Source organism: Lysobacter sp. GQ73 (assembly GCF_059758755.1).
Genome location: NZ_JCAXEE010000009.1, coordinates 114,563 through 172,233, shown reverse-complemented (window position 1 = coordinate 172,233; position 57,671 = coordinate 114,563). Strand labels below are relative to the sequence as shown.

The following is a 57,671-nucleotide window of genomic DNA, read 5'->3' as shown; positions in this document are numbered from 1 at the left end:
GCCAGTGTTGGGCTTCTTCGCCGAGCGGCACCAGCCGTTCCTTGCTGCCCTTGCCGGTGACCCGCAGCACGCCCTGGCGCAGGTTGACCGCGGTCGACGGCAAATTGACCAGTTCGCTCACCCGCAGGCCGGAGGCGTACATCAACTCGAGCATCGCGCGGTCGCGCAATCCCAGCGGTTCGTCGACGACCGGAGCGGCCAGCAAGGCCTCGATCTGGCTTTCGGCCAGGGCCTTGGGCAAGGAGCGCGGCAATTTCGGCGGCGCCAGCAAGGCGGTGGGGTCGTCGCTGCGCTCGCCGCGGCGCAGGCGGTAGGCATAGAACGCGCGCAGCACCGACAGCAGGCGGGCGTTGCTGCGGGGCGAATAGCCTTCGCGGGTGCGCCAGGCCAGATAGTCGAACAAGGCCGAGCGGTCGGCATCGGCGATGCCGGCGCCGTCGCGCCAGCGCGCCAGCCCTTCGAGATCGCGGCGGTAGCTGTCGAGGGTCTGCTGGGCGAGGCCGTTCTCGGCCCAGATCGTGTCGAGAAAGGACTTGATCGCCGCATCGTCGGCGTCGCCCAGCGGCGGCAGGGCCATCGCCTGGCTGCGGCGTTCGGCGGGGGTGGCGGCACTCATCGCCGCAGCTTAGCAGGCGGTCCGGCAGCCTATATCCTGATGCGATGAGCTCGAACGACACTCCTGCCACCGACTCCGCACCCACCAGGCCGGCCGCCCTTGTCGGGTGGCGCCTGCTGGCGTTGTTCTACGATTTTTGGCCGGCCGCGGCGCTGTGGCTGGTGGCGAGCGCGGTGTTCACCGTCGCCTACACCTTGTCCGGGCACGGACAGCGCGAAAACATCGAGCCGTTCAGCGCGCTGCAGTGGGCGCTGTGGTTCGTGTGCTGGCTGATCGCCGGCGGTTACGCGACGCTGAGCTGGCGCCGCGGCGGGCAGACCCTGGGCATGCGCCCCTGGCGGCTGCGCGTGACCGGCGCCGATGGCGCGGCACCGCCATGGCGCGCGCTGTGGCTCCGCTATGCGATCGGCACCCTGTCGCTCGCCGCGCTCGGCCTGGGCTTCTGGTGGGCCTGGTTCGATCGCGACCGCCTGGCCTGGCACGACCGCGCGAGCGGTACGCGGATGCAGCGCTTGCCCAAGCGGGCGAAGTGAATGGTGATGCAGCGTCCGGCGAAGTCGCGGGCGCTGGCGGCGTCACCACTGTAGGAGCGGCGCAAGCCGCGACCAAGGGACATGCAGAGGCAACATCGCCCGCGTCGCCGATCGAAGCCTAGAACTATCGCGGGGTAGGAGCGGCGCGAGCCGCGACCAAGGGACGTGCACAGGCAGCATCGCCCGCGTCGCCGATCGTAGCCTAGAACTATCGCGGGGTAGGAGCGGCGCAAGCCGCGACCAAGGGACGTGCACAGGCGGCATCGCCCGCGTCACTGATCGAAGCTAGAACTATCGCGGGATAGGAGCGGCGCAAGCCGCGACATTCTTCAGCCGGAAACGACCAAACAGCGCGGCGATCTTGGGTCGCGGCTTGCGCCGCTCCTACCCTGGAGTCGCGCTCGAAAGGGGCTACTCGTGAGCTGAGGGTTACGACCCCGGCCCGGTGCAGCGCGCCGGGCGTTCACGCAGTCCACGCGGTCGTGCCGCGTAAGCGGACTGCGTTCACCCCGAACGCCGTTTGAACAGGTAGGCCGAGACGGCCAGCATCACCACGGTCGGCGCGGCATAGGCCAGGCGGAAGTCGAAACGGAACACCTTGGCCAGTTCGACGAACTGGGTCTGCAACTGCCAGAACAGCAGGGCGAAGACGATGCCGATGAACAGGCGCTTGCCCATGCCGCCGCTGCGCAAGCTGCCGAAGGCGAACGGGATCGCCGCCAGACACAAAGTCAGCACGTTCAGCGGGTAGAACCAGCGGCCCCAGTAATAGGCCTCGAATTCGGCCGCATCGAGGCGGTTGCGCTCTCGGTCCTCGATCGCCTTGTGCAGGGCCTTGGCGCTGAGGTAGCGCGGACGGTTGCTGCCGCTCATCAAGGCCGCGCTGTCGAGCTTGGACTCCCAGCGTTCTTCGGCGACATGGACCTGTTCGGCCGACTTGGCCAGGAAGGTGGTGCGGGTGACGTCGCGCAGCAGCCAGCCGCCCGGGCGGTGCTCGGCGATCTTGGCCAAGGCCAGCGACGCCAGGCGTCCGTCCTCGCCGAACTGGTACAGGCTGACGTTGCGCAGCTCCAGCCAGCGGTCCTGGCCCTCGCTGCGTTCCTGGCCCTGGCTGGCGCTGAGGATCACGTCGCCCTCGCGCGCCCAGACCCCGGAATACTGGGCCACGACCTGGTTGTTGGACTTGGCCGCGGTCTTGAGCGCGTCGGCGCGACGCTGGCCTTCCGGCGCCAGGGTCTCGCCGTTGACCACCATCAGCAGGGTCAGCAGCGCCAGCGCGCCGGCCACCGCGAGGCTCAGGCGCCGCCGCGACAGACCGACTGCGCGCAGCACGGTCAGTTCCGAGGTCGAGGCCAACTGGCCCAGCGCCATCAGCGCGCCGATCACCGCGGCGTACGGGAACAGGGCGTAAGCACGGCGAGGCACGGTCATGGCCATGTAGGCCAGGGCCTGCATCAGGCCGTAGCGGCCCTTGCCGACATCGCCGAACTCACCGACCAGGCTGAGCATGAAATCCAGGCCCAGCAGCACCGCCCAGGTCAGCAGCACCGTGCCGAGCACGGTCTTGCCGACGTAGACGTCGTGAATCTTCGGGAACGGCTTCATCGCGCGCTCCGCCTGCGGGCGACGCGGCCGTCGCGGAAGTACAGCCAGCCGGCCACCGCCAACAGCGGCAACGTCAGCCACCACAGGCCGAGGAAGCTCGGGATCTTGCCGTCTTCCAACCAGCCCTTGCCCATCATCATGAAGTTGTTGCCGATCAGATAGGCCAGAAAGCCCATCAAAACGCTGCCGTAGCGGGCCTGGCGCGGGGTGCTGCGCGCCAACGGCACCGCCAGCAGGGCGAAGGCCAGCGCCAGCAGCGGCGGCGCGATCCGGTAATGCAGCTGGGCCGCGGACTCGCGGCGCGGATCGCCGAACAACTCGGTGGTCGCCATCATCTCGGGCAGGGACGGGTCGTAGCGGTCCTCGCTGGCCGGCAGCAGCACGTCGTTGCTGGCGTAGCGCATCAGCCGGTAGTTGAGCCCGCCGTCCTTCGGGCCCTCGACCTCGAACCCGTCTTCCAGGGTCAGATAACGGTCGCCGTTCGGGCGCACGGTCAGGTGACCGGTCTTGGAGGTGGTGACGTCCTGGCGGTCGGGCTTGTTGCGATAGATGAAGATGCGCTCGAAGCGGGTGCCGTCGTTGGACATCGCGCCGACGTAGATCACTCCGTTGTCGTTGGGCAGGCCGGTGAAGGCGCCCGGCTCCAGGCCGGCCACGACCAGGCTGCGGCTGGCTTCGTTGATCATCTGGCGCGAGGCGCGGTCGGCCCAGGGGCCCAGCCACAGCGAACAGGCGGCGACGACGGCCACGATCGGCCCGACCACCATCAACAAGGGCTTGAGCAGCCGGCGCGGGCCCACGCCGATCGATGCGATCACCGGCATTTCCGAATCGCGATAGAGCCGGCCGATGCCCAGCATCAGCCCCAGCATCAGCGCCAGCGGCAGGATCAGCGGCAGCCACTTGATCAGCACCAGGCCGAGCTGCAACAGCATCAGCCCGGCCGGGACCTTGCCCTTGGCGATGTCCTCGAGCACGTCGGTGAAGGCGCCGCCGACGCTCACGATCAGCAACACCACCAGGGTCGCGAAGACGGCCTGGGCGAATTCGCCAGTCAGATATCGGTCAAGCTTGAGCATCGGGCTTCGGCATCGGGCGGGCTTGCTTTAAACTCGGGGGTTCGTTCGACGGCCGGCCTGTCCGCTCGCGTTCCGGGATTCCCGGAGGCTCGAGGTCGAGAACCGAGGACGGCGGCACGGGCATCACGCCCCGGACCGACGCCCGGCAAAGCCGATCGATTGTACGGACAAACTCTTCTTGGCTGCTGGGAATCTGTTGGATGACCCTCGAATTCGACCTGAACCGCGACGCGCTCGCGGCCGCTCAAACCGATTGCGTCGTGGTAGGCGCCTTCGCCGACAAGACCCTGACGGCTGCCGCGCGAACGCTGGATGAAGTCAGCGGCGGGCGCCTGACGGCTTTGCTCGAGCGGGGCGACATCAGCGGCAAGACCGGCAAGACCTCTTTGCTGCACGACCTGCCCGGCGTGACCGCGCCGCGGGTGCTGGTGATCGGCCTCGGCGAGGCCGGCAAGTTCGGCGTCGCCCAGTATCTCAAGGCGGTCGGCGACGCCGCGCGCGCGCTCAAGGCCGGCCCGGTCGAGCATGCGCTGCTGACCCTCAGCGAAGAGCCGGTGACCGGCCGCGACAGCGCCTGGGCGATCCGCCAGGCCGCGATCGCCGCCGACCACGCCTGCTACCGCTACACCGCGACCCTGGGCAAGAAGAAAGACGAGCCCGGCCTGCGCAAGCTGTCGATCCGCGGCGACGACGCCACCGCCCTGGCCCAGGGCCAGGCGATCGCCGCCGGCGTCGCGTTCGCGCGCGAGCTCGGCAACCTGCCGCCGAACATCTGCAACCCGGCCTATCTGGCCGAGCAGGCGCAGGAGTTCGCCGGCCGCTTCGACACCACCTCGTGCGAAGTGCTGGACCGCGAGCAGATGCAGGCGCTCGGCATGGGCTCGCTGCTCGCGGTGGCGCGCGGCTCGGCCAACCCGCCCAAGCTGATCGTGCTCAAGTACGACAACGGCGGCGACGCCAAGCCCTACGTGCTGGTCGGCAAGGGCATCACCTTTGACACCGGCGGCATCAACCTCAAGGTCCAGGGCGGCATCGAGGAGATGAAGTTCGACATGTGCGGCGCCGCCTCGGTGCTCGGCACCTTCGTCTCGGCGGTCGGCATGCAGTTGCCGATCAACCTGGTGGTGATCGTGCCGGCGGTCGAGAACATGCCCGACGCCGATGCCTACCGCCCCTCGGACGTGCTGACCAGCATGTCCGGCAAGACCATCGAAGTCGGCAACACCGACGCCGAAGGCCGCCTGATCCTGTGCGACGCGCTGACCTATGCGCAGCGCTTCGAACCCAAGGCCCTGCTCGACGTGGCGACCCTGACCGGCGCCTGCGTGGTCGCGCTGGGCAAGTTCGCCACCGGCCTGATGAGCAAGGACGACGACCTCGCCGCCGAGCTGACCAGCGCCGGCGAACAGGTCTTCGACCGCGCCTGGCGCCTGCCGCTGTGGGACGAGTACCAGACCCAGCTCGAATCGAGCTTCGCCGACGTCTACAACATCGGCGGCCGCTGGGCCGGTGCGATCACCGCCGGCTGCTTCCTGTCGCGCTTCACCGAAGGCCAGCGCTGGGCCCACCTCGACATCGCCGGCGTGTCCAACGAAGAAGGCAAGCGCGGTCTCGCCACCGGCCGTCCGGTCGGCCTGCTCTCGCAGTGGCTGCTCGAGCGCGCCGCCTGACGATGAAGCGCACTGCGCCGATCCTCGCGGGCGATCGCGGCACCGGCGGGCGGCATCCTATCGATGTCGCCGGCCGCGCGGCGCAGGCTCAAGGCGAGCGGCGCGTTCGTCCCGCCCCTGCCCGGCGGGTTCGCCCGAACCTCGGCGGCGCCCTGCCGGGGCGTTTCGTTTTCGGCGGCTCGCCCGCTTATACCGGTTGATACCCGCCCATGGCCCGCGCTGACTTTTATCTGATCCAGACGCCGCGCTTCAAAGAGCAACCGCTGCGGTTGGTCTGCGAGCTGGCGCGCAAGGCCCACGACGCCGGCCTGCCGACCCTGATCCTGGCGCGCAACGCGGAACAGGCCGAGGCGCTCGACGACATGCTGTGGGACATGGGGGAAGACGCCTACATCCCGCACCAGATCGCCGGCGCCGATCTCGACGAGGAAGAGGCCGACGTGCTGATCGCCGCGCCCGAGGCCGACGCACCGCTGCGGCCGCTGGTGATCAACCTGCGCGACGCCGCGGTGCAGGACGGTTTCGACCGCGTGCTCGAAGTGGTGCCCGCCGACGACTCCGCGCGCGGCCCGCTGCGCGAACGCTGGAAGCAGTACCAGGCGCGCGGACTGACGCTCAACAAGCACGATATGTGAGGGGCCGGGATTGGGGATTCGGGAGTTGGGATTCGCGAAGCGGATCCGCCCAGTCCCAACCGGCACTCCGCTCTGCAAGCTCTTGCTCTTGGCTGTTGCTTCAACCAATCCCAAATCCCGAATAACGAATCCCGGTTCTTATGTCCCTCGCCCCCAGCTACGACCCCAAGCAGTTCGAAGCCCGCCTCTACGAGCAGTGGGAGAGCAGCGGCGTATTCAAGCCGCGCGGCGAGGGCCAGCCCTATACGATCCTGCTGCCGCCGCCCAACGTCACCGGCACCCTGCACATGGGCCATGCCTTCCAGCACACCCTGCAGGATGCGCTGATCCGCTATCACCGCATGCGCGGCTATCGCACCTTGTGGCAGATGGGTACCGACCATGCCGGCATCGCCACAGAAATGGTGGTCGGCCGCAATCTCGCCATCGAAGGCAAGGGCGAAACCCGCGACTCGCTGGGCCGCGACAAATTCATCGAAAAGGTCTGGGACTGGAAGCAGCAGTCCGGCGGCACCATCGAGCGCCAGATGCGCCGTCTCGGCGCCAGCGGCGATTGGTCGCGCAGCGTGTTCACCATGGACCCGATGGCCTCGGATGCGATCACCGAAGCGTTCGTGCGCCTGCATGAGAAGGGCCTGATTTACCGCGGCCAGCGCCTGGTCAACTGGGACCCAGTGCTGAAGACCGCGATCTCCGACCTGGAGGTGGCCAACGAGGAAGAGAACGGCCACATGTGGTCGATCCGCTATCCGCTGGCCGACGGCGCGAGCTACGAATACGTCGAGCGCGACGCCGACGGCAACGAAACCCTGCGCGAACTCCGCGACTACGTCGTGGTCGCCACCACCCGTCCGGAAACGATGCTGGGCGATACCGCGGTGATGGTGCACCCCGAGGACGAACGCTACGCCGCCATCCACGGCAAGTTCGTCGATCTGCCGCTGACCGGCCGCCGCATTCCCGTGATCACCGACAGCTACGTCGACCGCGAGTTCGGCACCGGCGTGGTCAAGGTCACGCCCGCCCACGACTTCAACGATTACGCGGTGGGCCACCGCCATTCGCTGCTGTCGATCAACATCTTCGCGCCCGACGCATCGGTCTGGACGCTGTCCGGCCCGACCGCGCTCAAGCACGTGCTGTCTTCCGCCGACCCGGACTTCACCAAGATCGATCCCGACGTCTGCACGCCGCAGCAGAATCAGTATGCCGACGACTTTTCCCTGTTCGCCGAACAGGGCATGGCCGCGATCGTCGAGAAGTACATCCCGGCGGCGTACCGAGGCCTCGATCGCTTCGAAGCGCGCAAGATGGTCGTCGCGGATCTGGACGTCGCCGAGTTGCTGATCGAGATCGCCCCCCATCGCCTGCAGGTGCCGCGCGGCGACCGCAGCGGCCAGGTGATCGAGCCGTATCTGACCGACCAGTGGTTCGTGAAGATGGACGCCTTGGCGCAGCGGGGGCTCGAGCTCGTCGAGTCGGGCGAGGTGAAGTTCGTCCCGGCGAACTGGATCAACACCTACCGCCACTGGCTGGAGAACATCCAGGACTGGACGATTTCGCGCCAGCTCTGGTGGGGCCACCGTATCCCCGCGTGGACCGTTCGCTCGGGCGAATCGGATTTCACGCCGCAGATCGGCGAAATAGTCGCTCGGACCGCAGCGGACGCCGAAGTCGCCGCTCACGCGAAACTGCTTAGCTCGCTCGGCCGCGACACCTACGAGAAGATCAAGGATCGGATCGAGTTGGTTCAAGACCCGGACGTGCTGGAAACCTGGTTCTCCTCGGCCATGTTCCCCTTCAGCACGCAAGGCTGGCCCAACGAAGACAAGATGGGCGAACTCGGCTTCGACATCGCGCTGCCGACCAGCGTGCTGGTGACCGGGTTCGACATCATCTTCTTCTGGGTGGCGCGCATGATCATGATGACCGACGAACTGGTCGGCCGCGTGCCGTTCCGCGACGTCTACATCACCGGCCTGGTCCGCGACAAGGACGGCCAGAAGATGTCGAAGTCGAAGGGCAATATTCTCGACCCGCTGGACATCATCGACGGCATCACCGCCGAGGCGTTGGTCGCCAAGCGCACCACCGGCCTGATGAAGCCGCAGGACGCGCCGAAGATCGAAAAGGCCACGCGCAAGGAATTTCCCGACGGCATCGCCGCCTTCGGCGCCGACGCGCTGCGCTTCACCATGACCGCGCTGGCCGGCCCCGGCCGCGACATCAAGTTCGACCTGGGCCGCGCCGAGGGCTACAAGAACTTCTGCAACAAGCTGTGGAACGCGACCCGCTTCGTGTTGATGAACACCGAAGCGGCGAGCTTCTCCGGCGCGCCGCAGCCGAAGACCGATGCCGAGCGCTGGATCCTGGCGCAGTTGGCCAAGGCCGCGGCCGAAGCCGAGACCCACTTCGCCGCCTACCGTTTCGACCTGCTCGCGCAGAGTCTGTACGAGTTCGCCTGGAACGCGTTCTGCGACTGGTTCGTCGAACTGGCCAAGCCGGCCCTGCAGGGCGACGATGCGGCCGCCGCCGACAGCACCCGCCACACCTTGCTGTACGTGCTGGAGCGTCTGTTGTCCCTGCTGCATCCGCTGATCCCCTTCGTCACCGAAGAGCTGTGGCAGCAGGTCGCGCCGAAACTCGGCATCGCCGAGACCACGATCATGCTGCGTCCGTATCCGCAGGCCGGCGAGCTCGGCGCCGACTACGCTCAGGCCGAAGCCGACGTCGAATGGCTCAAGTCGATGGTTTCGGCCCTGCGCAAGGTGCGCAGCGAACTCAACGTTCCGCCGCAGAAGAACGTCGGCCTGCTGCTGGCCAAGGGCGATGCCGCCGACCGCGACCGCGCCGCGCGCTTCGACTCGCAGTTGCGCTTCCTCAATCGCCTCGACAGCATCGCGTTCGTCGCCGACGCCAGCGACACGCCGCCCGCGGCCTCGGCCGTGGTCGGCGAGCTGACCCTGCTGGTGCCGCTCGAAGGCCTGGTCGACCTGGGCGCCGAGCGCACCCGCCTGGACAAGGAGATCAAGCGCGTCGCCGGCGAAATCGGCAAATGCCAGGGCAAGCTCGCCAGCGAAACCTTCGTCCAGAACGCACCGGTCGCCGTGGTCGAACAGGAGCGCAAGCGCCTGGTCGACTGGAATCTGCAGTTGGAAGGCCTGACTGCGCAGCGCACCAAGCTGGGCTGAGGCGAGCCGGGCGTCGTTCCGGCTCCGCTCGATCAGACAAAGCCGTGGCTTAGGCCACGGCTTTTTTTATGTCCCGGTTTCGGCACAGGCAGAAGCTGAATCTCCTGCCCCCTCCTCCTGGGGAAAGGCGCGCTGGGTATTCGATTCGTCGCTGGATCGCCGAGCTGCAAGTCATCGGCAACGCGTCCCTCTTTGGAAAGGGGCCGAGGGCGTGCTCTCGCTCTTGCCCTTCCACCCGCGCCAACCCGCAATCCCGGCCCTTGCGGCGCTGCGACGCGGCGACCTAGGCTGGTCTCTGTCCCCGGGGAAACCGAAGCCATGCGTCTCGTCCTGCTGTTCGCAGCCTGCCTGTTGGCCGCACCCGCGTTCGCCGGCAGTTGCCCGCCCGCCGGCTACACCGCGGCGTCCCTGCAAGCGTTGAAAGCGCGCCAGTTCGCCTTGCCCGATCCTGCGGCAAAACAGGCGCTGGCGACCGGCCTGATCGGCTGCTTGTCCGCTTCCGATCCCGAACTCCGCGACGGGGTCGCCTTCGAAGCCCTGAGCCAGTGGATGCGCGCCGGCGATTTCGACGCGGAGGCGCTGCGGACCCTGCGCGGCGCCCTGTACGCAACGCTCGACGGCGCAGACCCGCAAGGCTTCGGCAAACCCTTCGCGGCTCTGGTGCTGTCGGAAGTCGCGCGCAGCGACCGGATCAAGCCATGGATGACCGCACCGGAAAGAGCGGCGATGGTCGAACGCGCCGCGGCCTATGTCGAATCGGTGCGCGACTTCCGCGGCTACAACGAGGGCGAAGGTTGGCGCCATGGCGTCGCCCACGGTGCCGACTGGCTGATGCAGCTGAGCTTGAATCCGGCGCTGGAACGCGCGCAGTACCAACGCATCCTGGCCGCGGTCGCCAGCCAGGCGGTGCCGCGCGACGGCCACGCCTACGTGTTCGGCGAACCCGAACGCCTGGCCCGGCCGCTGTTGTTCACGGCCAAGCGCGGCCTGCTGTCGGCGGCCGAATGGGAGGCCTGGTTCGCGGCGCTGTCGGCGCAGGTGGGCAAGCTCGATCGCGCCGATTACGCCGGCTGGCTCGGGCGTCGCCACGATCTGACCGCATTCCTGAGCGTCCTGTACGTGCAGGCCGACCAGAGCGACGACGCCGCGATCAGGGCGCTGAAGCCGGCGATCCTGGCGGCCTTGAAACCGGTGCAGTAATCGCGCGGCGCGACCGCCGTCGCCGCTTATTCCTCGGCGAACAACTCGATCGCCATGACCAGGGCGTCCTCGCGCCCGCCGCGCGCCGGGTAGTAGCGCGGGCGGCGGCCGATCTCGTTGAAGCCTTCGTTGTGGTACAGCGCGATCGCGCCGGAGTTGGACGGGCGCACTTCCAGGAATACCCGCTCGGCGCCGCGTCCGCGGGCGATGTGGACCAGCGCGCGCAACAGCTTGCGGCCGTAGCCGTGGCCGTGCGCTTCCGGGGCCACGCAGACGTTGAGCACGTGCGCTTCGCCGGCGGCCACGCTCATCAGGAAGTAGCCGATGATGCGCTCGCCTTCCGACAACACCCAGGCCGGGTAATCGGCACGCAGACAGTCGCGGAAGATGCCGGGAGTCCAGGGAAACTCGTAAGCGCGGATCTCGATCGCGTGGACGGCTTCGAGGTCGTCCTCGCGCATCGGCCGCAGCGCGGCCGGCGCCGTGGCCGGGTCGAACTCGGACGCCTGCGCACTCACCTCGTCGCGCTCCCGCGCCGCAGCGCGCGCAATTGCGGCCACAGCGCGCGCTTGGCGGCGGCGTTGCCGCGCAGCGTCTGCGCATCGAACAGCGCCAGCACCGCCGGATCGTCGGGGCCGCGCCGCGCCGCGCGCAGGACCGCACGCAACAAGGCCTCGCCGGCGCCTCGCGCCGGGGAGGCGGCCGGGCGCGAGGGCTCGGCGCGCGACGCGGTCGCTTGCGCCGACGCGCGTTGCGCGGGCGGCGCCGAAGCCTCGGCGGCGACGGCCGCCGGCGCCTCGGTCTGGTCCGCGGCCAGGGTCATCACCGAATGGCCCATCGCCTGCAGCCATTCGCGCTGCTCGGCGCTCCACAGTCCGCTCATGGCGGGCCGGCCTCGGCCGGCGGCGTGCGCCGCAGGCGCCGATAGATGGCCGAGACCGGGCCGGACAGCGCGTACGGCGCGAAGATGGCCAACAGCACGCGCGGCGGGTCGATCGCGATCGCGATCACCACCACCACCACGATCAGGATCGCCAGGAACGGCACCCGGTCGTTGCGCGGACCGCTGCCCTTGAAGCTGAAATAGCGCATCCGGCTGACCATCAGCAGGCCGGTCAGCACGGTCAGCGCCAGCGCGCCGTAGCGCAGTTGCTCGCCGACCAGGTCGAAGCTGTGGCAGGTCCAGACGAAGCTCGCCACCAGCCCGGCCGCGGCGGGGCTGGCCAGGCCGATGAACCAGCGCTTGTCGACCTGGCCGACCTGCGAATTGAAGCGGGCCAGGCGCAGCGCCGCGCAGGCGGCGTACAGGAAGGCGCCGATCCAGCCGATCTTGCCGGGGATCACCCCGTCGAGCTTGGTCGACTCCAGCGCCCAGTGGTACATCACCAGGGCCGGCGCCAGGCCGAAGCTGATCAGGTCGGCCAGCGAGTCGTACTGGACCCCGAATTCGCTCTGGGTATTGGTCAGGCGCGCGACCCGGCCGTCGACGCCGTCGAGGATGGCGGCGATGAAGATCGCCATGCAGGCCTCGCCGAAGCGGCCCTGGGTGGCGGCGATGATCGCGTAGAAGCCGGCGAACAGGCCGCCGGTGGTGAACAGGTTGGGCAGCAGGTAAATGCCGCGTCCGCGCGGGCGGGGCGTGTGATGGGGTTCCATAACTGGGAAGTGTAGCGCTTGCCTGCGCCTCGGCAGGATGCTGCAATCGCCGCTTCCCCCGCTCGACCGGCCCTACGCCGTCCGTTCCGCTTGCCTGCCTCGGAGCTTCGCTATGCCCTGCCCGTCCCGCCACGCCGTTTTCCGCGCCTTTCCGGCGCTCGCCGCCAGCGCAGTCCTGTTCGCCCTGCTGGCCGCGCCGGCGGCCGCCACCGAGCTGTACCAGTGGAAGGACGCCAACGGCGTCACCCACTATTCCGATTCGCCGCCGCCGAACCAGGGCGGGGTCAAGAACCGGGTGATCAAGAACAAGTCCGGCACCGCCACCTCGGCCCAATCGGCCAGCGAGGCCGCCCCGGCCGAGAACGCCCAGTGCCTGACCGCGCGCGGCAACCTCAAGCAACTGCAAAGCTCGGCCTCGGTCGGCGTCGACACCAACAAGGACGGCAAGCCCGACAACGTCCTCGACGCGCAGCAGCGCGCGGCCCAGGTCCAGCTCGCCGAATCGGCGGTCAAGGCCTATTGCACGCAGCCGGCGGCCCCGGTCGCGGCCCCGGCGCAGTCGCTTCCGTCGAGCGCCAAGCAGGGCGACGCCTGATCCTTGTCTGATTTCGGGCGCTCGCGCCCGATTCGGGCCTGACCTCCTCCAGGCGTTCGCGCCGGATCCGGGCCTGATTTCCAGGCGCTCGCGCTCGACCCGGGCCTGAGCGCCTCAGCGCCCGCAGCTGCGGGCGCTGCCGTGGCGGCCTGCACGGGCCGCACTCCCGCTCCGGACCGGCCACGCCGCTCCGGGGACCGGACCACCCTCCCCGGCGGACGGAGCCGCCGCCTCGGCATGGCAAACTGTTCGCTTTCCACGTCCGCGAACCCCAGCCGATGCGTCTGTCGCAATTCCATCTCCATACCAGCAAGGAAACGCCCGCCGAAGCCGAAATCGTCAGCCACAAGCTGATGCTCAAGGCCGGCATGATCCGCAAGCTCGCCGCAGGCCTCTACACCTGGTCGCCGCTGGGCCTGCGCGTGCTGCGCAAGGTCGAGCGCGCGGTGCGCGAGGAGATGAACGCCGCCGGCGCGATCGAAGTGCTGATGCCGTCGGTGCAGCCCAAGGAGCTGTGGGAAGAGACCGGGCGCTGGGAGAAGTTCGGCGGCCAGTTGCTGAAGATCCAGGACCGCAAGGAAGCCTGGTACTGCTACGGCCCGACCCACGAGGAAGTCATCACCGACTTCGCCCGCAACGAGCTGGCCAGCTACAAGCAACTGCCGGTCAACTTCTACCAGATCCAGACCAAGTTCCGCGACGAGATCCGCCCGCGCTTCGGGGTGATGCGCGCGCGCGAGTTCCTGATGAAGGACGCCTACTCCTTCCATCTGAGCGACCAGGACCTGGATCGCGAATACCGCAACATGTACGACACCTACAGCCGCATCTTCACCCGCCTGGGGCTGAAGTTCCGCGCGGTGTTCGCCGACACCGGCGCGATCGGCGGCAGCGCTTCGCACGAGTTCCACGTGCTGGCCGACTCGGGCGAGGACGCGATCGCGTTCTCGGACGGCTCGGACTACGCCGCCAACGTCGAACTCGCCGAGGCGGTGGCGCCGCATGCGCGCGCCGCGGCCGCCGAAGCGCTGCGCAAGGTCGACACGCCGACCCAGAAGACCTGCGAAGACGTCGCCGCGCTGATGGGCGTCGCCCTGTCGCGCACGGTCAAGTCGGTCGCGATCGTCGGCGCCGACGGCGAAGGCAAGCCGCAGTTCGCGCTGGCGCTGGTGCGCGGCGACCACGTCGTCAACGAGATCAAGCTGTCCAAGCTCGCCGGCCTGGCCGAGTACCGCCTCGCCACCGAGGCCGAGATCCTCGAACACCTCGGCGCGCAACCGGGCTTCCTGGGTCCGGTGAAGCCCTCGAAGAAAATCCGCGTGATCGCCGACCGCAGCGTCGCGGCGATGCACGATTTCGTGGTCGGCGCCAACGAAAACGGCTACCACCTGGCCGGCGTCAACTGGGGCCGCGACCTGGCCGAGCCCGACGAGGTCGCCGACATTCGCAATGCCGTCGCCGGCGACCCCTCCCCCGACGGCCAGGGCACGCTCGGCATCGCCCGCGGCATCGAGGTCGGCCACGTGTTCCAGCTCGGCCGCAAGTACGCCGAGGCGATGAAGCTGAGCGTGCTCGACGAGACCGGCAAGGCCGCGACCCCGGCGATGGGCTGCTACGGCATCGGCGTGTCGCGCATCGTCGCCGCGGCGATCGAGCAGAACCACGACGAGGCCGGCATCGCCTGGCCCGAAGCGATGGCGCCGTGGCAGGCGGTGGTGTGCGTGATCAACCCCAAGAACGACGCCGCGGTGAGCGAAGCCGCCCAGGCCCTGTACCGGGACCTGCTGGCGGCCGGCGTCGATGCCGCGCTCGACGACCGCGGCCTGCGTCCGGGCGCGATGTTCGCCGACATGGAACTGATCGGTGTCCCGCACCGCGTGGTGGTGTCCGAGCGCGGCCTGGCCGCGGGCAGTTTCGAATACCGCCACCGCCGCGCCAGCGAAGCCGAGAATCTCGACCGCGCCGCGGTGCTGGCGCGGATCGCCGGATAAGCCCGGGCGATTCGCCTTCCGCCGGCCTCCTCGCGGGGAGGCCCGCCGAGGTAATCTGCAAGATAAGTCGGAAAACACTGCCGCCGGCATGACCGGCGCAGTCCGATTATCCTCACGGCTTGTCCGTGAGGGCCGGAAACCGCCCGCCGGTACGGTGCGCTCGGTTTGTGGCAAATACATTGCAAACCGCGTTCCGCCTCCACGCCGCGCCGCAATGGGGCGCGGCCGCGGCGAGGCTTGGCCGTCGTACCTTCGGCCCGTTAGCGCGGCGGCCAATACCCGATTACATTAATCCACGCGTCGACGGCGAACCCGATGGATTCGCCCCTGATAAGAACGCGAATATCTACACGGACCTTCGGCACATTTACGCGGAGGGAATGTGCCTTTACTATTCCGCCGCGCGCCAGGGACTGGCCAAAATCCGAACCCACTCCCCGGAGGCTCCATGTCGATCGATCTCTCCACGTTGTCCGCGAAAGAACTCGAGTCACTGATCAGCCAGGCCAAGAAGCGCAAGACCACCCTCAATAAGCGCAAGCCCATTGCTGCGGTGCGCAAGAAGGTCGCGGCCTTGCTCAAGACCGAGGGCTACACCCTCGAAGAATTGTTCGGCGGCGCCGCGCCCAGCGGCCGCGCCACCAAGACCGCTAAGGCCGCCAAGCCCGCCGCCGTGGACCGCAAGGCCCGCAAGCCGCTCGGCAAGGTCGCGCCGAAGTACCGCAACCCGGCCAATACCGCCGAAACCTGGACCGGCCGCGGCAAGCAGCCGCGCTGGCTGGCCGCGTACGTCGCCGCGGGTCGCAAGATCGACGATTTCCTGATCAAGTAATCGGCGATACGCAGCGAAGAGGCCGGCCTTGCGCCGGCTTTTTTGTGCCTCCGGAAAATGTCCCGGGGCGGGCGAAGATTCCCCGCGCCCCCGAAACCGCGGCGCCGTCGAATCCTCGACGCGAGCCGCGGGCCCGCCTGCGCTCGTCCCGCGCTGCCGCCTCGCCGGGCGGATTTACAGATTCCGCCGCGCCGGCAGCAGCAGATTGCCGAATATCAGCCCGGCGATCAGCGCCAGCAGGATATTGAGCACGGCCAATACCGCGTCCTGGCCGACGTTGACGTCCTGCTGCTGGATCATCGACAACAGCCCACGCAGGCTGACGCTGCCGGGCACCAGCATGATGATGCCGGGCACGCGGATGATCGCGCCGGGACGATTACCCCAGCGCGCATAGGCATTGCCGACCGCGGTCAGGGTCAAGGCGGCGAGGAATATCCCGGCCGGGCTGCCCCAAGCCAAGCCGACGAAACGCGAAATCAGATAACCCCCGGCGGCCGCGGCCATGACCTTGGGATAATCGCTGCGATGGGCGCGGAACAACACCGCGAAGGCGTACGCGGCGATCGCGATGCCGCACCATTCGACCCAGGCCTCCTGCGGGCGCGAGGCGCGGATCTGCGGCTGCAGCCCGATCAGGTCGGTCAGGTACAGCGCGATCACCGTGCCGACCGCGAGTTTCACCACGGTGGTCAAGGCGCCGGCGAAGCGCGCCGTGCCCGAGACCAGGTGCTGGCTGGTCAGCTCGTTGACCGCGTTGGTCAGGGCCAGGCCCGGCAGCAATACGATCAGCGAGGCGATGATCACCGTGTTCTGGTTCAACGGCGCGATGAAGCTGGCGACCAATACCGTCATGGTGGCGGCGAACATCGCCGCGATCGCTTCCAGTGCTTCCTTGAAACGCGGGCGCGAGCCGGAAATGTCGACCAGCAAGCCGATCATCAGGCCGTTGATCGCGGCCACGCCGATGTCCAGCCACGGCAGCCGCAGCAGGCTGGCGACCGCGCCGGCGGCGAGACCGTAGGCGACCACCTGCATGGCGCGCCAGCGCTTGCTGCGCGGCCGGTCCAGTTGTTCGAGCGCGGCATGGCCGGCGGCGAGGTCGAGACGCCCGGCCATGACCTCTTCGGCGATGCGGTCGGTCTCGCTGAGCCGGTACAGATCGTTCTCGCCGGGCGGCAGCCGGATCACCCGGGTGGTGTCGCTGTCGCCGAGCGGCCGGTTGGGGTCGCTGAAGGTCAGGATCAGCCCGGTCGGGTTGGACCACGGCTCACATTCCAGACGCAGCTTTTGCGCGACCGCGGTCACCGCCCCTTCCAGGCGCTGGGCGGTGGTGCCGTAACTGTGCAGACGCTCGGCCAGCTCGACGACGAAGGCGATGCGGGCGGCATAGCTGGTGGCGCTGAGCGGATGCGGGGTCGACATAACGGCGAAGCATCGCACGCGCGCGCGTCGCTGGGCAGACCGGCCGCGCGACCGGGCCGCGCGACCGGTTCGGGCTTGGGCCGCTCAGTCGGTCGGCCGGCACTGCACGTGACACTCACCTTGCCGTCCCTAGCCTGTATTCTCCGCCCGAGGCTCTATGACCGTATCGACCACGCAAGCGCCGGAAATCACCGCCGATGGCCAAGCGCCCTCGCGGCTACGCCTTTCCGGCTGCTGGACGCTCGAGCACGCGATCCGGATCTCCGAAGCCCTCAAGGGCGCGCCGGAAGGCGCCTGCGAAGTCGACGCCAGCGGGGTCGACCGGCTCGACTCGGTCGGCGTGCTGCAGCTGATGCGCTATGCGCGCCGGCACGAGCTCGATTTCGATACCGCCTTCACCTTCCACGACAGTCACCGCGCCCTGGTCAGCGCGATCGAGGACGTCGCCGACGAGCGCCCGAAGAAAAAGCGCGAGTACGGCTTCCAGGCCGCGCTCGCGCGCCTGGGCTTCGCGGTCACCGACAACTGGAAGGAAGTCTTGGCCCTGGTCGCCTTCTTCGGCGAAACCCTGGTCAAGATGCTGCGTCTGTTCAAGAACCCGGGTCGCTTCCGCCCGACCGCCACGGTCCACCACATGGAGCAGGTCGGCCTCGACGCTGTGCCGCTGATCGCGCTGCTGTGCTACCTCGTCGGCGCGGTCGTGGCCTTCCTCGGCTCGACCATCCTCAAGGACTTCGGCGCCACCATCTTCGTGGTCGAGCTGGTCAGCATCGCTTTCCTGCGCGAGTTCGGCGTGCTGCTGACCGCGATCGTGCTGGCCGGCCGCACCGCCAGCGCCTTCACCGCCCAGATCGGCGCGATGGTCAGCCGCGAAGAGGTCGACGCCATCCGCACCCTCGGCATGGACCCGATCGACCTGCTGGTGATCCCGCGCGTGCTCGCCCTGCTGGTGATGCTGCCGCTGCTGACCTTCATCGCGATGGTCGCCGGCCTGCTCGGCGGCCTCACCGTCGGCGCCTACGGCCTGGACATTCCGCCGCAGCAGTACCTGGCGCGCATGCACGACACCATGCAGTTGCGGCATTTCCTGGTCGGCCTGTCGAAGGCGCCGATCTTCGCCCTGCTGATCAGTCTGATCGGCTGCCTGGAAGGCCTGCAGGTCAAGGGCACCGCGCAGTCGGTCGGCGAACGCACCACCTCGAGCGTGGTCCAGGCGATCTCGCTGGTGATCGTGCTGGACGCCTTCTTCGCGATCTGGTTCATGGAGATGGGCTGGTGAGGCGGGAACAGGTGAAGCCGGGACTCGGGACTCGGGACTGGGGACTCGCAAAGCGGTTTGCGGGCGCGGGCGGGCACGACGCGGAGAAATGGCCGTGACGAGTCCCGAGTCCCAAGTCCCGAGTCCCGAGGGCGCCGGCGAAGCCGCCGACGCCCCCATCATCCGCATCCGCGGCCTGGTCAATCAGTTCGGCGAGCAGGTCGTCCACGACGGCCTCGACCTGGACGTGCGGCGCGGCGAGATCATCGGCGTGGTCGGCGGCTCGGGCACCGGCAAGTCGGTGATGATGCGGTCGATCCTCGGCCTGCGTAAGCCCGATGCCGGCGAGATCGAAGTGCTCGGCATCGACGCGCGCAACCCCGACCCGGGCTTGCGCCGCGAGATCGAGCGCAACACCGGCGTGCTGTTCCAGGACGGCGCGCTGTTCTCGTCGCTGACCGTCGGCGAAAACGTGCAGGTGCCGCTGAAGGAGTACCACAGCGATCTGCCCGACTCGCTGCGCTATGAACTCTCGCTGCTCAAGGTCAAGTTGGCCGGCCTGCCGGCCGATGCGATCAACAAGCTGCCTTCGCAGTTGTCGGGCGGCATGCGCAAGCGCGCCGGCCTGGCCCGCGCGCTGGCGCTGGACCCGCCGCTGCTGTTCCTCGACGAGCCCACCGCCGGCCTCGACCCGATCGGCGCGGCCGCGTTCGACCGCCTGATCCGCACCCTGCAGCAGGCGCTCGGCCTGACCGTGTTCCTGATCACCCACGACCTGGACACCCTGTACGCGATCTGCGACCGCATCGCCGTGCTCGCCGACAAGAAGGTCATCGCCTGCGCGCCGATCGCCGAGGTCGAACAACTCGACCACCCCTGGGTGCAGGAATATTTCCACGGCCCGCGCGCGCGCGCCGCGCAGGTCGCGCGCGACAAGAACCTCGCGGATGCGCCGCCTCGATGAACGCCTGGGGACTGCCGGCCGACGCGCCGTGGAGTGTGTCGTTGTGGGGGCTGCTATGCGCGGCCGCCGCCCTGCTGTGGTGGCCGAAGGCGCGCGCGGCGAGCCTGGTCCTGCTCGGCGCGGTGGTGGCCGGCGCACTGTGGCGCGGGCTGCTCGATCCCATCGCACTGGTCTCCTTCGCCCTGCTCGGCCTGGCCGCCTGGCTGGTGCGGGCGCCGCGCGGCAAGGGCTGGCGCATCGCCGGTCACGTGCTGTTCGTGCTGGTCGCCTTCGCCCTGGGCCTGCACCTGATGCCGGGCTTCCACAACCCGCAGCTTGTGAGCGATCTGCGGCTGACGCCCGACGCCGCGCCGATGTCGCTGTACTTCAATTTCGACAAGCCCCTGGCCGGGTTCTGGCTGCTGCTGTGCTGGCCGCTGCTGAAGCGCTTCGGCGAAGGAGAGCAACCGTTCGCGGCCTCGTTGTCGGCCGGGCTGATCGGCGCCGCCTTGGCCGCGCTGCTGTGCCTCGGCCTGGCGCTGGTCCTGGGCGTGGTCGCCTGGGCCCCGAAGTGGCCGGCCTTCGCCGCCTTGTGGGCGCTGAACAACCTGCTGCTGGTCGCGCTGGCCGAAGAGGCGATGTTCCGCGGCTACCTGCAGGAGGCCTTGCAGCGGCGCTGGCGCGAACTGCGGCATGGCGCGACCTACGCGACCGCGCTGTCGGCACTGGCGTTCGGCCTGGTCCACGCAGCCGGCGGCTGGCGCTGGGTGCTGCTGGCGAGCCTGGCCGGCCTGGCCTACGGTTGGGCCTATCGCAAGGGCGGCCTGTTCGGCGCCGTGCTCGCCCACTTCGGCCTCAACCTCGTTCATTTCACCGCTTTTAGCTATCCCATGCTGGCATGATGCCGGCCATGAAACACGGCAACGCCCCGTCGTTCAAAGGTGCCTGATGGAAACCAAGGCCAATTACGTCCTCATCGGTGCGTTCACGATCATCGTGACGCTGTTCCTGCTGCTGTTCGCTCTGTGGGCGGCCAAATACTCCTCGGAGAAGAGCTGGCGCGAATACGCGGTGATCTTCAACGAGCCGGTCACCGGCCTGTCGGAAGGCAGTACCGTGCAGTACAACGGCATCTCGGTCGGCACCGTGCAGCAACTGAGCCTGGCGCCGGACGACCCGCGCCGGGTCATCGCCAAGCTGCGCCTGCAGGCCGACGCGCCGATCAAGACCGACACCCGGGCCAAGCTGTCGATGACCGGCATCACCGGCAGCCCGATCATCCAGCTCACCGGCGGCAGTCCGAACAGCCCGGCGCTGGCCGACGCCGAGCGCAGCAGCGACATCCCGGTGATCCAGACCGAGGCCTCGGCGCTGCAGAACATCGCCGACACCGCCAACCGCCTGGTCGCGCGCATGGACCAGGTGCTCAGCGACCAGAACGTCAAGCACGTCTCGAACACCCTGGCCAACATCGAATCGCTGACCGGCTCGATCGCCGACCAGCGCGAAGACCTGCGCGCGCTGATCATCAACGCGCGCAAGTCCAGCGAGCAACTCAGCGCGACCCTCGACACCACCAACCGCGCGGTCGAGAGCGTCGACCGCGAACTGGTGAACAAGCTGCCGGGGTTGATCGCCAAGCTCGACAGCACCCTGACCAAGCTCGATTCGGCCGCGACCGGCGCCAACGGCATCCTCACCGACAACCGCGCCGCGATCAGCAGCTTCGCCAACGACGGCCTGGCCCAGCTCGGCCCGACCCTGAGCGAATTGCGTTCGCTGGTGCGCGACCTGCGCCGGATCAGCGACCGCCTCGACAACAACCCGACCCGCTATCTGCTGGGCCGCGATGCGGTCAAGGAATTCGAGCCCGAATGAGGCGCATGGCGAGCTCATCGGCACGGCAGCCGGCCGATCGGGCCGGCGAATGTATGGCCCCAGTTGCGAAGACCACCATGACCCACACGCCCCGATCCAACGACTCTTCGAGCAATTCCGCGTTCGCTCACCGCTTCGGTTGGATCCTCGCCGGCGCGACCGCATTGGCCCTGGCCGGTTGTTCGTCGATCCTCGGCGAAAAGCCGAAGAAGCCGACCACTCAGTACGCGCCCGACCCGCGCGTGCAGGCCGATCCGTCCTGGCCGAACGCGAACTGGCAATTGTCGCTGAGCACGCCCAACGCGGCGCGCATGATCGACAGCCTGCGCATCGCGGTGCGCCCGACCGGCAACGAGATCGAGGTCTACAAGGGCGCGGCCTGGGCCAAGCTGCCCAGCAGCATGATCGAGGACGCGTTGCTGCGTACCCTGGAGGACTCCGGCAAGATCGCCGCGGTCGCGCGCCAGGGCAGCGGCATCGGCGGCGAGTACAAGCTGGTGCTGGACATGCGCCGTTTCGAGTCCGACTACGGCCGGGGCGCGGCGGTGCCGTCGGCGACCATCGAGATCAACGCCAAGCTGATGCACAGCCCCGACCAGAAGGTCGTCGCCACGCATACCTTCCTGCAGGCGCAACCGGCCGCGACCACCGCGGTGCCCGACGTGGTCGACGCCTTCGAGCGCGCACTGGAAACCATCACCGGCGAGATCGCCGGCTGGACGCTGATCTCGGGCGACGCGCACGACCAGACCCACAAGCGCTGATCGAATCGCGGCCGCGTGGCCGCCTTGGCTCTAGGGCAGGAGCGGCGCAGGCCGCGTCCGCGCCGACTCGACGACGACGCCACCCGCCGTAAAACCAACTTCAAGCCCGCGGCCCGATCACCCGAAACGTCAGATTGATCCGCTCGCCCACCGGCCTCGCCGTGCGCGGCAACGCGTGGCGAAAATTCGCCTGGGTGGGGCCCGACATCACCAACAGACTGCCGTGCCCCAGTTCCAGTGCGCCTTTCAGCTCGGCGCGGCGCCGGTGCTTGAGCGCGAAGCGCCGTGTGGCCCCCAGGCTCAGGGACGCGATCACCGGCCTCGGCCCGAGCTCGCGCTCGTCGTCGCTGTGCCAGCCCATCGCATCGCGGCCGTCGCGATAACGATTGGCCAACACGCTGTTGAAACCGGCCCCGAGTTCGCGCGTCAGCCGCTCGCGGATCGGCGTCAACGCGGCGGGCCAGGGATGCGGACGGAAGTCGGCCCCGGAGTAGCGGTAGTGCGCGTCGGGGTCGCCGATCCAACTGCTGAGCCGCGGCGAATCGTGCTCGCGCCCGAATAACCGGATGCGATGCACCTCCCAGGGAACCTCGTCGAGCAGGGCGGCGCGCAGGGCATCGGCGGCGGCGCGTTCCAGCCAATGCGGATCGAAGGCCAGTTCGGCGTCTTCCAGAGGCAGGCGTTGCAGGGACATGGCGGCACGCTAGCACGCGTCGCGCGGGCCTCGCGATCCGGATCCTGCGCCGGCGCGGGCGCCGCCCGCCGGCCTCCATACGCCTGTCGCCGCGATCGTCCGGGATCGCGTCCGCAACGGCATCCAAAGCGTTTTAAACGCCGCGCGGAGGCGGCGCCGGTCCCGACGGATTTGGCGCTGCCGCCGCAAACCCGCGACAATAGGCGGATCGCACGCCAGAGTCCCGCCAGCATGAGCGAACAGCCGATCGATACGGTTCAGCCGTCCGACACGCCAGCCACCGAAATCGAACGCGACGTCATGGAGTACGACGTCGTCACCGTCGGCGCCGGCCCGGCCGGGCTGTCGTTCGCGATCCGGCTCAAGCAGCTCAACCCGGAGCTGTCGGTCTGCGTGATCGAGAAATCCAGCACCATCGGCGCGCACATCCTGTCCGGCGCGGTGATCGAGACCGGGCCGCTGGATGCGCTGCTGCCGAACTGGCGCGACAACCCGCCGCCGATCTGCGTGCCGGCCGCCGACGACGAGTTCTGGCTGCTCAGCAAGACCGGCGGCCGCAAGCTGCCGGTGCCGCCGGGCATGCACAACGAAGGCAACGTCATCGTCAGCCTCGGCGCGATGTGCGCCTGGCTCGCGCCGCAGGCCGAGGCCCTGGGCGTGGAGATCTACCCCGGCTTCGCCGCCGCCGAGACCCTGCACGATCCCGACGGCCGCGTCGCCGGCGTGCGCATCGGCGACATGGGCATCGCCAAGGACGGCAGCCACAAGCCCGGCTTCACCGCCGGCATCGACATCCGCGCCAAGGTCACCGTGTTCGCCGAAGGCGCGCGCGGCCATCTGACCAAGCGCCTGATCAAGCGCTTCAAGCTCGACGCCGACAGCGACCCGCAGGGTTATTCGATCGGCATCAAGGAGCTGTGGCAGGTGCCCGAAGACCGGGTCAGCCCCGGCAAGATCGTGCACAGCTTCGGCTGGCCGGCCGACAGCCACACCTACGGCGGCAGCTTCCTGTATCACCTCGACAAGGGCCGCATCGCGCTCGGCTACGTCAGCGGCCTGGATTACCGCGATCCCGACTACAAGCCCTGGGAAGCCTTCCAGCAGTGGAAGAACCATCCGATGGTCAAGCCGCTGCTCGAAGGCGGCACCATCGTCTCGGCCGGCGCCCGCGCCATCGTCACCGGCGGCTACCAGTCGCTGCCGAAAGTCGAAATGCCCGGCGCCCTGCTGATAGGCGACACTGCCGGCCTGCTCAACGTGCCCAAGGTCAAAGGCACCCACCAGGCGATCCGCTCCGGCATGCTCGCCGCCGAGCACCTCGCTCAGTCGCTGAGCAGCGAGGGCTTCGACGCCAAGCTGCGCGCCTCCGATGCGATGGCCGAGCTCAAGAAGGTCCGCAACATCAAGCCCGCGTTCAAGCGCGGCCTGTGGTTCGGCATGCTCAACGCCGCCTGGGAAACCGTCACCGGCGGACGCTCGCCGTGGACCCTGAAGAACAAGCCCGACTGGTCTTCGCTGCAGAAGCTCGGCGAGGCCGAACAGCCCAAGCGCGACTACGTCGACCGCAGCCTGGCCCCGCGCGACCGCCTGGCTTCGGTGTACTTCGCCGCGACCGAGCACGACGAAGACCAGCCCGTGCACCTCAAGGTCGCCGACACCAACATCTGCGTCACCCGGTGCGCCGAGGAATACGGCAATCCCTGCACGCGCTTCTGCCCGGCCGGCGTGTACGAGATCGTCGAGGAAGCCGGCGCCAAGCGCCTGCAGATCAACTCGGCGAACTGCGTGCACTGCAAGACCTGCGACATCAAGGACCCGTACGAAATCATCAACTGGGTCACCCCGGAAGGCGGCGCGGGGCCGAATTACCAGAATCTTTGAACGATTTCTCGTAGCGGTCGCCGGCGCCCAACCGGCGTTCGCAAACGCAGTTCCGCCGCTGGCCATCGCGCCGCGCGCGTGCGCTTCGCAGAGGCCGTGCGATGCCAGAGCAACCCGTGCTCGCGCATCGCTACGGTCTTGTCGGAGATGATCAGCCGCCGCGATCGGTCGCAACGACAAAACGCAGATGCGGCCGGCTCCCCGGGACACACGCCTGCGGCGGGACGACCGGAGTCCTGGAAGTGCCCGTTCCTCCCGGTCTCGGTCAAGCACGGCACAGCCTGCGCCGGACATCGCCAGGATCACCACCCAAGGCCATTTGTTCATCGCCTTTCTGCTTGTTTCTACGCGCGTCGGTGCATGGCCGACCGGAGCCCGGTCAACGCATCGGATGCAACTCCCAGCCGACCGGGTACTGGTGGTAGACGATGAAATCGAAGCCGTTCATCAGGGTATTTCTGCCGACATTGCGCTCGCCGACGCTGGTGCCGCCCTTGGGCACGTCCCAGATCACGTCGGCTTCGGCGACATGGCCCGGGCCGCGCACCACGCCCGCCAACTGATGCCCGGCGCGCAGCACCTGGCTCGGGTTGGCGGCGATGCGCGGGCCGTCCATGACCCAGCGGCTCAAGGTATCGCCGGCGGGATTGGCCCAATACATATCGTCGCGGCCGTCGCCGTTGTAGTCGCCCGTCGCGACGTAAGTCCACCCCGGATGCCCGGCGACCACCGCGCCGGTGAAGCGCATCGCATCGTTGACGTAGAGGTTGACGTTGGCGCCGTCGGCGTAGACCACATCGCTATAGCCGTCGCCGTTGAAATCGCCGATGCCCAGGATCTCCATCCAGCCCGGCATCGGCGCCACGGCCTGCTCGACGATGCGCTCCTCGCGCATCGCCCAGACCTTCATTTGCCCGGTGGTGAAGTTGCGCCACAGCAGGTCGTAACGCTCGTCGCGGTTGAAATCGCCGACTCCGACGATGTGCATACCCGGCTCGTAGCCGCCGACGATGCGCTGCTCGAAGCCCTCGCCCGCCGCCACCCACAACACCAGGAACCGGTCCAGGTCGCTGCGCCACAACACGTCGGCGCGACCGTCGCCGGTGAAGTCGCCGATGCCGGCGACCCGGTAGGCGGAGACCATGCCGAACGCCTGCGAGGACTCTTGCGGGCTCATGCCGCTCCAGTAGGCGAACAGCTGCTGCCCCTTGTTGCGCCAGAACAGCTCCGGATTACCGTCGCCGTCGGTGTCGTAGCGGGCGAAACCGCCGCGCGTCAGCTTGCGCCGGAACCGGCTCACGATCGGAATCGTCTGCTGCAGGGCCAGTACGTTGTCCGCTTCGACCGTGCCGCAGGGCGGCGGCGGGCCCTCGTCTCCGGCATAAGCGCAGGACCGGCGCGGGTTGGACAGCGTCTGCATCGGCCGGGTCGTGCTGGAGGCCGCCAGAGCAGTGTGGAACGTGGCGCCCACATAGTCGAACGAATACGGATAGGCGCCGTACTCGACGCTGCCGCCGGCGCTGGCGGTCGCCAGGTCGTGCTGAGCGCCGAGGCTGTGGGCGATCTGGTGCAGGAAATACATGTCCGAGCAACCCGAAGCGTTCTTGACCACCGAGTAGCCGTAGGCCGCGTCGCCGGCATCGATGCCCTTGAGGTTGGCGCCCAGCAACCAGGAGGCGCCGCAGCCCGGGGTAGCGACGCCGACCATGTCGCGCACCAGCACCGCCAGGTCGCCGCCGAACTGCTCGCGCGAAGCGCGCAGACCGGCGAAGGCCGGATCCGGCGCGACCGTCGGGCTGCCGGTCAGTTTCCGCAACGTGATCTGATCGTTGGCGTCGTTGACGTAGTAATCGACGTAAGTGGCATTGACCATGCGCAGACGCGTCTTGACGCCGCTGCTGCGCAGTATCGAATTGGCGAAGCTCATCATGTCGTTGAGGTGGGTCATGACCACAGAACGCGGCCCCTGCTCTGTGTAGCCCACCACCAGATCGACCAGACGCATCGCTGGGTCGGTATTGGCCGCGGCCGGCGCATCGGGAAGCTTGTCCGCAGCGACCGTCGGCGGGATCAGATAGTCCGGCGCGGCCGCGGCGGCGGCGGGTTGGGCCGCGGCGGGGTCGGCTTCCACCGCCCAGGCGGCGCCGTCGCGCGTGATCAGGCGCAAGGCGCTCTGGCCGGGTACGGCGAAGGTGCCGAACACTGCGTCGGCGCCGAAGGTGACGGTCGCGCGCTCGCCGGCGTTGCCGTTGGCGGCGCGGCCGACCCAGGTCCAATCGCCGTTGTCGTGCCGGACCTGTTCCTCGTACGCGTAGTCCAGAAGCTGCCCGGAAGGCGTGGTCAGGCGCAGGCGGCCGCCGGCCGTCGCGGCACGCGCATGCGCCTGGCTGATCCCGCCGATCCGATGCCAGACGAATCCGCTTTCGCGTCGCGCCGGCGTGGCGCGCGAGTACGACAGCAGTTCGCCGCGGTCGGCCAGCCCGGCCAAGCGGCTTCGCGCATCAGCGTACGCCGGTGGCGGCACCGATGCGGCCGTAGCGGCAGGCGCGGCGACCAACGACGCGTCTCCCGGCCGAGCCGCCGCGACGGGCGGGTTGGGCGCGGTGCAGGCGCCCGCCGCAAGCCCGAGCAACAGGGCGGCACCCAATTGGATTTTGCTGCGCATTGCTTGCTCCATTTCGTTGTCGCTCGATTGCGGCTGCGCTGGTCGCCGTACGGCGGCAAATTGTCTCAGCGCGGTTCCCAGCCAGACGGCAACGGCAAGCTATGGGTCGCGCCCGGCAAGTACGGGGCGTCAACCACGGTGATCTTCAAATTCGGCGACGACTCGGCGTTGTAGGCCGGCTCCAGCCAGATCAGCTCGGCGGACGGATTGCCACCGACGTGGCGCGCGGCGATGAAGCGCCGATCCGGATAGGTGGTCAGCGACGGGTTGCCGAGAATGCGGGCACCGTCCATGGTCCAGTAGCTGACCGCGGTACGGGCGCCGTTCTGCCAGATCAGGTCGTCGCGCCTGTCGTTGTTGAGATCGCCGCTGCCCAGGAAGGTCCAGCCTTGCGGCCGTGCGGAGATCCGTTGGCCGGCAAAACCAGCGCCGTTGTTGAGATACAGATTGACCTCGTTCGAATCGGCATAGATCGCGTCGCTGTACCCGTCGCCGTTGTAGTCGCCGATGCCCAGCACCTGGTACCACTGCGGCATCGCGGCGACGAAATGCGAACGGATCTGCGCGCCGTTCATGGTCCAGACCTTGAGCAACTCGGCGCCGTAGCTGCGCCACATCAGGTCCTGCTTCTCGTCGCCGTCGAAGTCGCCGATGCCGACGAAGCTCATGCCCGGCTCAAAGCCGCCGATCCCGCGCTGCTCGTAGCCGTTGTCCTTGGCCACCCACAGCACCAGGTACTTGTAGGCATCGCTCTTCCACAGCACGTCGCTGCGGCCGTCGCCGGTGAAGTCGCCGATGCCCGCCACGTCGTACTCGGCCTGCATGTAGAAGCCGGCAGAGCGTTGACTCGCTATAGGGTCGAGCCAGTAGGCGAATTCCTGCGTCCCGGGATTGCGCCAGTAAACATCGCCGGTGCCGCCGGCGTCGAAATCGCCGCTCACCACACCGCCGAGCACCTTGCGCGGACGGAAACTGGCGACGACCGGGATGGTCTGGCGCGCGGTACGCACGTTGTCGGCCTCGTTCGCCACCCCGAGCACGCAGGGCGAGGCGGGGTGACAGGTTAGGTCCGGGGTCGAATAGATATACGAATAGCTGGCGTCGACCTGGAACGGATACGCCATCGCAGTGCGGGTCTGGCCGTAACCCGGGTTGCCATGGACGTAGCCGAACGCGTACGGCGTCGCACCGTATTCCAACACCCCGCGCGGGCTCGCACTGGCGCGGTCGTGCTGCAGGCCGAAGCTGTGCCCGATCACGTGCGGTGCGGCGAACGGGTGGCAGTAAGGCATCGACTGCGCGCCGGTGTAGTTCCACACCAGATAGCCCAGGCCGGCATCGGAAGCGTCGATGCCTTTCAGGTTGCCGCCGATCAGCCACGACGCGCCGCAGGCCCGATCGGTCTGCAGGCCCTGGTTGCGCACCAGCAGAACCAGGTCGCCGCCGTAAGTGTCGCGCGCCTGGCGCAGCGCCGAGAACGCCGGCGCCACGGCCACGCCGTCGGCGCCGGTCATTTCGCGCAGGACCTGGAAATTGGCGTGGCTGTCCGGATACTCGACCTGCATCCTGTGGACGATGCGCACGCGGGCGTTGATCGTGCTGACGTACAAGGCGTTGTTGATCGTGGCCTGCACGTTGTACAGGTCCGACTCCGCGCGGGCGCGGTCCTCGAACACGCTCGCGTAGCCCGGGGTGTAGCCGATCACCAGATCGACGATGGCCTGTTGGTCCGCGGGCCCGCCGGCCGCTGTATCGGCCGGCCGGTCGATCGGCGGCATCAGATAATCGGTTTCGAAGCTGACCGCGTCCGCGAGCGTTGCTGCGGGGCCGAGGGCCTGCGCGCGCCCGACCCAAGTGCGCCCCTCGAACGTGGCCAGTTGCCATGCCGAGCCGTCCGCTTCCGCGACGGTGCCTGTCGCGCCGTAGGGGCCGAACACCAACAGCGCGCGCGCATCCGCCGGAGCGCTTTCGGCGTGCCCGATCCAGCTCCAATGATCGCCGTCGCTGCGCTGATGCTCGAAGCGGAACGGCAGGCTGCGCCCGTCCGGCGTCGGCACGCTCAGCCGTCCTTGGGTCTGCGCGGCAGCCAGCGCATGGCGTCGGCTCAGCGTCACCGCATGCCACTGCATGGCCCCGACCCGGCGCGGCGCTACGCTGCGGTCGTAGGCCCACAACTGTCCTTCCGGTACGGCCCGCGACGCAGCCGGCGCGGCCGCAGCCGCGGTCCTGCCTGCGCGCCCGCCTTCGCGCTCCTGTCCTGCGCGCTGAGCCTGCTGGGGCTGGCACGCCGCCAGCAAGACCACGGACGCCCACATCCACTGTTTCATTTGCTTTCCCCCAAGGTGTCGGTTGGCGCGACCGGCGACGGTCGGCGCGGCGCTTATCTGATTTCCCAGCCGCGCGGATAACTCGCGTAGCGCGAGTCGTCGTTGACCGGCGAATGCATGCGCAGGTAACGCGGCCCCGAGGGCGCGTCCTCGGCCGCATCGTCCCAAAGCAACTCCATCCCGGAGCGACCGAAGAGGTGGCTCATCCCGGCCAGACGTTCATAGGATTCGGTGCGCAGGCTGGGATTGCCGACGATGCGCGCTCCGTCGAGGCGCCAATAGCTCAGCGTGCCCAGCGCCGGATTGATCCAGGACATGTCGTCGCGACCGTCGGAGTCCAGATCGCCGCTGCCGGCATACGTCCAGCCCCCGGGCCGACCGGCCACTCTGGCGCCCGAGAACGAGACGCCGTCGTTCATGTACAGGTTCACGCTCGCCGAATCGGCATAGACGATATCGCTGCGGCCGTCGCCGGCGAAATCGCCGATGCCGAGGATCTCGTACCAGCCGGGCATCGTCGCGTTGCGCGTGGATGCGATCTGCTCGCCGCGCATCAGCCACAGTTTGAGCTCGCCGGTGGCATGGCTGCGCCAAGCGATGTCGTAACGCTCGTCGCCGTCGAAGTCGCCGACGCCGACGAAGCTCATGCCCGGCTCGAAGCCGCCGATCGCGCGCTGCTCGTACCCATCGCCCTGGGCCGCCCACAGCACCAGGTAATGATCCGGATCGCTCTTCCACAGCACATCACTGCGGCCGTCGCCGGTGAAGTCGGCCACGGCGGCCACGTCGTAGGGCGCGACCATGAAGAATCCGCGGCCGGCGCTGGGTTCGGCGTACGGCCAGATGGCGAATTCCTGACTGGCCAGATTGCGCCAGTACAGTTCGGCGCCGCCGCTCATGTCGAAATCGCCGACCACGCTGCCGCCCGGCACGCGCTTGGGACGGAAGCTGCTCAGCACCGGAAAGGTTTGCCGCGCCGCGCGGCGGTTGTCGGCCTGATCCTGCACGCCGCACACCTGTCCGTAGCATTTACGCTCGGGCGTCGAAAGCATGCTTCGGTGCTGGGGCGTTTCGACCGGGTACGCCATAACCGTGCGGATCGCGTTCGGATCGGTCGCCGGCCCGGAAACGTAGCCGAAGGCGTACGGAAAGGCGCCGTACTCCAACGTGCCGTTCGGGCTGGCGCTGGCACGGTCGTGCTGCAGCCCCAAGGCATGGCCGAACTGGTGCGCGGCGCTGTATTCGGTACAGAAATAGCGGCCCAGGTCCCAGTCGAACACCGCGTAACCCAACCCCGAGGACGCACGCGCGTACGGCGTCAGCCCGCCGCCGATCATCCAGGACGCGCCGCAACGGCCGCCCTGCGGGCCGTCGTATTTGCGCACTAGGTAGACCATGTCACCGCCGTAGGCGTCGCGCGCGCGGCGCACCTCGGTGAAGGCCGGGTGCGCCGGCACGCCGTCGGCACCGGTCAGCTCGCGCAGGGCCTGCAGGTCGTCGGTGTCGTCGGGATAATCGACCTGGACCGCATGAACGATGCGCACCCTTGCGTTAATGCCCATGGACAGCGCCGCGTTGATGCCGCCGAACAAGGTGTCTAGGCGCAGGGCCAGACCATAGTCCCCACCGCCGCCGGGCTGATCGAAACGCGCCTGGAAGCCCTTGGTGTAGGCGACCACGATGTCCGCACCGGCGCGCTCGTCCTGTTCGGAGCCAACACCGGGATCGGCCGGCAGCGCGGCCGGCGGCATCAGGTAGTCGACCTGCGACTGCGCCGCCGACGTGGCCACTGCCGCGGCCCGCGGCGGGTCGGGCTCGATCAGCCAGGTGCCGTCGCGTTCGGTCGCCAGGTGCAGGGTCGTGCCGCCAGGACGATCGACACTGCCGGAGATGCGGCTGCCGTCGAAGGACACCACCGCCCGCCCCGGCTGCCGACCGTCGCTGCGCCCGGTCCAGATCCGCGCCCCGGACAGATCGCCGGTCCACGCGCCGGTGGAGCGGAACGCCAGGACCTCGCCGTCGGGCGTGCGCAGCCGCAGACGGCCCTGCGGCCGGGCCGCGATCGTCAATTGGGCCGAATCCAGGCGCACCGGCCACCAGGTGGCGGCGCCGCGCCGCTGTGACTTCGCCCCCGGCTCGATCCGGATCGGCTCGGCCGCGGCAGCCGTCAGCGGTATGGGGATGGAGATGGGGATGGGCGGCCGTGCCTGCGGCGCGACCGCCATCGGCACATGCGCGCGAGCACTATCGGAAAAGCCAGCGTCCAAGCTTGGCGGCACGGTCTGCGTGCACGCCGAGGCCAGGGCAGCCGCCCCGACCAGTATCCATTTGCGCATGTGCGGCCCCCTCGGTGCGCCAATGGTGGCATGCGTCACGGATTGACTTCAATCTGTTCCAGGTTGCACGTAGACAAAATACGAAGGCCGCCCTTCGGCGGCCTTCGAAAACCCTGTTGCGCTTGCGGGTGGGCTCAGCGCCGCATCTGCCAACCGGCCGGGTAAGCATTGCTGTAGCGCTGACTGCCCCCGGTCAAATCGATATTGACCTTGAGCTGCGCTGCCGCATCCCAGATCAGGTCGGCGCGGCCATCGCCATTGACGTCGCGCGCGGCGAAGAAGGTTTCTCCAGCCCGCCCTGCCACCGTGGGATTAGCGACGATCGACGCTCCGTTCATGACCCAATAGCTCAGCACGTTCTGTCCTGGATTGAGCCAGACCATATCGTCGCGACCGTCGCCGTTGATATCCGCGCTGTCGACATAGCTCCAACCCGCAGGACGTCCGCCGACGGTCTGCCCGGCGAAGTAATTGCCTCTACTGAAGTAAAGGCTGGTCTGCGCATCGTCGGCATAGACTACATCGGAGCGGCCGTCTCCATCGAAGTCGCCGACGCCCAGGATCTGGAACCACGACGGCATGGGCGCGTCCCATTTCGACGCGACCTGATTGGCCTGCATCAGCCAAACCCGCAGGCGGCTGCCGGCAAGCGAGCGCCAAATCAGATCGTGCCGTCCATCGCCGTTGACGTCGCCGCCTCCGACCAACGCCATATCCGGCTCGAACCCACCGACCACCTGTTGCGTGTAGCCGCCGCCCGAACTGAGCCAGAGTACGAGGAACCGCTCAGCCTCGTTCTTCCACAGCACATCGACGCGGCCGTCGCCGTTGAAGTCGCCGACGGCTCCGACATCGTAGGAAGAGACCATGTCGAAGCCGGCCGCGCTCGCGAAGCCCTGCAAAGCATCGGACGAACCGGCCAGCCAATGCGCGAACTGATGCGCGGAAGCATTGCGCCACAGCAAGTCGGCCCAGCCATCCCCGTTAACGTCGCCGCGCACCCTGAATGCCGGCACTGCCGTCGCCCGGAACGTCGCGATGATGGGCATTGTCTGACTAAGAGTCAGCGCCGTATCGGCTTGGCCGCCGATGCCGCACGCGAAACCGCCGCAGCTGGTGATCCGCGGATTCGAGAAGACCCGATAAGAGGTCTGGCCCGGATCGCCGTACGCCATGATGTCGTAGAAATTACCGCTGCCGGCGCCGGCCTTGTAGCCGAACGAGTACGCGTAAGCGCCGTACTGCAGGCTGCCGCCCGAGGAGGCCGTCGCGCGATCGTGCTGCGCGCCCATATTATGGCCCAACTCGTGCGCGAAGGTTTCGTCGCGGCAGAAATAGGTCGTGCCGCCGTCGTTCTGGCGCCCATCGCTGACCACCGAATAGCCGTTTGGCGCCGACGACGTGGTGATCGGTTGCTGGCCGCCGCCGAGCAGCCAGGCGATGCCGCAACCGTCCTGCGCAGTGCGATCGTACTTGCGCACGAACGAGACCAGATCGGCGCCGTATTGCTCGCGCGCCGCCCGCAATGCATTGAAGGCCGGATCGACCGGCGTCGTGCGCGTGCCGGTCATTTTCTCCAGGACGCCGCCGTTGTCGGAGTCGTCCGGATAGTTGACCTGCATGGCATGAACCATGCGGATGCGCGAAGTGATCTGGCTGTTGACGTACGCCTGGTTAGTGACCTCGACCAGATAGTTGAGCCGGGTGACGGCCTGCGACGGACCACCCAGACTGGCGGCGAATCCGTTGCTGTAGCCGACCAGGACATCGACCAAGGCTTGACCGTCGGCGGCAACGGCTAAGGTACCGACCGAGACACTCGCCGGCCCGGCGGTCGACGCGTTCGCCGCTGCGCTAGGTATCAAATAATCGTCGCCGTGATCGGAGCCGAACGAATTTTCGAGCAGCGCCAGCTTGCTGGGATCGGTTTCGACCAGCCACGACTTGCCATCGCGCAAGGTCAACTTCAGCGCCGGCTTGCGGGGCTGTGCGATGCTACCGAATACGGCGCGTTCGCCGAAGGTGATGATGGCTTCCTGGGCGAGACCACCGCGATCGATGCGTCCGACCCAGGTCCAGTCGCCGCTGGGATGCTCGACATGGCGCTCGTAACGGAAGTCGAGCTTTTCGCCGGACGGCGTGGTGATGCGCAAGTACCCGCCAATGGTTGCGGCCAGGGCGTGCTCTTCGCTCAACTCGACGCGATGCCAGGTATAGGCGCCTTCGGAAAGAATGGGTTGTCTGGCCGGGTAAGAGGTCAGGTTGCCGCGGTCGGGAAGTCGTGCGAACCCGCTGGCGGCGATGCGGCGCGTCGCAAGGCGTGCCGATACCGGATCTGCGAACGGACTCAATACCGAACCCATGCTCGCGGACGGTGCCGCGAACCCGTTCCCATGCGTGCTTGCAGCCAAGGAACGACCGGAGTCGGACGACGTGCAACCGGCCACGAACAGGACCAGCATCCCCAGGAAAGCCAAATTGCGCATAGCGACCAGCCGAATAAAAGCAGCGCCGCATCCTGACTGCGCGGCGCAGATACTTCAATGGCCGTCCAAACGATACCCAAATTTAATTGAGATTAGCGTCACGCTTTTCTGGCAGATCCCGGGTTAACGCACCCGGCGATACCGCCGTTACGCCATTCAGGCGGTCAATAGCGGCACCCCGGTCTTGGCGCGCAGTTCGGCTTCGTTCACTCCGGGAGCGGTCTCCACCAACACCAGACCCCGTTCGGTGACGTCCATGACGGCCAGCTCGGTAATGATGCGATTGACCACGCCCAGGCCGGTCAGCGGCAACGTGCATTCGGGCAGGATCTTGTGCTCGCCGTTCTTCGCGCTGTGCTCCATCAGCACCACCACGCGCTTGACGCCGGCGACCAGGTCCATCGCGCCGCCCATGCCCTTGACCATCTTGCCGGGCACCATCCAGTTGGCCAGGTCGCCCTTGTCGGTAACCTGCATCGCACCGAGGATCGCCAGGTCGATATGCCCGCCGCGGATCATCGCGAAGCTGTCGTGGCTGCCGAAATAGCTGGCGCCCTGGCGCGCAGTCACGGTCTGCTTGCCGGCGTTGATGAGGTCGGCGTCGATCTCGCCTTCGGTCGGAAACGGACCGATGCCGAGCAGGCCGTTCTCGGACTGCAGCCACACGTCCATGCCGTCGGGAATGAAGTTGGCGACCAGGGTCGGCAAGCCGATGCCGAGGTTGACGTAGGCGCCATCGGTGAGTTCCTGCGCGGCGCGCTGCGCCATTTCATCGCGGGTCCAGGACATAGGGTTGTTCTCTGTATTGACGGTAAGCCGGCGCTGGAAGGCGGCGGCGAGACTTTCAGCGTGGTCCAGGAACGAGTGGGGAGGTACTAGAACTAGAACTAGAACTAGAAACTTAGCAGTTCCGGACGACCTTCGACTCGTTGCGGGTTCCTCTGCACTCGTTTCCTGCTGCGATTACGAGGGCCTGCTCAGCCGGCCCGCACCGTCCGCTGCTCGATGCGCTTCTCCGGGGCCGCATTGACCACGATGCGGTCGACGTAGATGCCCGGCAGGTGCACGTGATCGGGATCGATCGCGCCGACCTCGACCAGTTCCTCGACTTCGGCGATGCAGACCTTGCCGGCCATCGCGCAGGCGGGGTTGAAGTTGCGCGCGGTCTTGCGGAACACCAGGTTGCCGGCCTTGTCGGCCTTCCACGCCTTGACCAGCGACACATCGGCCTTGAGCGCGGTTTCCATGACGTAGTGGTGGCCGTCGAACTCGCGCGTTTCCTTGCCTTCGGCCACGACCGTGCCGTAGCCGGTGCGGGTGAAGAAGGCCGGGATGCCGGCGCCGCCGGCGCGCAGGCGCTCGGCCAGGGTGCCTTGCGGATTGAATTCGAGCTCGAGCTCGCCGGACAGGAACTGGCGTTCGAACTCCTTGTTCTCGCCGACGTAGGACGAGATCATTTTCTTGATCTGGCGCGTTTCCAGCAGCAGGCCCAGGCCGAAACCGTCGACGCCGGCGTTGTTGGAGATCGCGGTGATGCCCTTGACGCCGCTGTCGCGCAGCGCGCCGATCAGGGCCTCGGGGATGCCGCACAGGCCGAAGCCGCCGACGGCCAGGGTCTGCCCGTCCGCCACCACGTCCTGCAGGGCTTGTTTCGCACTGGGGTACAGCTTGCTCTTCGCGGCGCCGGCGGGCGTCGCGGCGATGGCCTCGGCCATGGGACAACTCCTTTGCGGGATGGGCGCAGTTTAGCCTGCGCCCGGAGCGGGACCTAGCGGACTTTCGGGCAATACCGCGACAATGCCCCGATCGCGTGCCGACGCTAGACTTGCGATATGAGCCGACTCGCCCTGGTCACCGCCATCGCCGCCGCCGGGCAGGACGACGACCTGTCGCCCCTGCTCCAGGCCTGCACCGCACGCGGCATCGCCGCCGAGATCCGCGCCTGGGACGACCCCAGCGTGGCCTGGGCACGATACGACGCCGTACTGCTGCGCTCGCCCTGGGACTACACCGAACGCCTCGACGAGTTCCTGGCCTGGTGCGCAAGCGTCGACGCCGACACGCGCCTGCTCAATCCCTGGCCGGTGGTGCGCTGGAACACCGACAAGCATTATCTGGCAGACCTCGCAGCGCGCGGCGTGCCGGTGGTGCCGAGCGCCTTCGTCGAACCCGACATGGACCCGTTGCCGGCGCTGCAGGAGTTTCTCGCCGCCTATCCGCACGCCGATGAGTTCGTGGTCAAGCCGGCGATCAGCGCCGGCTCGCGCGACACCCAGCGTTATGCGCGCGCGCAGGAGTTCGCCGCGGCCAACCACGTCGCGCGCCTGCTAGATCAGGGCCGCAGCGCGATGCTGCAACCCTATCTGGCCTCGGTCGATCGCGACGGCGAGACCGCGCTGATCCATTTCAACGGGGTGTTCAGCCACGCCATCCGCAAGGGCGCGATGCTGCAACGCGAGGATGCGCTGAATCTGCGCGCGGTCGAGCGCATCGCCGCGCGCGAGGCCGGCGACGACGAACGCAGGGTCGCCCTGCATGCCTTGACCGCGATGACCGCACGGCTCGATCTGGAAGAGCCTCTTCCGTACGCGCGCGTCGACCTGATCCGCGACGGCGACGGCCAGCCGCAATTGCTGGAACTGGAACTGTGCGAGCCCTCGCTGTTCTTCGCCCATGCCGAAGGCAGTGCCGCGCGCTTCGCGGCAGTGCTGGCCGAATTACTGGCGACGATGCAGGTCGATTGAGACGCAGGTCGACCGAGCCGTTCGCGGCGTAGTGGCGAGCGTCGGCACGGGCTCGCGTCGAGGAAGCCTTGAAGAAAAAACCGGCCTCGCGGCCGGTTTTTTCGTGCGCGATCGCGACCTGGAGGTTCAGGAGCGCCCGTACACGTCCTCGAGCCGGACGATGTCGTCTTCGCCCAGGTACGCGCCCGACTGCACCTCGATCAACTCGACCGGTTCGGTGCCGTTGTTGCGCAGGCGGTGGACGCTGCCGAGCGGGATATAGGTGCTCTGGTTTTCGTGCAGGTCGAACACCCGCTCGTCGCAGGTCACCTCGGCCACCCCGGACACCACGATCCAGTGCTCGGCGCGCTTGTGGTGCTTTTGCAGGCTCAATGCCGCGCCCGGCTTGACCACGATGCGCTTGACCTGGAAGCGCGGCCCGACGTCGATCGAGTCGTAGTAGCCCCAGGGCCGATAGACCTTGCGATGGAACAGATGCTCCTGGCGTCCGGCCTTTTTCAGGCGATCGACGATGGTCTTGACGTCCTGCACCCGGTCCTTGCGCGCGACCAGGGTGGCGTCGGGCGTATCGACGATGACCAGGTCCTCGACCCCGATCGTGGCGATCAGGCGCCGCTCCGAAGCGCGCACCAGGCTGTCGCGCGTATCCAGGGAGATGACGTCGCCTTCGTAGCGGTTGCCGTCTTCGTCGCGCTCGGCCACCGACCACAGTGACGACCAGGAACCGATGTCGCTCCAGCCGCAGCTGACCGGCACCACCGCGGCGCGATCGGTCTTTTCCATCACCGCGTAGTCGATCGAATCGCTGGGGCTGGCGGCGAACGCCTCCTTGCCGACGCGGATGAAGTCGAGGTCGCTTTGCGCGGCCGCATAAGCGGCGGTCGCGGCGGCGTGGATCTGCGGCGCGAAACGCGCGAGTTCTTCGAGATAGCGCTCGGCCTTGAACAGGAACATGCCCGAGTTCCACGAATACGTGCCCTCGGCCAAGTAGGTTTGCGCCGTGGCCAGGGCCGGCTTTTCCACGAAACGAGCGACCCGATAGCCGTCCTCGCCGAGCGCTTCGCCGCGCGCGATATAGCCGTAGCCGGTTTCCGGATAGTCCGGCTGGATCCCGAAGGTCACCAGCCAGCCCTGCCCGGCCAGCACCGCCGCGCGTTCCACGGCGGCCCGGAAAGCCGACTCGTCCTCGATCAGGTGATCGGCCGGCAGCACCAGCATCACGGCCTCGGGATGGCGGGCGAGCAGATGCAATGCGGCCAGCGCGATCGCCGGCGCGGTGTTTCGCGCGATGGGTTCGAGCAGGATGCCGCCGCTGCCCACGCCGACGCCTTGCAACTGCTCTCCGACCATGAAGCGGTGGCCCTCGGCGCAGACCGTTACCGGCAAGCCCGCCTGCGGCAGTGCGCAGGCGCGCAGCACCGTTTCCTGGAACAGCGAACGATCGCCGATCAACGACAGAAACTGCTTGGGCTGGTTCTCGCGCGACAGCGGCCACAGGCGCGAACCGCTGCCGCCGCTCAATACGACAGGATGCAGCATCCCGGCTCCGAAAGACTGGGGATGGGCAAGAATAGCCCGGCCGGGCGGCTGGAGGCTTCATGTATCGACACCGCGCCCCGTCGGCACGCCGGGCGGCGGCCTTAGAATCCTCATGACGGCCCATCGGACACTCTAGCGTGCCGATGGCGACTTCGCTCAAGCAAGGACAGGCCCGTGGCTTCCGACCCGAACGAGGCAGTTACCGGCGCTCTGCGCCTCCGGGTTTCGGGCGGAGTCGAGATCCAGGCCACCGCGTTCGGCGCGCACGCCGTGTCCTGGCGATGCCAGGGCCGCGAGCGCCTTTACCTCAGCCCTCGCGCCAGCTTCGGTGCCGGCAAGGCGATCCGAGGCGGCATTCCAGTGATCTTTCCGCAATTCGGCGGACGCGGCAGCGGGCCGCGCCATGGATTTGCCCGCACTCGCCTATGGGAATCGATCCCCACCCCACCGACGGGTCCGGGCTTGGCCTTCGGTCTGCGCGACGACGACGAGACTCGCCTGCATTGGCCGCATCGGTTCGAAGCCGAGCTGGCTTTGCAACCCGGCGGCGACCGGCTGCGCATCGCCCTGACGGTCCGCAATGTCGACAATGCCGCTTTCGAATTCACGGTCGCGCTGCACACCTACCTGCGTGTGGCCGATATCGCGGGCACGCTGATCCATGGCCTGGAAGACCGGCCATACCTGGATTCGGCGGACGGCGGCAGACGGGTCGAGGCGACCGACGCCCCGGTGCGCTTCGAGGGCGAGGTCGACCGTATTTACATGGAGGCGCGCAAGCCGTTACGCGTCACCGACGGCGACCAGCTGTTGCGCCTGGAAAGCACGGGCTTTGCCGACATCGTGGTGTGGAACCCAGGCGCCGTGCTGGCGTCCAGCCTGGACGACCTAGGCGAGGATCAATATCGGCGGTTCATCTGCGTCGAAGCCGGCAACGTCGTGAGCCCGGTCCGACTGGAGCCACGAACCGTTTGGACGGGCGTGCAGACCCTGGTCGTGGAGACGCGGGCGGGAATCTGACCGAGCCTCGCAATCCATCCCAAGGCTGCCTGTAAGGTATGGTCAGCCAGGGGCGGACAGGTGTGGAATGCCGTTCGTTCAGCATCTTTCGACGATCGGCTTCGTTGAGCCGAGTGCGCCTCCCACACGCATGGCTTCGATTGGGCATATCGTCAAGCCGCAGCCTCCCGAAACTTCGGCCGGCAGGCCGTCCGACAACCGTCCGTGCCCTGCCGCGCCGACCCACCCGCCTGCGCGACACCCCCGTCTCCGCTAGAATTGGCGGTTCTCGGCCGCTCCCGGCCCAGCACCCCCACAAGGAATCCCCGCACGATGAAGATCCTCGTCGGTTACAAGCGCGTGGTGGACTACAACGTCCGCATTCAGGTCAAGCCGGATGGCTCCGGCGTGGTCACCGACGGCGTCAAGCTGTCGGCCAATCCGTTCGACGAAATCGCCCTGGAAGAAGCCCTGCGCCTGCGCGACAAGGGCATCGCCACCGAGGTCGTGGTCGCGACGATCGCCCCGGCCGACGCCCAGGCGCATCTGCGCAACGGCTTGGCCATGGGCGCGAACCGCGCCGTGCACGTGGTCTCGGACCAGCCGATCCAGCCGCTGACCGCCGCGCGCGCCCTGCTCAAGCTGATCGAGAAGGAACAGCCGGACATCGTCATCCTCGGCAAGCAGGCCATCGACGACGACGCCAACCAGACCGGCCAGATGCTGGCCACGCTGTGGGGCCGCCCGCAGGCGACCTTCGCTTCCAAGCTCGAAGTCGAAGGCGGCAAGGCCACGGTGACGCGCGAAGTCGACGCCGGCCTGGAAACGCTGGAAGTCGACCTGCCGGCGGTGGTCACCACCGACCTGCGCCTCAACGAGCCGCGCTTCATCAAGCTGCCGGACATCATGAAGGCCAAGAGCAAGCCGCTGGAGACCATCGCGTTCGCCGATCTCGGCGTCGACACCGGCGATACGCTCAAGACCACCCATTACGCACCGCCGCCGAAGCGCAGCAAGGGCGTGATGGTCAAGGACGCGGCCGAACTGGTCGCCGCACTCAAGGCTAAGGGGTTGCTGTGATGAGCAAGGTTCTGATCGTCGCCGAACATCTCAACGGCAAGCTCAACGCGTCCACCGCCAAGTGCGTGTCGGCCGCGCAGGCGCTGAAGCCGGACGCCATCGACATCGTCGTGCTCGCCGCCGACCCGGCCGCGGTCGCCGCCGAAGCCGCGCAGATCGCCGGCGTCGCCAAGGTGCTGACCGTCGCCAATGCCGCCAACGCCGACGCGATCGCGCAGGTGCTCGCACCGCAGCTCGCCGCGCTGGCCAAAGGCTACAGCCACGTGTTCGGCCCCAGCACCACCTTCGGCAAGGACCTCATGCCCTGCGTCGCCGCCCTGCTCGGCGTCGCCCAGGTCTCCGACGTCATGGCCGTCGAAGGCAGCCACACCTTCAAGCGCCCGATCTACGCCGGCAACGCCATCGTCACCGTCGAAGCGCCCGCCGACCACACCGTGGTCGCCACCGTGCGTACCGCCTCGTGGCCGGAAGCGGCAAAGGGCGGCGGCGCCGCAGTCGAAGCCGCCACGGTCGACGCGACCCTGCCGACCCACACCCGCCATAAAGGCCTGGCCGCGGGCAAGTCCGACCGTCCCGACCTGCAGAGCGCCAAGCGCGTCGTTTCCGGCGGCCGCGGCGTGGGCTCGGCCGAGAACTTCAAGATCATCTTCGACTTCGCCGACAAGCTCGGCGCCGCGGTCGGCGCCTCGCGCGCCGCGGTCGACGCCGGCTACGTGCCCAACGAGATGCAGGTCGGCCAGACCGGCAAGATCATTTCGCCCGAGCTCTATGTCGCCATCGGCATCAGCGGCGCGATCCAGCACCTGACCGGCATCAAGGACGCCGGCACCATCGTCGCGATCAACAAGGACGGCGAGGCGCCGATCTTCGAGATCGCCGACATCGGCCTGGTAGGAGATCTATTCACACTGCTTCCGCAACTATCCAACGAACTTAAATAAGCCCGATCCGCGGTTAATAGGTCGGCCGAGCGCTTCACTCGGCCTTCACGGCAAGTCTCCGCATTACTGGCGAAAGTCGTTCCGCATTTTTCTTCATAATGCGGGGACCTTGCGACCCATCGAGGGATCGACAGCTCGATGGGCAACTCACATTCACAAAATGGCATCCGGAATATAAGCATGGGGCGAGTCAACAATTTCGATGCCGTACGATTGCTGGCTGCTGCGGTCGTCATTTTCGGGCACGCGCATCCGCTGACCAACACGCCCAGTCCAACCTTGTTCGCCAACTCCGTGCAGGCGTTGGCGGTCAAGATATTTTTTGTGATCAGCGGATACCTGATCTATACTAGTTGGACCCTCGAGCCCTCGCTCACACGCTATCTGCGCAAGCGCAGCTTGCGCATATTTCCGGCTCTGATCGCCATTTGCATAGCGTCCGCCCTATTCCTGGGGCCGGCACTGTCTACCCTGCCCGTGGGCGAGTATCTCTCCAACCCAGGCACATACTCTTACTTCAAGAATATTTTTCTGAAACCGGTGTACGACCTGCCGGGTTTGTTCGCGGACAACACTTATCCCGTCGCGGTGAACGGTTCGCTTTGGAGCCTGCCGATCGAATTCGCGATGTATCTGGCGCTGCCGCTGATCTGCACGCTCGGCGTCTTGCTGAGGTCCAGGTGGTTCATGGGTGCCGCCACATTGGTCCTATGCGCAACGAGCATCTACTTCGTGCGCCTGCATACCCCTGAAAGTCATCCGGTCTTCTACGGCAGCGATTTGATCAGCGCTTTGGATGTCGCCCCATACTTCATGCTAGGCGCCTTCGTCGCTCACATGAAGTGGGAACGCTTTCTCGATCCAAGCCTGGCTTTGTTCATCATAGGCGTAGTCGCGCTGGTCCCGCCCAGCAACGCCTGGGCGCTCGAAGCGACGCTATACCTCGTCCTTCCCGTTGCAGTGCTGTCGCTCGCCCTCGCCGCGCATCCTCTGTTGTCGCGCGCCGGCCGCTTCGGCGATTTTTCATACGGGTTGTATCTTTACGGTTTTGTCGTGCAGCAGACCGTCAACCACTTGGCCGGCAACAGGCTTAGCGCTATGGAGAACGCCCTGATCAGCCTCCCCGTTGCGTTGGCATGCGCAGCCGTTTCCTGGCACTTCATCGAAAAACCGATGCTTGCGCTCAAAAACAAGAAAGCAGTCGCGAAACTCGTTCCCAGCACATCGGAGTAAGCATGACCCAGATTTGTCTCGTAACAGGCGGCGCCGGATTCATCGGCTGCGCCATATCCGAAACCCTCGTGAAATCGTTCGATCGGGTTGTCGCCGTCGACAATCTGCATCCCCAGATTCACAAGAGCGGAACGAGGCCGGCCGCGCTCCATCCGCAGGTGGAGCTGATCGTCGCCGATGTAACGGAGGCCCAGACCTGGACCGAGGTCTTGTCCAAGTACCGTCCGACCACGATCGTCCATCTGGCCGCCGAGACCGGCACCGGGCAATCCTTGACCGAAGCCAGCCGTCATGCGCAGGTCAACGTCGTCGGCACCACCAAGATGCTCGACGCACTCGCCTCTCATGAAATAATACCGTCGCGCATCGTACTCTCGAGCAGTCGCGCCATCTATGGTGAAGGCGAATGGCTCGATGCAAGCGGTCGCTCGCACTACCCGGGCCAACGTTCGGCCCAGATGCTCGAGCAAGGTCAGTGGGACTTCCAGGGACTTCGCAGCCAGCCCTTCCGCTGCGCTGCCACGCGCCCGGATCCAACTAGCGTCTATGGCGCTACGAAACTGGCTCAAGAGCACATCCTCTCGGCATGGTGCCTTGCATTCGGCACCTCGCTCAACGTGCTGCGCCTGCAGAACGTTTACGGCCCCGGACAATCCCTGACCAACCCCTATACGGGCATCGTCTCGTTGTTTGCGCGCCTGGCGAAGGCCGGCAAGAGCATTCCGCTTTACGAGGACGGCAAGATGCTGCGCGACTTCGTTTTCATCGACGACGTGGCGGATGCCATCATCGCCGCCGCCACCTCCGACAAGAGCGGAATCCTGGCCGACATCGGCACCGGCGCCTCGCTTTCCATCGAACAACTGGCTGACATCATCGCCGGCATCTACAACGCCCCGCCGCCGCACGTCACCGCCCAATACCGTAACGGCGACGTCCGACATGCGGCATGCGACGTGACTGCCTCCTCTGAGACGCTGGGCTGGTCGCCGAAGGTCGATGCCGCTACGGGCGTAAGACGTCTGTGCGCCTGGATCGATGAACGAGAGGGGGAACTGGAGCAGCCATGACCGCTAAAATCCATAATATCGGCCATGTGCGCGTGCACTCGGTGCTTTATGGCAACGAACCCGAACGCATCGTCCAGACAGTGGCCCATCTCAATCGCGCGGCCGATCTCGCGATCGCTGCCGGCGCGGTAAGCTCCGTTTCGCTGGTATATGGAGACAGCTCTCCCGCCCCGGTTCTGGACGCCGCCGCGATCAAGGCGATCGCCGTCTCGTCCGAAGCGCTGCGAAGCGTGGAAAACGTGAACTTCGGCCGCAACATGGGTTCGGCACGCGGCCACAACACCCTCATCGCCCATGCCGTCGAGGCGCTCGACAAAGGCAACCCCGTCGACGCCGTGCTGATCATGAACCCGGACGTGATGCTCGCACCGGACGCGCTTATCGAGCTCGCCAGACCGCTGCAGAACCCGAAGGTCGGCTTGGTGGAAGCGCGCCAACTGCCGGTCGAACATCCCAAGGAATACAACGCGGGCAGCGGCGAAACGGACTGGGCGACCACCGCTTGCGCTCTGATCCCCTTGGCCGTGTTGCGCGAACTCGACGGCTTCGACGCCGAATCGTTCTTTCTTTACTGCGACGACGTCGATTTCTCCTGGCGAGCGCGCTTAGCCGGTTACAGCATCATCTATCAACCCTCCGCTGCGGTCTTCCACGACAAGCGCCTCGGCGACAACGGTCAATGGCAACCGACTTCTTCCGAACAATATTACTCGGCGGAAGCGGCGTTGATGATGGCGCATAAGTACTCGCGGCCGGAGATCGTCGCCCGCCTGCTCGAAGGGTTCGGAAAGTCTCCGATCGCCCACCTCAAGCGCGCCGCCGAGAACTTCGAAACTCGACGAACGGAAGGCCGCCTGCCCGAACCTATCGACAAGCGCCGAACCGTCTCGGTGTTCCGCGGCGATCACTACACCGAACATCGGTTCAGCCTCTGATGAATACCTACGACAATCCTTACTTCCATGACAATGTCTACGGGCATGTCATCAGCCTGTTGACCGATCACGGCAACAGCCCTGAAGGCGTGCATATCGATATCGGTTGCAGCCTGGGACCGATCGCCGAACGTGTCCGCGATGATCTCGGCTGCAAGTACATCGGCTTGGATATCGATGTCGAGGCATTGAGCCAACTGAGTGCGAGAGGATTTCAGACCCAGGCGCTCGATCTGAGCGATATCGCAAGCGCTGAAACCACCTTGCGACAGGTGATCGGCGATCAAAAACTCGTCTCGATGTCGATTATCGACACCCTCGAGCACGTCGCCGAGCCCGAAGCGGTCGTGGCTATGTTGCGCCGGATTTCTGAGACGCACTGCGCCCCGCTGGTCGTTTCAGTGCCCAACGTGGCTCATCGCGATGTCGGCTTTAAACTGGCTTTCGGACGCTGGGACTACACAAAGACCGGCTTGCTGGACCACACCCATCTTCGCGGTTTCACTCAGGCGAGCCTGCGGACGATGATGCATGCGTCGGGCTGGCATTTAGTCAGCTCCAAAGACGTCAAACTCAACCACAGCGATCAGCATTTCCCGACCTATCACCCGGCCTTGGCTGGCGGGTCGTTGCTGCAGCGGCTACTGTCCTACTTGCGGGACGGCGTTGACGCCACTGCAACCACGAACCAGTTCGTCGGCCTCTACCTGCCGGGACAAAGACGCGACGCGATAGCTTATACCGACGACCACGGCGAGACCGGACGCCCATTCCTGAGCGTAGTCACGCGCACCCAGGGCAAGCGCCTGGATACGCTGCGCGATGTGTTCCTGTGCCTCTCTGCGCAAACCGATCAGGATTTCGAAGTTCTCGTCATCGGCCATAAGCTTCAGCCGGAAGGCGTACTCGCAGTCGAACGCGTTATCGAAGACACGAACGCAACGATCCGCAACCGCATCCGCCTCATCAAAGTAGACGACGGCAATCGCACCCGACCGCTCAATGTTGGTTTCTCGGAGGCTAAAGGACATTACATCGCCATTCTCGACGACGATGACATCGTCATGGGGCACTGGGTGGAGGAGTTCAGAAAACTCGCGAACCGGACTCCCGGGCGTGTACTGCGCAGCAGAACCGTAGCGCAATCCTGGCAGCCCGTTCGGACCAACTACGGCAGCCCATCGGTACGGGCCGTCAGTGGCATGGATTCGCGCTACCCGAAAGAATTCGATTTCTTCCAGCACTTGGTCGAAAACAGCACGCCGCCGGTCTCCGTCGCCTTTCCGCACTCGGCCTTTCACGATCTCGGCGTTAGGTTCGACGAATCCCTGACCACCACCGAAGATTGGGACTTCATGATGCGGACTGCCAACGTCTGCGACGTAGGCAGCGGCAGCGACATCACTTCGATCTATCGTCTCTGGAAGCAGGCCGAGTCTTCTTACACCCTGCATTCGGCGGATGAGTGGCAGTCGAACCATCATGCGATCTGGCGCAAGTTCGATGCCATGCCCTTACTATTGGCACCGGGTAGCGCGACCCGCATCAGGCAGATGGTGCAGGACTGGAATCGCGTAAATCGCGGACAGCACGGTCCGCTTCCGGATCCACTGCTCGAAGAGCATCGCTACGCCAACGCCCTGCGCGAGCAGATTCACGCGACCATGAACAGTCGCACCTGGGCGCTCGGTTGGCCGGTGCGCGCGGCGGCGGCGCTGGTGGGCCGCAAGCAAGCGTCGCCGATGCTGTGGGCGATGACTCCGGCCGAACTCGAGAACTACCAGGCCCGCCTACAAGCATCCAAATCCTGGCGCTTCGCCTGCAAGCTCAAGCGTCTGTTCGGCCAATGACCGCAATGCGCATCGACCCGACCCCGAGTCGATGCGCGATCGGCGAGTGCTCAGCCGATCTTGCCGAGCGCAATCGATTTCATCGGGATGCCGATCATCCCGGTACTTACTGCCGAAGAATGACTGCTGATAATGATCGCGTCGTGCACCCAATGGTGCACGACGTGATCTTTCTGCGTGCCTTCGGACACTGCCACCGAAACTGCGTACTCGCCAGCTGGCAGGATCGGCATACGAAAATCGAATCGCGCGTACCAAGTCTCGTCGGCACCGCATTCCGGCGCCCGGTCTAGATACGACAAATACGTGTTCTCGCCGAACAGGGACAAACCCTGGCGATTGCGCACGAGAAATCCTACGATCAACCCTGAAATCGCCTCGACGCAGTGTAAAGTCACTACGAGCGAAACCGGCTCGCCGCCTACGGCCCATTGCAATCTTGCGCCATGCTCGTCGAGCAGTCGCGTATCAAGGATGCGGGCGCCCCCCTTTCCGAAGACGTCACCCGTCTCGTCGAAACGGCTGACTTCGAGATCGTTGCGCAAATTCGAGTTCAGAACTAGGTCGCGGCGCGCATCCGCATAGTCGTCGTCCCCGGAATGCAGCAACATGGCCTGGCCTTGTTGCTGAATCTGCAGAGCCACTTCGTCGTCGCCCTGCTCTTGCCGATAAAGATCCGCCAGGTAGGCTTGAGTCACCTGCTTAGGCGCATCGTCCATACGCACTTTTCCGTCTTGCAGCCATATCGCCCGATCGCATAACGAAGTAATCGTGGAGCTATCGTGGCTTACGAACAGCAGCGTGCCGCCCGACGAACTGAAAGTATGCAGAAAACGCATGCACTTCTGCACGAAGTATGCATCTCCAACCGCCAATGCCTCGTCGATGATCAACACGTCAGCGTCGACGTGAGCGATCACGGCGAAGGCCAAGCGCATGAACATGCCGCTGGAGTAAGTTTTGACCGGCTGATCCACGTAGTCGCCGATATCGGCGAAGCGCAGGATGCTGTCGAAGCGCGTATCTATCTCTTCGTTGGTCAGCCCCAGGATCTGCGCGCTCATCCTGACATTCTCGACGCCGGTATATTCCGGGTTGAAGCCCGCTCCGAGCTCCAACAGCGCCGCGACTCGGCCATTGACTCGGTGCTGCCCTTCGCTAGCCTCAAGCGTGCCGCAGAGTATCTGCAGCAAGGTCGACTTCCCGGAGCCATTGCGGCCGATCAGACCGACGGTTTCGCCGCGCCTGACCTGGAACGAGATCCCTTTCAGAACATGGTGTTCGCGGAAGAAATGTTTCTTACCGCGCAATAGCATCTGCCATAGCCGGTGCACCGGACTATCAAAGATCAGATAGCTCTTGTGCAGACCCACCACATCGATCGCGACTTCAGATGACATCGGCAAAACCGTTCTTGCTGCGCCAAAACCAGGTAAAACTCAGCACCAACAGGACATACGCGACTGCCGCGTACAGCCCGAGCTGAACCCAATCGGGCCACTGTCCATAAAGGGTGGCGGCCCGCAGTTGGGTGACTGGGACGGTCAGCGGATTGAAGTGCAGCAGCCCCCTGTACTGCTCGGGCACCGATTCGATCGGAAACAGGACCGGGCTCAGGTACATCATGACGATCGTGACCAAGCCGGTCACCTGGCCCAGATCGCGCAGAAACACCCCGAGCGAAGAGAGCAGAAACACCGCCGCGGCCATCAGTATGGCCAGAGGCAGGACGATGATCGGTACGCTGAACCAGCTCAAGGGGATCGAGCCTTCCAGCAGCAATTGTCCTATGAGCAGGATACCCAGCGAGATGCACAAATTCACCGCAGCGCCGCCGACCACTACAGGCGGCAGCAATTCGAGCGGGAAGACGACCTTTTTCACATAGTTGCTGTTCTGCAGGATCAACATCGGAGCGCGGTTGATGCATTCCGAAGCAAACAGGAACAACACCAAGCCGGAAAACAGGACCAGGGCAAAGCTCTTGGTGTCCCCGGCGACACCCCAACGCGCCTGGAAGACGACTCCAAACACGAAAGCGAAAACGCATAACAGCGCGAGCGGGTTCAGCAGCGACCAAAGGATACCGAAGACAGAGCCCTTGTAGCGCGACCCGACATCGCGCGAAACCAGTCGCGCGAACAGGGACCGTTCCCTGAAAAGCAGCAAGAACACCCCGAATGCGTACCAGGCGATTCCACCTGGCGCTCGGCGCGCGCCTATCGTCACTGCAGCGCTCCAGCCAGCGCATTACGCAGATCCGCCAGGTCCTCCACGCCCACGCTCAGGCGCACCAGGTTGTCGGTGATGCCGAGGACCGCGCGGCGGTCCGGCGGGATCGAGGCGTGGGTCATTACCGCGGGGTGGTTGACGAGGCTTTCCACGCCGCCGAGCGATTCGGCGATGGTGAACAGTTCGCAGCGCTCCATCATCCGGCGCGCGCCGTCGAGGCCGCCCTTGACGTAGAGGCTGACCATGCCGCCGAAGCCGTGCATCTGGCGCCGGGCGAGCTCGTGCTGCGGGTGCGACTTGAGGCCGGGGTAGATCACTTTCTCGACCGACGGATGGGTTTCGAGCCATTCGGCCAGCGCCTGCGCGTTTTCGCAGTGGGCCTTCATGCGCAGGTGCAGGGTCTTGAGGCCGCGCAGGGCGAGGAAGCTGTCGAACGGACCCTGGACCGCGCCGACCGCGTTCTGCAGGAAAGTCATGCGCTCGGCGAGATCGGCGTCGTCGCCGACCACGGCGATGCCGCCGACGATGTCGGAGTGGCCGTTGAGGTACTTGGTCGCCGAGTGCATGACGATGTGCGCGCCCAGTTCGAGCGGGCGCTGCAGGATCGGCGAGGAGAAGGTGTTGTCGACCACCACCACCAGCCCGCGCTTGCGCGCGATCGCGGCGATCGCGGCGATGTCGACCAGCTTGAGCAGCGGGTTGGTCGGGGTCTCGATCCAGACCAGCTTGGTCTCGGGACGGATCGCGGCTTCGAACGCGGCGACGTCGCTGAGGTCGACCCAGCTGAAGTCCAGCCCGGCGGAACGGCGGCGGACGCGCTCGAACAACCGGTAGGTGCCGCCGTAGACGTCGTCCATTGCGATGACGTGGCTGCCGGCATCGAACAGTTCGAGGATGGTCGAGGTGGCGGCCAGGCCGGAGGCGAAGGCGTAGCCGTGGCTGCCGCCCTCGAGGCCGGCGATGCAGCGCTCGTAGGCGAAGCGGGTCGGATTGTGGCTGCGCGAGTACTCGAAGCCCTGGTGCTGGCCGGGGCTGCTCTGGGCATAGGTCGAGGTGGCGTAGATCGGCGGCATCACCGCGCCCGTGCTCGGGTCGGGCGACTGACCGGCGTGGATCGCGAGGGTGCCCAGGCCGAGCTTGCGGGCCCCGTCTTCCGGCTGCTGTTGGCTCATTGAATGCTTCCGATTCCGCTCGTTGGCGCAACCGGGAATTCTAACATCGCCGCCGCGGCCGGCCGCCGCGACGACGCCTCACTTCAGGTCGGATGCAGGCGGGTTATGCAGGCGGGCGGCCCTGCCCGGTTGACGGATGCACCATGGGCCGGCACAAGCTGAATAGGCGTCTCGCCCATATCGAGAGGGGCCGCTCCCCCCTTGGCGAGAGCGTCCCGAACCTCCTCAAGTGTGCCTTCCCCCGCCCGAGGGTCGCGGCTAGCGCCGCTCCTGCCCGCTCCAAGCCGGCCTCCGCCCGGCACGCGGGCGGCAGTCGGGCGGCGCTTACTGCACCCGGCGGCGCAGGAAGTTGAGCAGGTCGATGCGGGTGATCAGGCCGAGGAAGCGCTCGCCGTCGACGACGATGGCGACGTGGCCGCGGTCGAACACCGGCAGCAGCGATTCGATCGGCTGATCGACCGGGATCTTGTCGAGCTTGCTGACCATGGCGGTCGAGACCGGGTCGCGGAAGCGCGACTCGTCGCCGTACACGTGCAGCAGCACATCGCTTTCATCGACTATCCCGACGATGTGCTCGCCGTCCATGACCGGCAGCTGCGAGACGTCGTACAGCTTCATGCGCTGGTAGGCGGTGACCAGCAGGTCGCCCGGGCCCACCACCACGGTGTCGCGCTGCGAATACGGGCGCAGGATCAGGTCGCGCAGGTCGCCGTGCTGCTCGCGCTGGATGAAGCCGTTGTCGAGCATCCAGTAATCGTTGTACATCTTCGACAGGTACTTGTTGCCGGTGTCGCAAACGAACACCAGCACCTTCTTCGGCTCGGTCTGTTCCTGGCAGTACTTCAACGCCGCCGCCAACAGGGTGCCGGTCGAGGAGCCGCCCAGGATGCCCTCTTTCTCGAGCAGGGCGCGCGCGGTCAGGAAGCTTTCCTTGTCGCTGATCGCATAGGCCTTCTTGACCCGGGTGAAGTCGGAGATCGGCGGCAGGAAGTCCTCGCCGATGCCCTCGACCATCCAGCTGGCCGACTTGTCCGAAAGGGTGCCGCGGTTGATGTATTCCTCGAGGATCGAGCCGACCGGGTCGGCCAGGACCAGCTCGGTCTTGGGCGACAGCGTGGCGAAGGCGCGCGACAGGCCGGTCATCGTCCCGGAGCTGCCGCAGCCGAACACGATGGCGTCGAGCTCGCCGCCCATCTGTTCGAGGATCTCCGGGCCGGTGCCGAACTCGTGCGCGGCCGGGTTGTCGGGGTTGCCGAACTGGTTGATGAAGTAGGCGCCGGGGGTCTCGCGGGCGATGCGCTCGGCGAGGTCCTGGTAGTAGTCCGGGTGGCCCTTGGCGACGTCCGACCGGGTCAGCACGACCTGCGCGCCCATCGCCTTGAGGTTGAAGATCTTCTCGCGGCTCATCTTGTCGGGCACCACCAGCAGCAGCTTGTAGCCCTTCTGCTGGGCGACCAGGGCCAGGCCGATGCCGGTGTTGCCGGCAGTGCCTTCGACCAGGGTGTCGCCGGGCTTGATCTTGCCGGACTTCTCGGCCGCTTCGATCATCGACAGGCCGATGCGGTCCTTGATCGAACCGCCGGGGTTCTGCGATTCGAGCTTGAGATACAGCTCGCAGACGCCGGTGTCGAGGCGCTGGGCCTTGACGATCGGGGTCTGGCCGATGAGTTCGAGTACGGAGGAATGAATGGCCATGCGAATCCTGTGGGCCGCGACCATGCGGCGGACCCGGCCATTCTAGCGAGGCCTCGGCGGACTGCGCTGCCGCTGCACGCGCGTTCGGCGCGGATCGCGGGCGCCGGTTTCGTGCGCGGGAGCGCTTGGGCGCGCGGGAAACAATGACTATCGGAGAGGTCGGTAGCCGCGGGCGGTGGCGACCGACGAGGATGGCCGCCACCGCCCGCGCTAGACCTGGAGCCGTCGACCGCGGGCGGGTCGGGGTCCATACGATCGGCGCCGGCACTCTCCTTGCCGGCGAGCACCGCACCGGCGTCGCGCCGATGCCGCCTGGATCAATGCTGTTGGTCGTACAACTGGGTCAAGCGGTCCTTCGCAGCCAGCTTCTCGCGCTTCATCTGCCCCAGGGTGGTGTCGTCGATCGGCAATACGCCGAGCTCGGCGTCCATGACCTTTTTGTCGAGGTCCTTGTGGCGCTGGTAGAGCTGTTTGAATTCCGGATTGCTCTTGATGAGCGCGTCGATTTCAGGCTGCGGTTGTTCTTCGAACATGAAAGCCTCCTTCAGCACGAATGCGAACGCCCCGGCCGTCGGACCAGGGCGTTGCGGGGGACCGTGAGGTTCGTCAGGCGCGGCGCAGCGTCCGTTTCACGCAACCGGGCCGCATGCGGATGTGCGGCGGCGGGGTCCTGCGGAAAGGGCGTATCGGTCATCGGCCTGGCTCTTCGCCAAGCGGTCGAAGAACCGCTTGGGTATCTGACCCTACTCCTGTACCCGGGATCCGGCAAGGGCGCCTGCAACCGTTTTCAGGCCTTGGACAGGCAGGCCCGGGACGACTCCGAATCGCCTGCAAGCCATTGTTTTAATTTTTAATTTTTGTGGAATCCGCAAACATGAACAGCCGCGGACGGTGGGCCGGCAAAACTGCGGCCGCGGGCCCCGCCGTTCGTCGGAAGCGCAGCCGCCCGATACGGCAAGACAATGCCCCCGAGGCGAGCGCGGGCACCGGGGTCCAGGATCACCGCTGCGGACCACAGGCCCGGCATCGAGCCAGGCCGGCGAGCCGGATTACTTCTGCTTCGGCTTGGGCTTGGCCGGCTTCGGCGGGGTCGGGGACTGGCCGAGCAGCTCGGCTTCCTTGCGTGCCAGCTCGGCGTCGCGCTCGCGCGCGGCGCGCAGCTTGGCGGCCTGCTGGTTGGCGACGTTGTCGAGCAGGCCCTCGGCTTCCTGGCGCGCCAGGGCTTCCTGGTCGGCGGCCTGGCGCAGGCGTTCGGCTTCCTCGGCCTGGATCTGGGCCTGCACGCGCAGGCGCTCGGCCTCGGCGCGGGCGCGGTCGGCGTCGCGGCGGCTGGCTTCGACCAGCAGCTCGCTGCGCTCGCGGTCGAGGCGGTCGACCTCGCGCTGGGCCAGCTGGGTGCGGGTCACGACCTCGGCGGTCTCGACCCGGCGGTCGGCGATGCGCAAGGCCCACTGGCGGTCGCGGCTGCGGGCCTGGCGCACCGCATCGATCGCCTGGCGCGCGCGCAGGCGCTCGAAGGCGCCGTAGGCGGCGGCGTCCGGATTGGCCTCGATCGCGGCCACCCGCTGGGCGAGCCGGGCGACCTCGGGGTCGTCGGCCGGCGCGGCGAAGGCCAGGCCGCAGGCCAGGCACAGGACCAACGCCGACAGGCGGATAACGCGAAGACGCGCACTCATCGGTCGGCTCCCTGCAGGCGATTGCGCAATTCTGCGATCTCGGCCCTGCGCTGGTTGAGTTCGGCCTGGGTCACGGTCTCGCGGCTGTGGGCATAGGCCAGGTCGGCCTCGGCCGCGGCCGCGAGCGCCATGCGACGGGCATCCTCGTCCTTGCCCTGCGACAGCGCGGCCTGGGCCGCGCTCAGCGCGGTGCGCGCGGCATTGAGGTCCTGCGGCGCGTATTGGTCGGCGTCGGCATCGGCCGCGCGCATCACCGCCTGCTGCGCGGCGGACAGTTCTCCGGTCGGCGGAGGCGTGGAGGCGCAGCCGGCCAGCCCGGAAGCGAGAACTGCGGCCAGCAGCGGCAATCGAATTTGTGCGAAGCTTGCGGTCATTGGGGAGCGCCGTACGGAAGGGATGTCGCACGGACATTGTCGGAAGCCGGCAGCGTGCTTGCAACGGCGCGCGCCGTCAACAAGGGGTGTGAATGCATGGACATCGGCTATTTCCTGAAGCTGATGACGGAAAAAAACGCGTCGGACATGTTCCTGACGACTGGCGCGCCGGTGTACATCAAGGTCGAGGGTCGACTGTACCCGCTCGGCAATACCGGTTTGCCCCCGGGCATGGTCAAGAAGATCGCCTACTCGTTGATGGACGAGGGCCAGGTACCGCTGTTCGAGCGTGACCTGGAGTTGAACATGGCGCTAGCCCTGCCCGACGCCGGCCGTTTCCGCATCAACGTTTTCAAGCAACGCGGCGAAGTCGGCATGGTCATCCGCGCCATCCGCAGCATCATTCCGAGCATCGAAGAGCTGCAGCTGCCGCAGGTGCTCAAGCAGATCATCATGGCGCCGCGCGGCCTGGTCCTGATCGTCGGTTCGACCGGCTCGGGCAAGTCGACCACGCTGGCCTCGATGATCGACCACCGCAACAGCAGTACCGCCGGGCACATCCTCACCATCGAGGACCCGATCGAGTACCTGCACAAGCACAAGAAGTCGATCGTGAACCAGCGCGAGGTCGGCCTGGACACCCACGCCTTCCACAACGCGCTCAAGAACGCGATGCGCGAAGCGCCGGACGTGATCCTGATCGGCGAAATCCTCGACGCCACCACCATGGAGGCGGCGATCGCCTTCGCCGAGACCGGGCACCTGTGCCTGGCGACGCTGCACTCGAACAACGCCGACCAGACCCTGGAGCGCATCCTCAACTTCTTCCCCGAGGCCGCGCACAAGAACGTGTTGATGAACCTGGCCCTGAACCTCAAGGCGGTGGTGTCGCAGCGCCTGGTGATCGGCGTCGACGGGCGCCGCCTGCCGGCCGCGGAAATCCTGATCAACACCCCGCACGTGCGCGACCTGATGCGCCGCGGCCAGGTCCACGAGATCAAGCAGGCGATGGAAGAGTCGCTCGAAGAAGGCATGGAGTCGTTCGACCAGTGCCTGTTCCGCCTCTACAAGGAAGGCCGGATCGAGATGGAGGAGGCGCTCAAGGCGGCCGACTCGCGCGACGGCCTGGCGCTGAAGTTCCGCCTGTCCGAGGGCGGCACCGGCGAGCACGACCCGTACGCGGACATGTACGACGCGACCGCCGCGCACTAGGCAAGCAGTGAGCGGAGCGGAATGAGGAACGGGTAAAGCGTTCCGCGGCAAACGGGTCCTTCGGGGCCCGTTTTGCATTTGGCGCAGGCCGGTTCGAGAAGCCAGCGCAGAGGATGAGGAGTGAGCGAATCGGCAGGCGCGGCGACTGCCTTGCTCTTGTTCACTCCGGTAAATTCACTCCTCGAATCACCCGGGCGCCCGATCCGGCTGGTTCTCCGGCCGCGCCGCATCGAACTCCGGCAGGGCCAGGCAGGCCGCTTCGATCCGCAACAGGGTCGGGAACTCCTCGAGCGGTACGCCGAACCGGCGCGCGTTGTAAATCTGCGGCACCAGGCAGCAATCGGCCAGCCCGGGCAGGTCGCCGACGCAGAAGGTGCCGGTAGCCTCGTCCCCGGCCAGCATCGTCTCCAGCGCCTTGAAACCCTCGCAAATCCAGTGCTTGACCCAGCCGTCGCGCTCCGGCTGGGGCACGTTCCAGGTGCCGTCGAGGTATTTCAGCACCCGCAGGTTGTTGAGCGGATGGATTTCGCAGGCGATGGTCTGGGCGATCGCGCGCACCCGCTGGCGATCGCGCGCGGTCGCCGGCAGCAGGTTCGGCCGCGGCCAGGTCTCGTCGAGGTATTCCAGGATCGCGATCGACTGGGTCAGATTGCGCTGGCCGTGCTGCAGCAGCGGCACCAGGCCTTGCGGGTTGAGTTCGCGATAGGCGGCGGCGTGTTGTTCGCCGCCGTCGCGGACCAGGTGGACCGGCACGGTCTCGTAATCCAGGCCCTTCAGGTTCAGGCCGATGCGCACCCGGTAGGAGGCGCTGGAGCGCCAGTAGGAATACAACCGCAATTGTTCGCTCACCCGGATCCGCCTCGCTTGCCTTGCCCGATCGGCAGGACGCAAACCTTACCGGGTGCGCCCCGCGGTCGGACGACCTCTCGTCGTACCCGCCGCTGCCGTCAGGCGGAAGGACGCTCCATGCGCTGCTCGATCGCGCCGAAGATGCTGCGGCCTTCGGCATCGAGCATCTCGATGCGCACGGTGTCGCCGAACTTCATGAAAGGCGTCGACGGCTTGCCGTGCTCCAGGGTCTCGACGGTGCGCTTCTCGGCGAAGCACGATGCGCCCAGGCTGGTGTCCTCGTTGGCCACGGTGCCCGAGCCGACGATCGTGCCGGCCGACAGCGGCCGGGTCTTGGCGGCATGGGCGACCAGCTGGGCGAAGTTGAACTGCATGTCGATGCCGGCTTCCGGCGCGCCGAACCACTCGCCGTTGATGTGGGTCAGCAACGGGCGGTGAACCTTGCTGTCGATCCAGGCCGGGCCGAGTTCGTCGGGGGTGACGAACACCGGGCTCAGCGCCGAGCGCGGCTTGGACTGCAGGAAGCCGAAGCCCTTGGCGAGTTCGTTCGGGATCAGGTTGCGCAGGGACACGTCGTTGACCAGGCCGATCAGCTGGATGTGCGCGGCCGCCGCCTCCGGCGTCACCGCCATCGGCACGTCGTCGGTGACGATCACGACCTCGGCTTCCAGGTCGATGCCGTAATCCTCGCTGACCACCCGCACCGGGTCGCGCGGGCCGTAGAAACCGGCGCTGACCGCCTGGTACATCAGCGGATCGACGTAGAAGCTCTCCGGCACCTCGGCGCCGCGGGCGCGGCGCACGCGCTCGACGTGCGGCAGGTAGGCGCTGCCGTCGACGAATTCGTAAGCGCGCGGCAGGGGCGCGGCCAGGGCGGCGAAATCGACCTCGAAGGCATCCGCGGCGCGTCCCTCGTTGAGCGCGTCCGACAGCGCGTTGAGGCGCGGCGCGGTGTTCGACCAGTCCTCCAGCGCGCGCTGCAGGGTCTCGGCGATGCCGGTGGCGCGCACGGCGCGGGTCAGGTCGCGCGAGACGACGATCAGCGTGCCGTCGCGGCCGCCTTCCTTCAGGGATCCGAGTTTCATCCAGGCCTCGATGTCGGTGCAGGGCGCCGCAGCGCGATGGTTTCAATTGTAACCACTCGCGCGCCGGTTATCACCGGCCGCGGCGTTCCAGCACTGAATCCGGGCGCCGGGCGCCTGTCGCGCGAGGTTCGGCCCGGGGCTGCGGACGCCGTTGCGGGTCCCGCGCAGCCTACCGCGAAAAAAAGTTTCGCGGCCGTGATGGGTCCGGCCGCCGTTTGCCGGTTTGTTGAGTTAAGCGCGGCGTGGTCACGCCCGGGTTCGCCGGGGCAGGCCCAGCCAGGTCAACGATCCAGGGATCGGGTTGAGGGCACGTCCCTCTGCGACCGCGTGATTCCTCAATCATGCCTTTGGAGTTCCTCATGAAACCGCAATCCGCTCTCGTCCTGCGCGCCCTGCCCGCCGCCCTCGCCCTGTGGTTCGGCGCCAGCGCCGGCGTCCACGCCCAGGCCCTCACCATCGACGTGGTCAATCCGATCAAGGACGGCCGGGTCCTGTTCGAGGCGATCGGCCCGGCCCAGGTCGGCGGCGCCAAGCAAGGCCGCGTGTCCCTGCGCATGGGCATCCGCAACGACGATTCCGTGCCGCTGACCATCACCAAGGTCGAGATCCTCGACCAGCTCGCCTCCAACTTCCTCGCCCCGGTGCAGATCGACCCCGGCAAGACCTACGCCTTCCAGAACTGCAAGTGCGACTACTTCAATGCCGATCCGGACGCGCCGAAAGTG

Annotated in this window: 48 protein-coding genes (2 of these 48 running past the window's edge); 24 read left to right on the top strand and 24 right to left on the bottom strand. The window is 66.9% G+C overall.

Features of this window, described 5'->3' with window-relative positions; translation table 11 throughout:
• On the bottom strand, positions 1–616 hold the 5' portion of the coding sequence (gene xerD, locus AC6CH2_RS21040) for a site-specific tyrosine recombinase XerD (protein ID WP_498270914.1). It extends 332 nt beyond the left edge of the window; 616 of the gene's 948 nt are visible here — the first part of the coding sequence; its start codon is at positions 614–616; its stop codon lies beyond the left edge, outside the window.
• Positions 617–660: 44 nt separating this feature from the next.
• Between xerD and AC6CH2_RS21035 the strand changes: the two genes are divergently transcribed.
• Positions 661–1,149: an RDD family protein gene (locus AC6CH2_RS21035; RefSeq protein ID WP_498270913.1), complete on the top strand. Its 489-nt coding sequence runs from the start codon at positions 661–663 to the stop codon at positions 1,147–1,149.
• A 504-nt stretch (positions 1,150–1,653) separates the two neighbouring features.
• Here the strand turns inward: AC6CH2_RS21035 and lptG are convergent.
• Together lptG and lptF are read right to left on the bottom strand one after the other, a co-directional pair.
• A complete protein-coding gene (gene lptG / locus AC6CH2_RS21030; RefSeq protein ID WP_435396188.1) occupies positions 1,654–2,754 on the bottom strand; it encodes an LPS export ABC transporter permease LptG in 1,101 nt (366 codons plus the stop codon).
• Positions 2,751–3,833: an LPS export ABC transporter permease LptF gene (gene lptF, locus AC6CH2_RS21025; protein ID WP_498270912.1), complete on the bottom strand. Its 1,083-nt coding sequence runs from the start codon at positions 3,831–3,833 to the stop codon at positions 2,751–2,753. Before lptF ends, lptG begins: the two co-directional genes overlap by 4 nt.
• A gap of 200 nt (positions 3,834–4,033) precedes the next feature.
• On the opposite strand from lptF, the gene AC6CH2_RS21020 reads away from it, so the two are divergent.
• From AC6CH2_RS21020 to AC6CH2_RS21005, 4 genes are all read left to right on the top strand, one after another.
• On the top strand, positions 4,034–5,503 hold the full coding sequence (locus AC6CH2_RS21020; protein WP_498270911.1) for a leucyl aminopeptidase: 1,470 nt from the start codon (positions 4,034–4,036) through the stop codon (positions 5,501–5,503).
• Between the two features lie 209 nt (positions 5,504–5,712).
• On the top strand, positions 5,713–6,138 hold the full coding sequence (locus AC6CH2_RS21015) for a DNA polymerase III subunit chi (protein WP_435396184.1): 426 nt from the start codon (positions 5,713–5,715) through the stop codon (positions 6,136–6,138).
• A 140-nt stretch (positions 6,139–6,278) separates the two neighbouring features.
• Complete coding sequence (locus tag AC6CH2_RS21010) at positions 6,279–9,329, top strand: valine--tRNA ligase (protein WP_498270910.1); 3,051 nt, start codon at positions 6,279–6,281, stop codon at positions 9,327–9,329.
• 318 nt (positions 9,330–9,647) lie between these two features.
• Positions 9,648–10,529, top strand: coding sequence for a DUF2785 domain-containing protein (locus tag AC6CH2_RS21005; RefSeq protein ID WP_498270909.1), 882 nt, complete (start codon positions 9,648–9,650; stop codon positions 10,527–10,529).
• 26 nt (positions 10,530–10,555) lie between these two features.
• Here the strand turns inward: AC6CH2_RS21005 and rimI are convergent, their stop codons facing one another.
• Genes rimI through pssA form a run of 3 tightly spaced genes read right to left on the bottom strand, consistent with a single transcriptional unit; the run spans position 10,556 to position 12,185 of the window.
• On the bottom strand, positions 10,556–10,990 hold the full coding sequence (gene rimI / locus AC6CH2_RS21000) for a ribosomal protein S18-alanine N-acetyltransferase (RefSeq protein ID WP_435396201.1): 435 nt from the start codon (positions 10,988–10,990) through the stop codon (positions 10,556–10,558).
• A 53-nt stretch (positions 10,991–11,043) separates the two neighbouring features.
• Positions 11,044–11,412 (bottom strand): alanine acetyltransferase, encoded by a 369-nt coding sequence (locus AC6CH2_RS20995; protein WP_498270908.1) that lies wholly within the window; start codon positions 11,410–11,412, stop codon positions 11,044–11,046.
• A complete protein-coding gene (gene pssA, locus AC6CH2_RS20990) occupies positions 11,409–12,185 on the bottom strand; it encodes a CDP-diacylglycerol--serine O-phosphatidyltransferase (RefSeq protein ID WP_498270907.1) in 777 nt (258 codons plus the stop codon). Before pssA ends, AC6CH2_RS20995 begins: the two co-directional genes overlap by 4 nt.
• Before the next feature lie 112 nt (positions 12,186–12,297).
• On the opposite strand from pssA, the gene AC6CH2_RS20985 reads away from it, so the two are divergent.
• The 3 genes from AC6CH2_RS20985 (at position 12,298) to AC6CH2_RS20975 (ending at position 15,603) form a co-directional block, all read left to right on the top strand.
• Complete coding sequence (locus tag AC6CH2_RS20985; protein ID WP_498270906.1) at positions 12,298–12,780, top strand: DUF4124 domain-containing protein; 483 nt, start codon at positions 12,298–12,300, stop codon at positions 12,778–12,780.
• Between the two features lie 278 nt (positions 12,781–13,058).
• Positions 13,059–14,771 carry a proline--tRNA ligase gene (locus AC6CH2_RS20980; protein ID WP_498270905.1) on the top strand — a complete coding sequence of 571 codons (1,713 nt, stop codon included), beginning with the start codon at positions 13,059–13,061 and terminating at the stop codon, positions 14,769–14,771.
• A 448-nt stretch (positions 14,772–15,219) separates the two neighbouring features.
• Complete coding sequence (locus AC6CH2_RS20975) at positions 15,220–15,603, top strand: H-NS histone family protein (RefSeq protein ID WP_498270904.1); 384 nt, start codon at positions 15,220–15,222, stop codon at positions 15,601–15,603.
• Between the two features lie 174 nt (positions 15,604–15,777).
• Here the strand turns inward: AC6CH2_RS20975 and AC6CH2_RS20970 are convergent, their stop codons facing one another.
• Entirely contained in the window at positions 15,778–17,028 is a 1,251-nt protein-coding gene (locus AC6CH2_RS20970) for a threonine/serine exporter family protein (protein WP_498270903.1), read from the bottom strand.
• Between the two features lie 157 nt (positions 17,029–17,185).
• On the opposite strand from AC6CH2_RS20970, the gene AC6CH2_RS20965 reads away from it, so the two are divergent.
• From AC6CH2_RS20965 to AC6CH2_RS20945, 5 genes are all read left to right on the top strand, one after another.
• A complete protein-coding gene (locus AC6CH2_RS20965) occupies positions 17,186–18,307 on the top strand; it encodes an ABC transporter permease (protein ID WP_435394400.1) in 1,122 nt (373 codons plus the stop codon).
• A gap of 94 nt (positions 18,308–18,401) precedes the next feature.
• Positions 18,402–19,250, top strand: coding sequence for an ABC transporter ATP-binding protein (locus AC6CH2_RS20960; protein WP_498270902.1), 849 nt, complete (start codon positions 18,402–18,404; stop codon positions 19,248–19,250).
• Entirely contained in the window at positions 19,247–20,131 is an 885-nt protein-coding gene (locus AC6CH2_RS20955) for a CPBP family intramembrane glutamic endopeptidase (protein ID WP_498270901.1), read from the top strand. The genes AC6CH2_RS20960 and AC6CH2_RS20955 overlap by 4 nt, the downstream gene beginning before the upstream one ends.
• Before the next feature lie 46 nt (positions 20,132–20,177).
• Entirely contained in the window at positions 20,178–21,107 is a 930-nt protein-coding gene (locus tag AC6CH2_RS20950; protein WP_498270900.1) for an MlaD family protein, read from the top strand.
• Between the two features lie 77 nt (positions 21,108–21,184).
• Positions 21,185–21,871, top strand: a complete 687-nt coding sequence (locus AC6CH2_RS20945) for an ABC-type transport auxiliary lipoprotein family protein (RefSeq protein WP_498270899.1) — start codon at positions 21,185–21,187, stop codon at positions 21,869–21,871.
• A 100-nt stretch (positions 21,872–21,971) separates the two neighbouring features.
• Here AC6CH2_RS20945 and AC6CH2_RS20940 read toward each other — a convergent pair whose 3' ends face one another.
• A complete protein-coding gene (locus tag AC6CH2_RS20940; RefSeq protein WP_498270898.1) occupies positions 21,972–22,565 on the bottom strand; it encodes an alpha-ketoglutarate-dependent dioxygenase AlkB family protein in 594 nt (197 codons plus the stop codon).
• Positions 22,566–22,796: 231 nt separating this feature from the next.
• Between AC6CH2_RS20940 and AC6CH2_RS20935 the strand changes: the two genes are divergently transcribed.
• On the top strand, positions 22,797–24,446 hold the full coding sequence (locus AC6CH2_RS20935) for an electron transfer flavoprotein-ubiquinone oxidoreductase (RefSeq protein ID WP_498270897.1): 1,650 nt from the start codon (positions 22,797–22,799) through the stop codon (positions 24,444–24,446).
• A 379-nt stretch (positions 24,447–24,825) separates the two neighbouring features.
• Here AC6CH2_RS20935 and AC6CH2_RS20930 read toward each other — a convergent pair whose 3' ends face one another.
• The 6 genes from AC6CH2_RS20930 to AC6CH2_RS20905 all read right to left on the bottom strand — a co-directional run bounded on the left by AC6CH2_RS20930 (position 24,826) and on the right by AC6CH2_RS20905 (position 35,975).
• Positions 24,826–26,934, bottom strand: coding sequence for an FG-GAP-like repeat-containing protein (locus AC6CH2_RS20930; protein WP_498270896.1), 2,109 nt, complete (start codon positions 26,932–26,934; stop codon positions 24,826–24,828).
• 242 nt (positions 26,935–27,176) lie between these two features.
• Positions 27,177–29,285, bottom strand: a complete 2,109-nt coding sequence (locus AC6CH2_RS20925; protein ID WP_498270895.1) for a reprolysin-like metallopeptidase — start codon at positions 29,283–29,285, stop codon at positions 27,177–27,179.
• Between the two features lie 206 nt (positions 29,286–29,491).
• Entirely contained in the window at positions 29,492–31,507 is a 2,016-nt protein-coding gene (locus AC6CH2_RS20920) for a reprolysin-like metallopeptidase (RefSeq protein ID WP_498270894.1), read from the bottom strand.
• Positions 31,508–31,908: 401 nt separating this feature from the next.
• Positions 31,909–34,260, bottom strand: a complete 2,352-nt coding sequence (locus tag AC6CH2_RS20915) for a reprolysin-like metallopeptidase (protein ID WP_498270893.1) — start codon at positions 34,258–34,260, stop codon at positions 31,909–31,911.
• 156 nt (positions 34,261–34,416) lie between these two features.
• Complete coding sequence (locus AC6CH2_RS20910; protein ID WP_498270892.1) at positions 34,417–35,049, bottom strand: CoA transferase subunit B; 633 nt, start codon at positions 35,047–35,049, stop codon at positions 34,417–34,419.
• Between the two features lie 188 nt (positions 35,050–35,237).
• On the bottom strand, positions 35,238–35,975 hold the full coding sequence (locus tag AC6CH2_RS20905) for a CoA transferase subunit A (protein ID WP_435394409.1): 738 nt from the start codon (positions 35,973–35,975) through the stop codon (positions 35,238–35,240).
• A gap of 117 nt (positions 35,976–36,092) precedes the next feature.
• Between AC6CH2_RS20905 and dcsG the strand changes: the two genes are divergently transcribed.
• On the top strand, positions 36,093–37,004 hold the full coding sequence (gene dcsG, locus AC6CH2_RS20900) for a D-cycloserine synthetase (protein ID WP_498270891.1): 912 nt from the start codon (positions 36,093–36,095) through the stop codon (positions 37,002–37,004).
• Positions 37,005–37,130: 126 nt separating this feature from the next.
• Here dcsG and AC6CH2_RS20895 read toward each other — a convergent pair whose 3' ends face one another.
• The gene (locus AC6CH2_RS20895; RefSeq protein ID WP_435394411.1) at positions 37,131–38,543 is read right to left on the bottom strand and encodes a mannose-1-phosphate guanylyltransferase/mannose-6-phosphate isomerase; all 1,413 of its coding nucleotides are present in this window, start codon (positions 38,541–38,543) and stop codon (positions 37,131–37,133) included.
• Between the two features lie 174 nt (positions 38,544–38,717).
• Between AC6CH2_RS20895 and AC6CH2_RS20890 the strand changes: the two genes are divergently transcribed.
• The 7 genes from AC6CH2_RS20890 (at position 38,718) to AC6CH2_RS20860 (ending at position 46,651) form a co-directional block, all read left to right on the top strand.
• On the top strand, positions 38,718–39,563 hold the full coding sequence (locus AC6CH2_RS20890) for a D-hexose-6-phosphate mutarotase (RefSeq protein ID WP_498270890.1): 846 nt from the start codon (positions 38,718–38,720) through the stop codon (positions 39,561–39,563).
• A gap of 312 nt (positions 39,564–39,875) precedes the next feature.
• On the top strand, positions 39,876–40,622 hold the full coding sequence (locus AC6CH2_RS20885; RefSeq protein ID WP_498270889.1) for an electron transfer flavoprotein subunit beta/FixA family protein: 747 nt from the start codon (positions 39,876–39,878) through the stop codon (positions 40,620–40,622).
• Positions 40,622–41,563 carry an electron transfer flavoprotein subunit alpha/FixB family protein gene (locus AC6CH2_RS20880; RefSeq protein ID WP_498270888.1) on the top strand — a complete coding sequence of 314 codons (942 nt, stop codon included), beginning with the start codon at positions 40,622–40,624 and terminating at the stop codon, positions 41,561–41,563. Before AC6CH2_RS20885 ends, AC6CH2_RS20880 begins: the two co-directional genes overlap by 1 nt.
• A gap of 180 nt (positions 41,564–41,743) precedes the next feature.
• Complete coding sequence (locus AC6CH2_RS20875; protein ID WP_498270887.1) at positions 41,744–42,796, top strand: acyltransferase family protein; 1,053 nt, start codon at positions 41,744–41,746, stop codon at positions 42,794–42,796.
• Positions 42,797–42,798: 2 nt separating this feature from the next.
• The gene (locus AC6CH2_RS20870) at positions 42,799–43,866 is read left to right on the top strand and encodes an NAD-dependent epimerase/dehydratase family protein (RefSeq protein WP_498270886.1); all 1,068 of its coding nucleotides are present in this window, start codon (positions 42,799–42,801) and stop codon (positions 43,864–43,866) included.
• Entirely contained in the window at positions 43,863–44,801 is a 939-nt protein-coding gene (locus tag AC6CH2_RS20865) for a glycosyltransferase family protein (protein ID WP_498270885.1), read from the top strand. Before AC6CH2_RS20870 ends, AC6CH2_RS20865 begins: the two co-directional genes overlap by 4 nt.
• The gene (locus tag AC6CH2_RS20860; RefSeq protein ID WP_498270884.1) at positions 44,801–46,651 is read left to right on the top strand and encodes a methyltransferase domain-containing protein; all 1,851 of its coding nucleotides are present in this window, start codon (positions 44,801–44,803) and stop codon (positions 46,649–46,651) included. Before AC6CH2_RS20865 ends, AC6CH2_RS20860 begins: the two co-directional genes overlap by 1 nt.
• Positions 46,652–46,701: 50 nt before the next feature.
• Here the strand turns inward: AC6CH2_RS20860 and AC6CH2_RS20855 are convergent, their stop codons facing one another.
• From AC6CH2_RS20855 to AC6CH2_RS20825, 7 genes are all read right to left on the bottom strand, one after another.
• Entirely contained in the window at positions 46,702–48,051 is a 1,350-nt protein-coding gene (locus AC6CH2_RS20855; protein ID WP_498270883.1) for an ABC transporter ATP-binding protein, read from the bottom strand.
• On the bottom strand, positions 48,041–48,880 hold the full coding sequence (locus AC6CH2_RS20850) for an ABC transporter permease (protein ID WP_498270882.1): 840 nt from the start codon (positions 48,878–48,880) through the stop codon (positions 48,041–48,043). Before AC6CH2_RS20850 ends, AC6CH2_RS20855 begins: the two co-directional genes overlap by 11 nt.
• Positions 48,877–50,055 carry a cystathionine gamma-synthase gene (locus AC6CH2_RS20845; RefSeq protein WP_498270881.1) on the bottom strand — a complete coding sequence of 393 codons (1,179 nt, stop codon included), beginning with the start codon at positions 50,053–50,055 and terminating at the stop codon, positions 48,877–48,879. Before AC6CH2_RS20845 ends, AC6CH2_RS20850 begins: the two co-directional genes overlap by 4 nt.
• Positions 50,056–50,379: 324 nt before the next feature.
• Complete coding sequence (locus AC6CH2_RS20840) at positions 50,380–51,750, bottom strand: pyridoxal-phosphate dependent enzyme (protein ID WP_498270880.1); 1,371 nt, start codon at positions 51,748–51,750, stop codon at positions 50,380–50,382.
• Positions 51,751–52,067: 317 nt separating this feature from the next.
• Positions 52,068–52,283: an HP1242/YdcH family protein gene (locus AC6CH2_RS20835; RefSeq protein ID WP_435394425.1), complete on the bottom strand. Its 216-nt coding sequence runs from the start codon at positions 52,281–52,283 to the stop codon at positions 52,068–52,070.
• 516 nt (positions 52,284–52,799) lie between these two features.
• A complete protein-coding gene (locus AC6CH2_RS20830) occupies positions 52,800–53,426 on the bottom strand; it encodes a hypothetical protein (protein ID WP_498270879.1) in 627 nt (208 codons plus the stop codon).
• Entirely contained in the window at positions 53,423–53,740 is a 318-nt protein-coding gene (locus AC6CH2_RS20825) for a DUF4398 domain-containing protein (RefSeq protein WP_498270916.1), read from the bottom strand. Before AC6CH2_RS20825 ends, AC6CH2_RS20830 begins: the two co-directional genes overlap by 4 nt.
• A 156-nt stretch (positions 53,741–53,896) precedes the next feature.
• On the opposite strand from AC6CH2_RS20825, the gene AC6CH2_RS20820 reads away from it, so the two are divergent.
• Positions 53,897–55,012 carry a PilT/PilU family type 4a pilus ATPase gene (locus tag AC6CH2_RS20820; RefSeq protein ID WP_435394428.1) on the top strand — a complete coding sequence of 372 codons (1,116 nt, stop codon included), beginning with the start codon at positions 53,897–53,899 and terminating at the stop codon, positions 55,010–55,012.
• Positions 55,013–55,198: 186 nt separating this feature from the next.
• Here the strand turns inward: AC6CH2_RS20820 and maiA are convergent, their stop codons facing one another.
• Both maiA and AC6CH2_RS20810 read right to left on the bottom strand, forming a co-directional pair.
• The gene (gene maiA / locus AC6CH2_RS20815; protein WP_498270878.1) at positions 55,199–55,861 is read right to left on the bottom strand and encodes a maleylacetoacetate isomerase; all 663 of its coding nucleotides are present in this window, start codon (positions 55,859–55,861) and stop codon (positions 55,199–55,201) included.
• 98 nt (positions 55,862–55,959) lie between these two features.
• Complete coding sequence (locus AC6CH2_RS20810) at positions 55,960–56,946, bottom strand: fumarylacetoacetate hydrolase family protein (RefSeq protein WP_498270877.1); 987 nt, start codon at positions 56,944–56,946, stop codon at positions 55,960–55,962.
• A gap of 359 nt (positions 56,947–57,305) precedes the next feature.
• On the opposite strand from AC6CH2_RS20810, the gene AC6CH2_RS20805 reads away from it, so the two are divergent.
• A protein-coding gene (locus AC6CH2_RS20805; RefSeq protein ID WP_498270876.1) for a M23 family metallopeptidase crosses the window boundary here: on the top strand, positions 57,306–57,671 show its beginning. The gene runs 1,605 nt beyond the window's last position; only the first 366 of its 1,971 coding nucleotides appear in the window; its start codon is at positions 57,306–57,308; the stop codon falls past the right edge of the window.

Bases quoted from the DNA above. Each gene is read 5' to 3' on its own strand.
- AC6CH2_RS21035 (WP_498270913.1), top strand. From the start codon at position 661: ATGAGCTCGAACGACACTCCTGCCACCGACTCCGCACCCACCAGGCCG.
- lptG (WP_435396188.1), bottom strand. From the start codon at position 2,754: ATGAAGCCGTTCCCGAAGATTCACGACGTCTACGTCGGCAAGACCGTG.
- lptF (WP_498270912.1), bottom strand. From the start codon at position 3,833: ATGCTCAAGCTTGACCGATATCTGACTGGCGAATTCGCCCAGGCCGTC.
- AC6CH2_RS21020 (WP_498270911.1), top strand. From the start codon at position 4,034: ATGACCCTCGAATTCGACCTGAACCGCGACGCGCTCGCGGCCGCTCAA.
- AC6CH2_RS21015 (WP_435396184.1), top strand. From the start codon at position 5,713: ATGGCCCGCGCTGACTTTTATCTGATCCAGACGCCGCGCTTCAAAGAG.
- AC6CH2_RS21010 (WP_498270910.1), top strand. From the start codon at position 6,279: ATGTCCCTCGCCCCCAGCTACGACCCCAAGCAGTTCGAAGCCCGCCTC.
- AC6CH2_RS21005 (WP_498270909.1), top strand. From the start codon at position 9,648: ATGCGTCTCGTCCTGCTGTTCGCAGCCTGCCTGTTGGCCGCACCCGCG.
- rimI (WP_435396201.1), bottom strand. From the start codon at position 10,990: ATGCGCGAGGACGACCTCGAAGCCGTCCACGCGATCGAGATCCGCGCT.
- AC6CH2_RS20995 (WP_498270908.1), bottom strand. From the start codon at position 11,412: ATGAGCGGACTGTGGAGCGCCGAGCAGCGCGAATGGCTGCAGGCGATG.
- pssA (WP_498270907.1), bottom strand. From the start codon at position 12,185: ATGGAACCCCATCACACGCCCCGCCCGCGCGGACGCGGCATTTACCTG.
- AC6CH2_RS20985 (WP_498270906.1), top strand. From the start codon at position 12,298: ATGCCCTGCCCGTCCCGCCACGCCGTTTTCCGCGCCTTTCCGGCGCTC.
- AC6CH2_RS20980 (WP_498270905.1), top strand. From the start codon at position 13,059: ATGCGTCTGTCGCAATTCCATCTCCATACCAGCAAGGAAACGCCCGCC.
- AC6CH2_RS20975 (WP_498270904.1), top strand. From the start codon at position 15,220: ATGTCGATCGATCTCTCCACGTTGTCCGCGAAAGAACTCGAGTCACTG.
- AC6CH2_RS20970 (WP_498270903.1), bottom strand. From the start codon at position 17,028: ATGTCGACCCCGCATCCGCTCAGCGCCACCAGCTATGCCGCCCGCATC.
- AC6CH2_RS20965 (WP_435394400.1), top strand. From the start codon at position 17,186: ATGACCGTATCGACCACGCAAGCGCCGGAAATCACCGCCGATGGCCAA.
- AC6CH2_RS20955 (WP_498270901.1), top strand. From the start codon at position 19,247: ATGAACGCCTGGGGACTGCCGGCCGACGCGCCGTGGAGTGTGTCGTTG.
- AC6CH2_RS20950 (WP_498270900.1), top strand. From the start codon at position 20,178: ATGGAAACCAAGGCCAATTACGTCCTCATCGGTGCGTTCACGATCATC.
- AC6CH2_RS20945 (WP_498270899.1), top strand. From the start codon at position 21,185: ATGACCCACACGCCCCGATCCAACGACTCTTCGAGCAATTCCGCGTTC.
- AC6CH2_RS20940 (WP_498270898.1), bottom strand. From the start codon at position 22,565: ATGTCCCTGCAACGCCTGCCTCTGGAAGACGCCGAACTGGCCTTCGAT.
- AC6CH2_RS20935 (WP_498270897.1), top strand. From the start codon at position 22,797: ATGAGCGAACAGCCGATCGATACGGTTCAGCCGTCCGACACGCCAGCC.
- AC6CH2_RS20915 (WP_498270893.1), bottom strand. From the start codon at position 34,260: ATGCGCAATTTGGCTTTCCTGGGGATGCTGGTCCTGTTCGTGGCCGGT.
- AC6CH2_RS20910 (WP_498270892.1), bottom strand. From the start codon at position 35,049: ATGTCCTGGACCCGCGATGAAATGGCGCAGCGCGCCGCGCAGGAACTC.
- AC6CH2_RS20905 (WP_435394409.1), bottom strand. From the start codon at position 35,975: ATGGCCGAGGCCATCGCCGCGACGCCCGCCGGCGCCGCGAAGAGCAAG.
- dcsG (WP_498270891.1), top strand. From the start codon at position 36,093: ATGAGCCGACTCGCCCTGGTCACCGCCATCGCCGCCGCCGGGCAGGAC.
- AC6CH2_RS20895 (WP_435394411.1), bottom strand. From the start codon at position 38,543: ATGCTGCATCCTGTCGTATTGAGCGGCGGCAGCGGTTCGCGCCTGTGG.
- AC6CH2_RS20885 (WP_498270889.1), top strand. From the start codon at position 39,876: ATGAAGATCCTCGTCGGTTACAAGCGCGTGGTGGACTACAACGTCCGC.
- AC6CH2_RS20880 (WP_498270888.1), top strand. From the start codon at position 40,622: ATGAGCAAGGTTCTGATCGTCGCCGAACATCTCAACGGCAAGCTCAAC.
- AC6CH2_RS20875 (WP_498270887.1), top strand. From the start codon at position 41,744: ATGGGGCGAGTCAACAATTTCGATGCCGTACGATTGCTGGCTGCTGCG.
- AC6CH2_RS20870 (WP_498270886.1), top strand. From the start codon at position 42,799: ATGACCCAGATTTGTCTCGTAACAGGCGGCGCCGGATTCATCGGCTGC.
- AC6CH2_RS20865 (WP_498270885.1), top strand. From the start codon at position 43,863: ATGACCGCTAAAATCCATAATATCGGCCATGTGCGCGTGCACTCGGTG.
- AC6CH2_RS20860 (WP_498270884.1), top strand. From the start codon at position 44,801: ATGAATACCTACGACAATCCTTACTTCCATGACAATGTCTACGGGCAT.
- AC6CH2_RS20855 (WP_498270883.1), bottom strand. From the start codon at position 48,051: ATGTCATCTGAAGTCGCGATCGATGTGGTGGGTCTGCACAAGAGCTAT.
- AC6CH2_RS20845 (WP_498270881.1), bottom strand. From the start codon at position 50,055: ATGAGCCAACAGCAGCCGGAAGACGGGGCCCGCAAGCTCGGCCTGGGC.
- AC6CH2_RS20840 (WP_498270880.1), bottom strand. From the start codon at position 51,750: ATGGCCATTCATTCCTCCGTACTCGAACTCATCGGCCAGACCCCGATC.
- AC6CH2_RS20835 (WP_435394425.1), bottom strand. From the start codon at position 52,283: ATGTTCGAAGAACAACCGCAGCCTGAAATCGACGCGCTCATCAAGAGC.
- AC6CH2_RS20830 (WP_498270879.1), bottom strand. From the start codon at position 53,426: ATGAGTGCGCGTCTTCGCGTTATCCGCCTGTCGGCGTTGGTCCTGTGC.
- AC6CH2_RS20820 (WP_435394428.1), top strand. From the start codon at position 53,897: ATGGACATCGGCTATTTCCTGAAGCTGATGACGGAAAAAAACGCGTCG.
- AC6CH2_RS20810 (WP_498270877.1), bottom strand. From the start codon at position 56,946: ATGAAACTCGGATCCCTGAAGGAAGGCGGCCGCGACGGCACGCTGATC.